Annotated in this window: 58 protein-coding genes and 1 tRNA gene (2 of these 59 cut by a window edge); 47 read left to right on the top strand and 12 right to left on the bottom strand. The window is 36.1% G+C overall.

All coding sequences use genetic code 11. The features are described from left to right. The 4 genes from PGC35_RS16100 to PGC35_RS16085 all read left to right on the top strand — a co-directional run. Positions 1 to 621, top strand: the final stretch of a protein-coding gene (locus tag PGC35_RS16100) for a four-carbon acid sugar kinase family protein (protein WP_375219904.1). The gene continues 825 nt to the left of window position 1, outside the view; the window shows 621 of its 1,446 coding nt (coding positions 826-1,446); its start codon lies off the left edge, out of view; the stop codon is at positions 619 to 621. A gap of 34 nt (positions 622 to 655) precedes the next feature. Next, on the top strand, positions 656 to 1,501 hold the full coding sequence (locus tag PGC35_RS16095; RefSeq protein ID WP_375219903.1) for a class II fructose-bisphosphate aldolase: 846 nt from the start codon (positions 656 to 658) through the stop codon (positions 1,499 to 1,501). Positions 1,502 to 1,539: 38 nt separating this feature from the next. Further along, positions 1,540 to 2,862: a gluconate:H+ symporter gene (locus tag PGC35_RS16090; RefSeq protein ID WP_375219902.1), complete on the top strand. Its 1,323-nt coding sequence runs from the start codon at positions 1,540 to 1,542 to the stop codon at positions 2,860 to 2,862. Positions 2,863 to 2,975: 113 nt separating this feature from the next. Beyond that, positions 2,976 to 3,854, top strand: coding sequence for a DMT family transporter (locus PGC35_RS16085; protein WP_375219901.1), 879 nt, complete (start codon positions 2,976 to 2,978; stop codon positions 3,852 to 3,854). Positions 3,855 to 4,522: 668 nt separating this feature from the next. Here PGC35_RS16085 and PGC35_RS16080 read toward each other — a convergent pair. Continuing rightward, complete coding sequence (locus tag PGC35_RS16080; protein WP_056832538.1) at positions 4,523 to 5,002, bottom strand: GyrI-like domain-containing protein; 480 nt, start codon at positions 5,000 to 5,002, stop codon at positions 4,523 to 4,525. A 434-nt stretch (positions 5,003 to 5,436) separates the two neighbouring features. Between PGC35_RS16080 and PGC35_RS16075 the strand changes: the two genes are divergently transcribed. Continuing rightward, a complete protein-coding gene (locus tag PGC35_RS16075; RefSeq protein ID WP_375219900.1) occupies positions 5,437 to 5,778 on the top strand; it encodes a DUF378 domain-containing protein in 342 nt (113 codons plus the stop codon). A 287-nt stretch (positions 5,779 to 6,065) separates the two neighbouring features. On the opposite strand, the gene PGC35_RS16070 is transcribed toward PGC35_RS16075, so the two are convergent. The 3 genes from PGC35_RS16070 to PGC35_RS16060 are packed head-to-tail and all read right to left on the bottom strand — an operon-like array spanning position 6,066 to position 9,152. Beyond that, positions 6,066 to 7,637: a YndJ family protein gene (locus tag PGC35_RS16070; RefSeq protein ID WP_375219899.1), complete on the bottom strand. Its 1,572-nt coding sequence runs from the start codon at positions 7,635 to 7,637 to the stop codon at positions 6,066 to 6,068. Continuing rightward, positions 7,627 to 8,238, bottom strand: a complete 612-nt coding sequence (locus tag PGC35_RS16065; RefSeq protein WP_375219898.1) for a DUF4166 domain-containing protein — start codon at positions 8,236 to 8,238, stop codon at positions 7,627 to 7,629. The genes PGC35_RS16070 and PGC35_RS16065 overlap by 11 nt, the downstream gene beginning before the upstream one ends. Positions 8,239 to 8,249: 11 nt before the next feature. Then, the gene (locus PGC35_RS16060; protein WP_375219897.1) at positions 8,250 to 9,152 is read right to left on the bottom strand and encodes a DoxX-like family protein; all 903 of its coding nucleotides are present in this window, start codon (positions 9,150 to 9,152) and stop codon (positions 8,250 to 8,252) included. An 86-nt stretch (positions 9,153 to 9,238) separates the two neighbouring features. Between PGC35_RS16060 and PGC35_RS16055 the strand changes: the two genes are divergently transcribed. Genes PGC35_RS16055 through PGC35_RS16045 form a run of 3 tightly spaced genes read left to right on the top strand, consistent with a single transcriptional unit; the run spans position 9,239 to position 11,022 of the window. After that, positions 9,239 to 9,673 (top strand): NUDIX hydrolase, encoded by a 435-nt coding sequence (locus PGC35_RS16055; RefSeq protein ID WP_375219896.1) that lies wholly within the window; start codon positions 9,239 to 9,241, stop codon positions 9,671 to 9,673. A gap of 39 nt (positions 9,674 to 9,712) precedes the next feature. Beyond that, positions 9,713 to 10,186 carry an 8-oxo-dGTP diphosphatase gene (locus tag PGC35_RS16050; protein ID WP_375219895.1) on the top strand — a complete coding sequence of 158 codons (474 nt, stop codon included), beginning with the start codon at positions 9,713 to 9,715 and terminating at the stop codon, positions 10,184 to 10,186. A 35-nt stretch (positions 10,187 to 10,221) separates the two neighbouring features. Further along, a complete protein-coding gene (locus PGC35_RS16045) occupies positions 10,222 to 11,022 on the top strand; it encodes a class I SAM-dependent methyltransferase (RefSeq protein ID WP_375219894.1) in 801 nt (266 codons plus the stop codon). A 10-nt stretch (positions 11,023 to 11,032) separates the two neighbouring features. Here PGC35_RS16045 and PGC35_RS16040 read toward each other — a convergent pair whose 3' ends face one another. From PGC35_RS16040 to PGC35_RS16030, 3 genes are all read right to left on the bottom strand, one after another. Continuing rightward, positions 11,033 to 11,584, bottom strand: coding sequence for an MFS transporter (locus PGC35_RS16040; protein ID WP_375219893.1), 552 nt, complete (start codon positions 11,582 to 11,584; stop codon positions 11,033 to 11,035). Beyond that, positions 11,581 to 13,011 carry an FAD-binding protein gene (locus PGC35_RS16035; RefSeq protein WP_375219970.1) on the bottom strand — a complete coding sequence of 477 codons (1,431 nt, stop codon included), beginning with the start codon at positions 13,009 to 13,011 and terminating at the stop codon, positions 11,581 to 11,583. The genes PGC35_RS16040 and PGC35_RS16035 overlap by 4 nt, the downstream gene beginning before the upstream one ends. 112 nt (positions 13,012 to 13,123) lie before the next feature. Then, complete coding sequence (locus PGC35_RS16030; protein ID WP_375219892.1) at positions 13,124 to 13,900, bottom strand: enoyl-CoA hydratase-related protein; 777 nt, start codon at positions 13,898 to 13,900, stop codon at positions 13,124 to 13,126. Positions 13,901 to 14,058: 158 nt separating this feature from the next. On the opposite strand from PGC35_RS16030, the gene PGC35_RS16025 reads away from it, so the two are divergent. Together PGC35_RS16025 and PGC35_RS16020 are read left to right on the top strand one after the other, a co-directional pair. Then, on the top strand, positions 14,059 to 15,288 hold the full coding sequence (locus PGC35_RS16025; RefSeq protein ID WP_375219891.1) for an EAL and HDOD domain-containing protein: 1,230 nt from the start codon (positions 14,059 to 14,061) through the stop codon (positions 15,286 to 15,288). A gap of 150 nt (positions 15,289 to 15,438) precedes the next feature. After that, positions 15,439 to 15,804: a YhjD family protein gene (locus PGC35_RS16020; RefSeq protein WP_053588402.1), complete on the top strand. Its 366-nt coding sequence runs from the start codon at positions 15,439 to 15,441 to the stop codon at positions 15,802 to 15,804. A 3-nt stretch (positions 15,805 to 15,807) separates the two neighbouring features. Here the strand turns inward: PGC35_RS16020 and PGC35_RS16015 are convergent, their stop codons facing one another. Continuing rightward, entirely contained in the window at positions 15,808 to 16,341 is a 534-nt protein-coding gene (locus tag PGC35_RS16015) for a competence protein ComK (RefSeq protein ID WP_375219890.1), read from the bottom strand. Positions 16,342 to 16,521: 180 nt separating this feature from the next. On the opposite strand from PGC35_RS16015, the gene PGC35_RS16010 reads away from it, so the two are divergent. The 5 genes from PGC35_RS16010 to PGC35_RS15990 all read left to right on the top strand — a co-directional run bounded on the left by PGC35_RS16010 (position 16,522) and on the right by PGC35_RS15990 (position 24,659). After that, positions 16,522 to 16,758 carry an IDEAL domain-containing protein gene (locus PGC35_RS16010; protein ID WP_053588404.1) on the top strand — a complete coding sequence of 79 codons (237 nt, stop codon included), beginning with the start codon at positions 16,522 to 16,524 and terminating at the stop codon, positions 16,756 to 16,758. A 125-nt stretch (positions 16,759 to 16,883) separates the two neighbouring features. Further along, positions 16,884 to 18,458 carry a M14 family zinc carboxypeptidase gene (locus PGC35_RS16005; protein WP_375219889.1) on the top strand — a complete coding sequence of 525 codons (1,575 nt, stop codon included), beginning with the start codon at positions 16,884 to 16,886 and terminating at the stop codon, positions 18,456 to 18,458. Positions 18,459 to 18,590: 132 nt separating this feature from the next. Beyond that, positions 18,591 to 20,573, top strand: a complete 1,983-nt coding sequence (uvrB, locus tag PGC35_RS16000; protein ID WP_053588406.1) for an excinuclease ABC subunit UvrB — start codon at positions 18,591 to 18,593, stop codon at positions 20,571 to 20,573. A 5-nt stretch (positions 20,574 to 20,578) separates the two neighbouring features. Continuing rightward, positions 20,579 to 23,470, top strand: a complete 2,892-nt coding sequence (gene uvrA, locus PGC35_RS15995; RefSeq protein WP_056832565.1) for an excinuclease ABC subunit UvrA — start codon at positions 20,579 to 20,581, stop codon at positions 23,468 to 23,470. 67 nt (positions 23,471 to 23,537) lie between these two features. Continuing rightward, complete coding sequence (locus tag PGC35_RS15990; protein WP_375219888.1) at positions 23,538 to 24,659, top strand: DUF4097 family beta strand repeat-containing protein; 1,122 nt, start codon at positions 23,538 to 23,540, stop codon at positions 24,657 to 24,659. Positions 24,660 to 25,603: 944 nt separating this feature from the next. Here the strand turns inward: PGC35_RS15990 and PGC35_RS15985 are convergent. Beyond that, entirely contained in the window at positions 25,604 to 26,146 is a 543-nt protein-coding gene (locus PGC35_RS15985) for an N-acetylmuramoyl-L-alanine amidase family protein (protein ID WP_375219887.1), read from the bottom strand. 122 nt (positions 26,147 to 26,268) lie between these two features. Between PGC35_RS15985 and hprK the strand changes: the two genes are divergently transcribed. The 19 genes from hprK (at position 26,269) to PGC35_RS15890 (ending at position 42,767) form a co-directional block, all read left to right on the top strand. Beyond that, positions 26,269 to 27,204, top strand: coding sequence for an HPr(Ser) kinase/phosphatase (hprK, locus tag PGC35_RS15980; RefSeq protein WP_056832569.1), 936 nt, complete (start codon positions 26,269 to 26,271; stop codon positions 27,202 to 27,204). Positions 27,205 to 27,228: 24 nt separating this feature from the next. Further along, positions 27,229 to 28,038, top strand: coding sequence for a prolipoprotein diacylglyceryl transferase (gene lgt / locus PGC35_RS15975; RefSeq protein ID WP_375219886.1), 810 nt, complete (start codon positions 27,229 to 27,231; stop codon positions 28,036 to 28,038). A gap of 17 nt (positions 28,039 to 28,055) precedes the next feature. Further along, entirely contained in the window at positions 28,056 to 28,997 is a 942-nt protein-coding gene (locus PGC35_RS15970; RefSeq protein WP_375219885.1) for a nucleoside recognition domain-containing protein, read from the top strand. Beyond that, the gene (gene ppaX, locus PGC35_RS15965; protein ID WP_056832574.1) at positions 28,994 to 29,647 is read left to right on the top strand and encodes a pyrophosphatase PpaX; all 654 of its coding nucleotides are present in this window, start codon (positions 28,994 to 28,996) and stop codon (positions 29,645 to 29,647) included. Before PGC35_RS15970 ends, ppaX begins: the two co-directional genes overlap by 4 nt. Continuing rightward, positions 29,644 to 30,150, top strand: coding sequence for an acyltransferase (locus PGC35_RS15960; protein ID WP_053588414.1), 507 nt, complete (start codon positions 29,644 to 29,646; stop codon positions 30,148 to 30,150). The genes ppaX and PGC35_RS15960 overlap by 4 nt, the downstream gene beginning before the upstream one ends. Positions 30,151 to 30,315: 165 nt before the next feature. After that, positions 30,316 to 31,494: an ATP phosphoribosyltransferase regulatory subunit gene (locus PGC35_RS15955; protein WP_375219884.1), complete on the top strand. Its 1,179-nt coding sequence runs from the start codon at positions 30,316 to 30,318 to the stop codon at positions 31,492 to 31,494. Next, positions 31,487 to 32,116 (top strand): ATP phosphoribosyltransferase, encoded by a 630-nt coding sequence (hisG, locus tag PGC35_RS15950; RefSeq protein WP_053588416.1) that lies wholly within the window; start codon positions 31,487 to 31,489, stop codon positions 32,114 to 32,116. The genes PGC35_RS15955 and hisG overlap by 8 nt, the downstream gene beginning before the upstream one ends. Before the next feature lie 8 nt (positions 32,117 to 32,124). After that, on the top strand, positions 32,125 to 33,408 hold the full coding sequence (hisD, locus tag PGC35_RS15945; protein WP_375219883.1) for a histidinol dehydrogenase: 1,284 nt from the start codon (positions 32,125 to 32,127) through the stop codon (positions 33,406 to 33,408). Then, on the top strand, positions 33,405 to 34,001 hold the full coding sequence (gene hisB, locus PGC35_RS15940) for an imidazoleglycerol-phosphate dehydratase HisB (protein WP_375219882.1): 597 nt from the start codon (positions 33,405 to 33,407) through the stop codon (positions 33,999 to 34,001). Before hisD ends, hisB begins: the two co-directional genes overlap by 4 nt. Positions 34,002 to 34,036: 35 nt before the next feature. Then, the gene (gene hisA / locus PGC35_RS15935; RefSeq protein WP_375219881.1) at positions 34,037 to 34,780 is read left to right on the top strand and encodes a 1-(5-phosphoribosyl)-5-[(5-phosphoribosylamino)methylideneamino]imidazole-4-carboxamide isomerase; all 744 of its coding nucleotides are present in this window, start codon (positions 34,037 to 34,039) and stop codon (positions 34,778 to 34,780) included. Continuing rightward, positions 34,774 to 35,529, top strand: coding sequence for an imidazole glycerol phosphate synthase subunit HisF (gene hisF, locus PGC35_RS15930; RefSeq protein WP_375219880.1), 756 nt, complete (start codon positions 34,774 to 34,776; stop codon positions 35,527 to 35,529). The genes hisA and hisF overlap by 7 nt, the downstream gene beginning before the upstream one ends. Next, a complete protein-coding gene (gene hisIE, locus PGC35_RS15925) occupies positions 35,526 to 36,149 on the top strand; it encodes a bifunctional phosphoribosyl-AMP cyclohydrolase/phosphoribosyl-ATP diphosphatase HisIE (protein ID WP_053588420.1) in 624 nt (207 codons plus the stop codon). The genes hisF and hisIE overlap by 4 nt, the downstream gene beginning before the upstream one ends. Positions 36,150 to 36,421: 272 nt before the next feature. Beyond that, positions 36,422 to 37,948, top strand: a complete 1,527-nt coding sequence (locus PGC35_RS15920) for a tetratricopeptide repeat protein (RefSeq protein WP_375219879.1) — start codon at positions 36,422 to 36,424, stop codon at positions 37,946 to 37,948. A gap of 70 nt (positions 37,949 to 38,018) precedes the next feature. Beyond that, positions 38,019 to 38,969, top strand: a complete 951-nt coding sequence (gene trxB, locus PGC35_RS15915; RefSeq protein ID WP_053588422.1) for a thioredoxin-disulfide reductase — start codon at positions 38,019 to 38,021, stop codon at positions 38,967 to 38,969. A 204-nt stretch (positions 38,970 to 39,173) separates the two neighbouring features. After that, a complete protein-coding gene (locus PGC35_RS15910) occupies positions 39,174 to 39,656 on the top strand; it encodes an 8-oxo-dGTP diphosphatase (protein ID WP_375219878.1) in 483 nt (160 codons plus the stop codon). Then, the gene (rapZ, locus tag PGC35_RS15905) at positions 39,649 to 40,533 is read left to right on the top strand and encodes an RNase adapter RapZ (protein WP_053588424.1); all 885 of its coding nucleotides are present in this window, start codon (positions 39,649 to 39,651) and stop codon (positions 40,531 to 40,533) included. Before PGC35_RS15910 ends, rapZ begins: the two co-directional genes overlap by 8 nt. 4 nt (positions 40,534 to 40,537) lie before the next feature. Next, a complete protein-coding gene (locus PGC35_RS15900) occupies positions 40,538 to 41,500 on the top strand; it encodes a gluconeogenesis factor YvcK family protein (protein WP_375219877.1) in 963 nt (320 codons plus the stop codon). Between the two features lie 48 nt (positions 41,501 to 41,548). Then, the gene (gene whiA, locus PGC35_RS15895; protein WP_053588426.1) at positions 41,549 to 42,490 is read left to right on the top strand and encodes a DNA-binding protein WhiA; all 942 of its coding nucleotides are present in this window, start codon (positions 41,549 to 41,551) and stop codon (positions 42,488 to 42,490) included. A 19-nt stretch (positions 42,491 to 42,509) separates the two neighbouring features. Continuing rightward, positions 42,510 to 42,767: an HPr family phosphocarrier protein gene (locus tag PGC35_RS15890; protein ID WP_053588427.1), complete on the top strand. Its 258-nt coding sequence runs from the start codon at positions 42,510 to 42,512 to the stop codon at positions 42,765 to 42,767. Between the two features lie 319 nt (positions 42,768 to 43,086). On the opposite strand, the gene clpP is transcribed toward PGC35_RS15890, so the two are convergent. Continuing rightward, a complete protein-coding gene (gene clpP, locus PGC35_RS15885; RefSeq protein ID WP_053588428.1) occupies positions 43,087 to 43,683 on the bottom strand; it encodes an ATP-dependent Clp endopeptidase proteolytic subunit ClpP in 597 nt (198 codons plus the stop codon). A gap of 164 nt (positions 43,684 to 43,847) precedes the next feature. Between clpP and PGC35_RS15880 the strand changes: the two genes are divergently transcribed. Beyond that, positions 43,848 to 43,919 (top strand) — tRNA-Arg (locus PGC35_RS15880). 487 nt (positions 43,920 to 44,406) lie between these two features. Continuing rightward, positions 44,407 to 44,589 carry a hypothetical protein gene (locus PGC35_RS15875; RefSeq protein WP_375219876.1) on the top strand — a complete coding sequence of 61 codons (183 nt, stop codon included), beginning with the start codon at positions 44,407 to 44,409 and terminating at the stop codon, positions 44,587 to 44,589. 110 nt (positions 44,590 to 44,699) lie between these two features. Here PGC35_RS15875 and PGC35_RS15870 read toward each other — a convergent pair whose 3' ends face one another. Further along, the gene (locus PGC35_RS15870) at positions 44,700 to 45,638 is read right to left on the bottom strand and encodes a catalase (RefSeq protein ID WP_375219875.1); all 939 of its coding nucleotides are present in this window, start codon (positions 45,636 to 45,638) and stop codon (positions 44,700 to 44,702) included. 163 nt (positions 45,639 to 45,801) lie between these two features. On the opposite strand from PGC35_RS15870, the gene PGC35_RS15865 reads away from it, so the two are divergent. From PGC35_RS15865 to eno, 9 genes are all read left to right on the top strand, one after another. Beyond that, on the top strand, positions 45,802 to 46,380 hold the full coding sequence (locus tag PGC35_RS15865) for a LemA family protein (RefSeq protein ID WP_375219874.1): 579 nt from the start codon (positions 45,802 to 45,804) through the stop codon (positions 46,378 to 46,380). Then, the gene (locus PGC35_RS15860; protein WP_375219873.1) at positions 46,380 to 47,177 is read left to right on the top strand and encodes a TPM domain-containing protein; all 798 of its coding nucleotides are present in this window, start codon (positions 46,380 to 46,382) and stop codon (positions 47,175 to 47,177) included. Before PGC35_RS15865 ends, PGC35_RS15860 begins: the two co-directional genes overlap by 1 nt. Before the next feature lie 98 nt (positions 47,178 to 47,275). Continuing rightward, a complete protein-coding gene (locus tag PGC35_RS15855) occupies positions 47,276 to 47,506 on the top strand; it encodes a glutaredoxin family protein (protein WP_375219872.1) in 231 nt (76 codons plus the stop codon). Positions 47,507 to 47,839: 333 nt separating this feature from the next. Further along, on the top strand, positions 47,840 to 48,877 hold the full coding sequence (locus PGC35_RS15850) for a sugar-binding transcriptional regulator (protein WP_375219871.1): 1,038 nt from the start codon (positions 47,840 to 47,842) through the stop codon (positions 48,875 to 48,877). A gap of 11 nt (positions 48,878 to 48,888) precedes the next feature. After that, on the top strand, positions 48,889 to 49,896 hold the full coding sequence (gap, locus tag PGC35_RS15845; RefSeq protein WP_053588434.1) for a type I glyceraldehyde-3-phosphate dehydrogenase: 1,008 nt from the start codon (positions 48,889 to 48,891) through the stop codon (positions 49,894 to 49,896). Positions 49,897 to 50,117: 221 nt separating this feature from the next. Continuing rightward, positions 50,118 to 51,302: a phosphoglycerate kinase gene (locus PGC35_RS15840; RefSeq protein WP_375219870.1), complete on the top strand. Its 1,185-nt coding sequence runs from the start codon at positions 50,118 to 50,120 to the stop codon at positions 51,300 to 51,302. Positions 51,303 to 51,317: 15 nt separating this feature from the next. Continuing rightward, the gene (tpiA, locus tag PGC35_RS15835; protein WP_375219869.1) at positions 51,318 to 52,079 is read left to right on the top strand and encodes a triose-phosphate isomerase; all 762 of its coding nucleotides are present in this window, start codon (positions 51,318 to 51,320) and stop codon (positions 52,077 to 52,079) included. After that, on the top strand, positions 52,072 to 53,610 hold the full coding sequence (gene gpmI / locus PGC35_RS15830; protein WP_375219868.1) for a 2,3-bisphosphoglycerate-independent phosphoglycerate mutase: 1,539 nt from the start codon (positions 52,072 to 52,074) through the stop codon (positions 53,608 to 53,610). Before tpiA ends, gpmI begins: the two co-directional genes overlap by 8 nt. 2 nt (positions 53,611 to 53,612) lie before the next feature. Next, positions 53,613 to 54,908 (top strand): phosphopyruvate hydratase, encoded by a 1,296-nt coding sequence (eno, locus tag PGC35_RS15825; RefSeq protein WP_375219867.1) that lies wholly within the window; start codon positions 53,613 to 53,615, stop codon positions 54,906 to 54,908. Positions 54,909 to 55,433: 525 nt separating this feature from the next. On the opposite strand, the gene PGC35_RS15820 is transcribed toward eno, so the two are convergent. Then, on the bottom strand, positions 55,434 to 56,972 hold the full coding sequence (locus PGC35_RS15820) for a hypothetical protein (protein WP_375219866.1): 1,539 nt from the start codon (positions 56,970 to 56,972) through the stop codon (positions 55,434 to 55,436). 242 nt (positions 56,973 to 57,214) lie between these two features. Here PGC35_RS15820 and secG point away from each other — a divergent pair, with 242 nt between their 5' ends. Continuing rightward, positions 57,215 to 57,442, top strand: a complete 228-nt coding sequence (gene secG, locus PGC35_RS15815; RefSeq protein ID WP_053588441.1) for a preprotein translocase subunit SecG — start codon at positions 57,215 to 57,217, stop codon at positions 57,440 to 57,442. 161 nt (positions 57,443 to 57,603) lie between these two features. Then, positions 57,604 to 57,671 carry the beginning of an alpha/beta hydrolase gene (locus PGC35_RS15810; protein ID WP_375219865.1) on the top strand. The gene runs 679 nt beyond the window's last position, so only the first 68 of its 747 coding nucleotides appear in the window; the start codon lies at positions 57,604 to 57,606; its stop codon lies off the right edge, out of view.

Here is a 57,671-nt window from a genome sequence, read left to right as displayed (position 1 = left end):
AGCGCTGCTGCACTTACAAAAGTAATTGGCGGAGTGAGCGATAAAGCACTTTTAACGAGAAAAGAATTGATTCGTGAAGAAACAAATCACGGTGGTTTAATCATAGTAGGTTCACACGTTAAGAAAACAACAGAACAACTAGAACAATTAAAAACAAGTGATTTCATTGAATTTATTGAATTCGATAGTCATCTCGTTTTACAACCGGACCAGTTCCAAACAGAAATTGACCGAGTGATTGAATCGGCAGAAAGTCTGATCCGTGAAGGTAAAACAGTTGCTATTTATACTAGACGTGAAAGATTGGATCTTGGTGAAGGCAAAAAAGAAGAAGAGTTAAAACTATCTGTCAGAATATCAGATGCTGTAACAAGCTTTGTGCAAAGACTAAGTGTTCGTCCAAACTACATTGTTGCCAAAGGTGGAATTACTTCTAGTGATATTGGAACAAAAGGTCTTGAAGTAAAAAGAGCAACTGTAGCAGGGCAAATTCAACCAGGAATTCCTGTATGGATCACTGGAGAAGAAAGTAAATTCCCGGGTATCGCATACATTATTTTCCCAGGTAATGTAGGAGCAGTTACAACGTTAAAAGATACAGTTGATATCTTAAACAAATAAGTAGTGTTCATCTATAAAAAGGGGATATCTAATAATGTTGGTAAATACAAAAAAAATATTAAAGGACGCGCAGCGTGGAAAATACGCTGTCGCTGCATTTAATGTATACAACCTAGAGACGGTTCAAGCTGCAATACATGTAGCAGAACAAGAAAATCAACCAGTTATTATTGCACTAGGAGAACGTTATTTTTCGACTGTAGATGTAGAAGGATTTTCTGCACTTGTCAGAGCAATAGCTGAAAAATCTTCTATTCCAGTTGCGCTACATCTGGATCATGCCTATGAAAAAGAATCCATTATACGTGCAATACGCTGTGGCTTTACTTCTGTCATGTTTGACGGTTCAGCATATGAGATAGATGAAAATGTACGCCGCACAAAAGAAATTGTAGAAATAGCACATATGGCAGGTGTATCAGTAGAGGCAGAAATAGGTTCGTTGGCAAAAGGTGATTTCTCTGATGAAGAAGAGGGAGACGGAACGTTAACGGACCCTAAAGCTGCAAAAGAATTTGTAGATGCAACCGGAGTTGACTTTTTGGCTGCTGCTATTGGAACCGTACATGGTATGTATAAAGGAGAGCCGAAAATCGATCTTCCCCTTTTAGAGAGAATACAACAGGCTGTCGAAGTTCCTCTAGTATTACATGGTGGCTCAGGGACTCCAAATGAAGTTATTAAGGAAGCAATCCAACTTGGTATTTGCAAAGTCAACGTGAATACAGAAGTTTCTATGGCTGCTGTTTCATTACTTAAAGACTATTTTGATACGCAACATATTGCTCACCTTTCCACTGTTATGGCAGATATGCAAAAAGCGATGGAATCTGTCATGACTAAATTCGTTCAAGTATTTGCAAATAAAGAAATTAGTTAAAACAGATACAAAATTCCTAAACGAAAAGAGGATTAAAAATGCCGATAGTATCTATATGTATAGGGGTAGCCCTATTACTTCTATTAATGATTGTTTTTAAATTAAATGCTTTTATCTCGTTAATTCTAGTAGCTCTTGTAGTGGGTATTTTAGAAGGAATGTCGCCACTTGATGCAATGACATCTGTTCAAGGTGGATTAGGTGGTACGCTTGGTAGTTTGACGATGATCATCATTTTTGGAGCAATCCTTGGTAAATTGATGACAGATTCAGGTGGAGCGCAACGTATTGCAACAACACTTATAAAATCTTTTGGGAAAAAGAGAGTTCAATTAGCAGCTGTTCTAACAGCTTCTGTAGTTGGGATTGCCTTGTTTTTCGAAACAGGGGTAGTAGTATTAATTCCTTTAGTATTTACCATTGCAACTGCAGCAGGAGTTCCAGTGTTATACATTGGTATGCCTGTAATAGCTGCCCTCATCACGATGCATGGATTTGTACCTCCTCATCCTGGACCAACAGCTGTTGCTAGTGTATTCGATGCAAATATCGGGAAAACCTTATTGTATGGTATCGTAATTGCTATTCCTGCAATTATTATTGCTGGACCACTATATACGAAACTGTTTAAGAAAGATTTCTTAGAAGTTGACATACCAAAGGGATTATTTAATCCAAAGGAATTTACGGAAGATGAAATGCCTGGTTTTGTAACAAGTCTTTTAACATCACTTATGCCGGTAATTTTAATCGCTTCTCAAGTAATTGTTGAAATTGTAGCTCCAGATTCAGCAGTTATGCCTTTCTTTGATTTCATTGGTAATGCAAATGTAGCTTTATTGCTTTCTATCATTCTTGCATTCTTTACTTTCGGTCTAAACCGAGGTAAATCAATGAAAGATGTAATGAATTCTGTTGGTGAGGCTGTGAATGGAATTGCAATGATTCTATTAATTATCGCTGCTGGTGGTGCTTTTAAACAAGTACTGATTGATAGTCATATCGACCAATACATTGCAGATATCATGGCGGATTCAACTCTTTCTCCATTACTTTTAACTTGGTTAATAGCAGCAATTTTACGTGTAGCAGTTGGTTCCGCTACAGTTGCTGGTATGACAGCAGCAGGTATCGCAGCACCTTTAGTAGGAATGACTGGTGTAAGCCCTGAGTTAATGGTATTAGCTGCCGGTGCAGGAAGTGTTACATTCTCTCATGTTAATGATGCTGGATTCTGGATATACAAAGAATACTTTAATTTATCAATCGGTAAAACAATTAAAACATGGTCTGTCATGGTTACAATTATTTCATTAGTTGGACTTGCCGGTGTTTTAGTTATTAATGCGATTATTTCATAAGAAATTGAAAAGCGTATCTTTTTACAAATGGAAATTTTGTAGAAAGATACGCTTTTTTTTGTATAAATATACGATATACTATCAATATTGACAAAAAAGGTAGGCGAATTTATATGCAAAGGTATTTAGGTGAAATATTGCTAGTGATTACAGCAATTATTTGGGGAAGTGGATTTGTTGCGAGTGCTGTTTCATTAGAATATTACACACCTTATCAAATTTTAGCAGGAAGGTTTATGATTGGTGCTATTTTATTAACTATTCTCTTTCACAAAAAGTTAAAGAAACTAAATAAAAGCTCACTAATTAAAGGAGCAATATTGGGGGTATTTCTGTACCTGGCATTTGCTCTTCAAACGGTAGGACTTCAATATACAACTCCATCTAAAAATGCATTTTTAACTGCAGTAAATGTTGTGTTTGTACCCTTCATAGGATTTCTCTTTTATAAGAGAAAAATCGATATGTTTGAAATGATTGGCGCAGTTATGGCCGTAATTGGGGTGGCGGTACTGTCTCTTAAAATATCAACGGAGATTAACATAGGAGATTTGCTCACTTTATGCTGTGCAGTCGGATTTGCATTTCATATCTTTTATACTGCTCGATTTGTAAAAACAGAAGATCCAGTTGTTATCACGATTGTACAAATGATGGTAGCTGCTCTCATTGGATGGATTGTTGTAATCTTTAGAGGAGAAATTTCATTTTCTTTGGAAACTGAAGGAGTTATGAATCTTCTATACCTTGGTGTTTTTTCTACAACAATCGCTTACTTAATGCAAACAGTTGCACAGAAATACATATCAGAAACAAAGGCTGCCATAATACTATCTACAGAGTCTTTTTGGGGCATGGTATTTTCAGTAATTATTTTAAGTGAAGTAATGACCCTAAAAATGATTATTGGAGCTATTCTCATTCTTCTAGCTATTATCATATCTGAAACAAAATTTAGCTTTCTAAAAAAGAAAGTGGAAGAATTGACTTAAAATAAGCAAAAACAGATTTTTGGCATCGTTTTCTATTATCTCAAGATTATTCTTTGATAATTTAGAGAATAATTATGTAGCATTTTATTGTTTTGGAGAAGCGTTCGCTCGACTCCTGTGGGAAAAGCGAGACAGACGATACCCAACAGGAGAGTAGCGAGGGCAATTCCGTTCCAGGCGGACGCATTCCGCCGGCATGGCTTCAGCCGCTTCCCTCACTACGCTCAGTCCAGGGTCTTCAGCTCATGCATCTGCCGCTTCGCTTTCGATGCAGAAAACATTTGCTATTCCGGCTGGAGTCGCCGCCTTCCACTCCAATCAACTATTATCCACTTATTAATCAAAAAAAGGTCATGCCATTAATAGAGCAACTTTTTATCACTTAAGTTTTTTCAATTAGTATTAAAAAATCGTTGAAAAAGGCGACACTCCTGCGGGAATAGCGTTAGCCGAAGACCCCGCAGCGCAGCGAGGAGGCTAAGGCAACGCCCGAGGAAAGGGAGCCGTTTCAACGATTTTCTTATTTATCGGAAGACATTATTGGCCCAAGCGGCTACGTCTGTCGCCCGCGGAAAGGGAGCGATTAGCTTTGAAAAACTTGATCGATCCTATATAAAAATAAATTCGAGTTTGACTACAGTATCATTTATAGACGCTTTTGTTCTTTCTTATTTAACTGGAACCCAAATTTCATTGTATGTTTCTGTTTTATAGATATTTGTATCCAAATAAACTTCAAATGGTTTTATGGAAGACAGTTCATATGGATTGGATGGAAACCATTCCGAAAATATTCGTTCCCATGTATTTGCGATTGCAGATGGAAAAGGTCCTTGAACTTCAAAAACAACCCATTTTGAGGCAGGGAAGTCAATCCGCTGAAAGTCAGTTGAATTAGTACCATCATATTCTGCTGCAACATAATAATTCATCCTATTTTTCTCTCTACTTACCTCAGCCCAGATGCCTAATAACCCATTTATGTCTCCACTTTTTAAATCTAATAATTGATTTAGCGTTCCATCCTGTTGAATCTCATTCCAAAATGTTTGAAACGCTTCTATTCCACCGTTTTCTACATCGTACGGAAATTCTCTATTAACTCCAATAACTTGGAAAGCCTCTCTCTCCACAAGACGATATTGCATTGGTTTAGCTCCTCCTTTAATTTAATTTCTCCCGTTAAATCTTCTTCATACAAATTATATTTCAACATTGCTACTCATTCAATGAATAAAAGGGGAATGAACAACAATTGAAGAATTAACATGAAGAGAGAGACATAATTAGACTCTAAAAAAGCTAAGAAAGGCGAATGTGCATGATTCACATTGTAAATGGGGATGTAGTAATTAATTGATTGGTGGATTTGGCGGTGTTCATCTTTATAAGATAGATAAATAAAAAGAAACATTAAATCGATTTCTAACATGTTGGAAATCGTTTTTTTTCTTTTTTTTAAACAAATTTATATTGTTTTGTATTAATGCTTGTTAATAGTGAAAGATAAGAAAGAATCTTAGCTATAAACGATCATTTATCGTGGCTAACATTCATTTAAATTTTGAGGAGGTGTGAATCTGTGAAAACAATTCATCGAATTGCTTTAGTGCTCGTAATAATTGGTGCAATTAACTGGGGATTGATCGGATTTTTTGAATACGATTTAGTTGCTTCCATTTTTGGTGGACAAACGGAAGCCATGTCTCGAGTAATTTATGTTCTTGTAGGTATAAGTGGACTAATTTGTATCCCGCTTTTATTTGAAGCACACAAAGAAGTAGGAGCAGAAAGAAGTAGGACTTCAGGCTATAATAATTTAAAGTACGAGACTGAATTTAGTGATGAGGCAGACTTTACAGATATTCGAGAATACAATAAGAATAATTCGGATAACAATAACAGTAACAACAAACAAGTTTAGCTTGTTTCGTTATAGGCATTTCATCATTATTTTGTCTGCTAAAAAACTGACGGCCTATATTGGCTCGTCAGTTTTTTTTTCGCCATGTCAGTACTCCGCATTAATGGACAATTATCGAGTGAGTGACAGTTTTAATTCCGCAATTTATACCAAAAAAGGGCTGGCATAATATACTTCATAACCAGTCCAGTTTGCTGATTAGATCAATTTTGCTATATCGCAAAGATGTTATAATTACTACTGTTCCTTATCATTTTAAAAAGTAATAGAATTAGAGCCCATTCTTTTTAAGATGGGCTCCTTTTGTTTATATTATATTGTATTGTTAAAAAAGGTATGGAACAAATTCGCATGTGATGTTTAGCGGTTAGCTGATGATCTTTTATTTCTTCTATTATAAATTGCTCTTGTAAAGGAAGTCTAAAAACGTTTTGGCGAAACGCTAAGTATATTCCTGCATCTGAATCGTTTGCTCCTTTACTCGTTAATACTAGTTTTTCTCCATTTTGGTTCAATTCTAGTATTCCAATCATCGATGACCAAGGAAGAGGAAGGGCAATATTCATATAATATTTATCATTACGTTGATGAGAAGAGTAGAGTGCGACAAAGATTACTTCTTTACCTATTTTTCGAAGCCATGCTCTCGTATTTTTCCTACCATCTTCTACAGCTATAATTTCGCCAGTCATTTCCATTTGTGTATTAGTATATGGAAGATTTAGCTGTTGAACGTTTCTACTAAAAAATCTATATATAGCGGCAAAGGGCTTAAACCAAGTGTGCCAGTTTACTTCTGAATATAGTCGAAATTGGTTTGTATTTTCATAGAAATCGATTATTGTTGCGGATAGAAAACTCTTTTCTAAGTATATTCCCATATCATCCACAAGACCTTTATAGGGCTCCTTACCTAAATGCTTATATAAAATCTGTTCTCCAATTACATATTTCCCCCGAATACTACTGATAGGGAATTTCGACTTAATCTCTTTGGTTTTTGGGGTAAGTATTGACCAGCCAACAACCCCACATAATGCGAACAAAATAGAATTGAAAAATCCATGAAACTTCAACATAAAATCGATAGTTAGAGCAAAAACTCCAAATACATTACCAACAGCATATAACAAGGAAAAAATAATTGTAATCCCTAATGCTCCGAATGATGTTAGCACCAATGTTTTTTGCAGTTTATTAGGAAAATCTGATTTAATGACTAAAACTATAAGCCCATATATTCCAAAAATATATAGGAGTACTGAAGCTAGTTCTAACCAAGGGGAGAAAGTGATTCCAAGTGCAACGACAATCGGAGAAATTAAAATAACGCTACAAATAATATTGTAAGTTTTTCTTTTAGATAAACGACCAAGAAAACCTACGAAAATAGGTAGCAAGAAGGAAGAATAGTGAAAGTGAATTGCTGTCAGCCACGTTAAAATAGGAGAGAATCCCGTATCAATTTCTGCGACAGAAGCAAAAAACCACATTCCACCAATGAATAAATACATCATTCCTGCATCGATTGAAAATTCTTCTAAATGGTCAAATCCACGTTGAATAAATCGGTGGAGCCCATATATAGCAACGACTAAAGAAAATAATAAATAGATACCTGCAAGAAGTATGTCCCATTCAGTAGTAGTCGTTGTTTGTAGGATGAAAATAGATGCAAAGGCTGGTATTGCAAAATAATAATACAGTCTATTTTCTTTTTTCAATATTAATTGTAGAATGATTGGTACAAATATTAGTTGTGCAACGGTTAACATTAAAAAATACCAAGGAGTTACATTGAAAATGACTACTACTAAAAATCCAATGGTATGTAAAAGAGCAATTCGCTTAAAAGTCATTTGTTTGAAATTCTCCTTCATATTCAAATAAAGTGCCGATTAACGGGTTTTTTATAATGACATGTATAGAATAAACGTCTTTTTCTTCTATATAATATTCAGTTACATGGACCACACCTTGAAAAATTCTTGGCAGTGGTACTTCTATATTCCCTATAACAATTCGCTGTTCTCGTGATTCAATAAGCATCCGTCCCTCTTCAGTAACAAAGAAAACCAGATCGGAGTAAAATATGCTTGGTTCTCCTAAGTAATCTTTTACGCTATTACTGGCAGGATCTAGGCTCATAAGCGCATTAAAATATCTTTTTTTATTTTTGAAATAAAAAATTCTCTCCCAGTGTACCTGATTCTCTTTGTTCGGTCCGATTAAACTTGTATTTACAATAGTAAAAGGAATATCCGATCCATGTTCGGGGAATAAAAACTTCCATCTTGTCGCTAATAAGAAAAATGGGTACATCCATTTTGGTCCACGGCTGATTTTTTTCATAACACCAGTTGCTTTAAACTTTTTACCAACAGGTAGCTTATATCGTTTTTGAAGCATTGGATGAAGTTTATTAAATTGATCGCCAAGTATGTGTTTATAGATAGTCATTCAAATGCTCCTTATCTAACTCGTTTGCAACTTTTAGCTGACGGTATATCTTTGCTTATGAAAAATCCAACTAAGGAAAGAATAAATAATGACATGTTAAAAGTTAACGGGTTGAATGGATGACTTAAATTAGTTGGATTTGCGAGAATTGCTGAGAACGTTAACAGAGGAAATAAGATTAACTGTAACCCTAGTAATTTTCTTTTATTTTTGTAGAGTAACCAAGTAAGACCGAAAACAACTTCCAATAACCCCACTGATGAGACGATAAAAGAGGCAGAGATTGTTGTAAAAGAAAGTAGGCTACTTGTCATCAAGATTTCATCCGGGTGCATGTATATTAGCTTTGGTACTAAACCTTGATATAGCCATATAAAGGAGAACAAAAATGTAATCATCCAATGGCTAAAAAAATGTTTGTATTGTGAGGATGGAGACTCTCCTTTTTCAAGCCATCTTTTTAATACATCGAAACTCAGTGCAGTTGCCCATCCGATTAGGGGCCGGAAAATTAGAAAATCAAAATAGCGGCCGAAGATGCCAAAATTCGTTTTATAATCGTATTGTGTAAGAAATCGAATAGAATCTTGTTCCGGAGCATACTTCCAGTAACCTTTTCCCTCTCGAATAATAGAAATTGCTTGATCCGTTCCAAAGTGTAAGGAGGATGTACGTGATTCATCTCTTGCATGAAAAGTGCCAACACTTTTTCCCCATCCAGCAATGTACAAACCAAATCCAATATTTGTTTTATAGTTGAAATGTTGAGGCTCACTTTCTTCTTTTGGTAAATAGGTGATAGAGGTAAATCGCAAATCCCATTGCTCGTGTAGCTCAGGTTTCTGTGTAGCATTCCATAACTTTTCCATCTCTGAATTAATAGGTATTTCAACATAAATTGGTTTACTCTTCATTTCATTCACCTCCCATAAAGCTTATCATAAGATAAAGGACTTTTCGCTAGTATTGAAGAATAGATATGAAAGTTGGAGGGATAATTTTGAAACGTGTAGATGTAGCTTCAGCCTTAATCCATGATGAGAATGGGTACATATTATTAGTGAAGAATAGGAAAGGTGACTCGTTTTATTGGGGGCTTCCAGGAGGGGCAGTAGAAGAAAATGAAACACTCGAGAAAGCGGTTATCCGTGAGGTAAGGGAGGAAACGGGTTATAAGATAAAAATTACTGGTTTAAATTCCATCCGAGAAGTGTTGTTTTCGGATAGAGGTCATCACGCGTTGATCATTACTTTTAATGCAAAAATTATCGATGGTCAAATAAATATCAACGACCCGGATAATGACATTGTTGAAGCAAGATGGGTAGATTATGCAACTGCAAAAGAACTAATGCCATTTTTATTTGAAAGCTTAAGAATTGATTCAAATGATAATAAGTCACTTGCATTTTACGAATTTGAAGGAGTTCGATAATAAAAAGATGAAGAGCAAAAGGGATTAATGGGGGTAAAAATGAATCAAACTATTAACTATAAATTTTGGACTGTTTGTATGATACAAGATAACGATAAAGTGCTCCTTCTAGATAGACAGCATGATTATTTTAAAGGTTTTATTCCTCCTGGTGGTAAAGTAGATTTTCCAGAGAGTTTTGTGGAATCAGCAATTAGAGAGGTAAAAGAGGAAACCGGCTTAGAAGTTAGCAATCTTATTTTTAAAGGTATTTATGAATATGTAAATCCAGAAAAAAACGATCGATATATTATTTTTAATTACTTAACGAAAGAATTTAAAGGAGATTTATTAAATGAATCGCCTGAAGGAATACCGATTTGGGTACCTATCAAAGAAATGGATTCGCTTCCAATACAGAAATCGATTCGCAGAAGGATTCCTCTGTTTTTTAAAGAAGGGACATTTGAAATTCAGGTGACTTGGGATAATGAAAAGAATGATGAAGGAGAAGTAGTGATTAGAGAAACTTGATCTTTTTTAAAAAATAGAATCTTGGAGGCGAATGGATGGAGCAAAAAATAGTTAGTCACAAAAATCAAGAGGGGTGGAACCAATCTGCTTATCAAGCATGGACGAATCGCCACGGATCACCTAAAGAATTTGCAAAGAGGCTAAGGGGAAATCCAACTAGTGCTGTTTCCCACTATTTAAATTTCATGGGGAATGTAAAAGGTAAAAGGATTGCCAATTTTTTAGGATCAAAAGGAAATAAAGCAGTTTCTTTTGCGTTGTTAGGAGCCGAGGTTTTAGTAGTAGATATTTCCGAAGATAATAAGAAATATGCGATAGAATTAGCAGAAGAGGCAAAAGTAAAGATAAAGTACATAGTTTCGGATATTCTAGAAGTTCCCGATGAGGCGGAACTAAATGAGTTTGACTTTGTTCTGTTAGAATTAGGGGTACTTCATTACTTTGTGGATTTATCCCCATTATTTAAAGTGGTTTTCGATTCACTTAAGCAAGGTGGACAATTTATTTTAAGGGATTATCATCCTTTCGTTTCTAAACTAGTGCATGTAGAAGAAGGAGAGATACTTGCAAGTGGCGATTATTTTAGTAAGGAAGTAGTGGAAGAAGATGTAGCCTATAGTATTTTACTTACTGAAGAAGAACGTACTTCTTTAAAAAAAGTTAATATTCGAAGATGGACTTTAGGGGAAATTGTCACTTCTATTTCGAAAGCAGGTCTTAACATCAGCTATCTAGAGGAAGAACCTGGAGTTAGTTGGGTATTTCCATCTGGTTCACCAGAAGGAATAGAAAACAAAATGCCTGGATTATATACGTTAATAGCTAAGAAAGGATGAAAGTATTTTTTCATCCTTCTTTTATTTTTAGATTATCTATTTTCATTATATAAAACCCACTCCACGCAAATACTATAGATGCGAGGTAAAAAATACTTCCAATAGTAAGAAAGTCAACTAAATATCCTGTCACAATAACCGCAAAAGCTGCACCAACCGAAGTCCAAATGTGGTAGAGACCAATTTCCTTACCAGCAGTCTCCTTCTTAACCGTACGTGCTAGTACTGTTTTTTCACTGTTTTTCTGTATAGCACCTAATAAACCCATTACAATTTGAAGTATATATACATGCCAAATTTCATAAGCAAGCGGAATAATGAGTAATAGGAGTGCCATTCCCCATGAATAAATGACTAAGAGAGATTGGTCTCCTGTCCTGTCTGCAAATTTACCGATAACTGAATAGCTCAATGCAGCCGTAAGAGCAAATAACCCGTATGCCCAACCAAACTGTGAATAACTTTTTCCAACATTTTTTAATAGCAGCACGTAAAATGGAAATATCATACTTGCAGACATACCTATTACGCCTTGATAGATTATAAATCTTCTGTATTTCATTTATAATACTCCTCATAGAAAAGATTCAGAAATCGTTTTTCAGGATCATATTTTTCTTTCAGTTCAAAAAATTCTTTCGCTCTCGGGTAGGCTATTTCTAATTGTGATTTTGTAGGGAAGTTATAGTATGGAAGATAATAGGTTCCGTCGTGTTCTAATGTAATATCAATCATTTTCTGTATGACCTTATCCACTTCTTCGATACTTTCTTCGTTCGTCTCTTGATTGATAAGTAATACAAGTGCAAACATATCTTCTTTTGCATAAGACATGATTGCCTCATCATTTTGCTTCACATATCGTATAGTGATATTCAGTAAGTTGATATTCTTTTCCTTTTGAAGCATTTCTCTTAAGTCATCAATATAGGAAGTGAATTCATCTAACGGTACAAAATATTCTTGTAGTAATTCCGTTTTACTAGCACTGTCATATTCCATAAAAGTCGATTCCGAACGCATGACATTATTTCTTGAAATATAGGAACCATCAATTCGATTATTATATTCTTTTTGAGTCTTCCAAAACATATTTTTTCCATGCGTATTTATCCGAGAGAGACCAAGAAGTAACTTTGGAATCGCAATGATTCTCTCGCGTTTTAAGGTAGTATGATTGCTTAATAGTGATTGGTCTTCGGCTAAGTAATAATTAGTTACATACATTTCTGATAAAAAGCTATCAGGTGCAACTGAAATTCTCGCCAAATGCATTTTTACTGAATCACCTTTAACATGGGTTGTAAAATAAGTACTGTATTCATCATAGGTTAGTGATTTTGATTGAACTTTATAGAGTTTATCATCCGTCAATTGCAAAGTTACATCTAGAATTACACCGAATAATCCATATCCACCATTCACTAACTGGAACAGTTCTGTATTTTCTTCTCGACTTACTTGTATGATTTTTCCTTGTGAAGTGAGTAATCTAAACGATTCTACTGTTTCAATTAAAGAAGTATATTGAATGTCACGACCGTGGACATTTACACTTAATGAACCGCCGACAGTGAAAATATTTTGAGATTGGCTTACCTTTAATGCAAGCCCATAAGGGTTAATATAGGATTGGATATCCGCCCATGTTACCCCGCTTTGTACAGTGATGAGTTTATTCTTTGTATCTAAGTCAAGAATTTTATTATAGCTTTTCATATCGAGTAGGATACCATCGGGATAAAGCGTTTGCCCGCCTTGACTATGTTGCATTCCTGCTATGGATATTGGAATATCTTTTTCATTTGCTTCTTCTATAATATTAACAATATTTTCTTCCCTATCACTTGATTTTATTGCCTTCATTTTGACAGGTAATAGACGTCCGTGATCTTTCACGACTGGTTCGGCAAGCTTTGCTTGAAAAAGTATGAGGGAACAAACAAGTAACAAAATATAAAAAATTACGAAATATTGTCTCTTATAAATTTTTCTCTCCTCCTATATCAAGTGAAACCGAGCTATACATTTTTATATGGTTTGGAATTGCCACATAAAAAGGAGAGAAAAACCAAGATGATTGGCATTTCTCTCAACTGTATTACTTTCCTTTAAAAATAGGTTTTCGTTTTTCACTGAATGCGTTTAATGCTTCTATTCTATCTTCTGTTGGAATGGTAATTTCGTAAGCTTTGCGTTCGATACTTAATCCAGTATGTAAATCGACATTCATGCCGTGTTTGATAGCAAATTTGGCTTGTTGTAGCGCAATTGGGCCATTTACGAGCATTAGTGTTGCGAAGCTTTCGGCTTCTGCGATTAATGTTTCACGTGAAGTAACTTTAGTTACTAAGCCGTATGCTAATGCTTCTTCTGCTCTTAATCTTTTTGCTGTAAGGATAAGTTCCAATGCTTTCGCTTCTCCAATAAGACGTGGTAGACGTTGTGTACCACCTGCGCCAGGAATAATGGCTAAGCTTGTTTCCGTTAATCCTAGTTGAATGTCATTCGCTGCTATCCGGAAATCACATGCAAGAGCAAGCTCTGTTCCACCCCCAAAAGCATAGCCGTTTAGCATTGCGATGGTAGGTTGTGGAAGATTTTCAATTGCTGAAAAAACTTCTCCAATTTTTAATATATTTCGTTTTACTTGTTGGTCAGTCAATGTTTTTCGTTCTTTTAAATCCGCCCCAACACTAAAAGATTTCTCCCCAGCACCTGTAAAAATCACTACACGCACATCTGGATTTATACGAATAGTTTCAGTGATTTCTCCAAGCTCTTGAAGCATATCGTAATTAAATGCATTCAGAGCATCTGGTCTATTAAGTGTCACATAAGCTATATTTCCATGTTCTTCATAATGAATAGATTCCATTTTTTTCTCCCCTTAAAATAATTTTTTCTCCCATACAAAACATATCATTTTACTATTGGTCTGTCATCTTTAGGAGATAGTTTCAAATATAGGTCGATTTTCCTTTTTTGATTTGATACAATTATGTTATTGAAATTCGAAAGATTTGAGGAATTTACATGGACATTTTTGTTGCAAGACAACCGATTTTTAATAAAAATGAACATATTTTCGCATATGAATTGTTGTATCGTAATGGTCATGATAATTCCTTTCCACTAATAGATGGAGAAACAGCTACTTTAGAAGTACTAGTTCACTCCTTTTTGACGATTGGTATTAATGAACTAGCTGGAGAAAAACTATGTTTTATTAATTTCACTGAAAACCTACTAGTAAAGGATATGTTCGCAAAATTTCCAGAGAATAGAATAGTAGTAGAAATTCTAGAGGATATACCAATAACCTCTGCTTTACTTCAAAAAATTAAAGAGATTAAGTCTTTGGGCTTTTTAATTGCATTAGATGATTTTGTTCTCCAAAAAAATATAACGGTATATGATGAGTTATTTTCACTCGTTAATTTCATTAAAGTTGATTTTCTTTCAAGCACCGTGGTGGAAAGACAAGCAATCGAACGAATTGTAAAAAAGAATTATCCACATATTGTACTGCTTGCTGAAAAAGTTGAGACCCGCGAACAGTTTTATGAAGCAAAAGCTGCTGGTTATGGGCTATTTCAAGGTTATTTCTTTGCTAAGCCTGAAATTATTAAAGGTACGGAAATTCCAGCCAATTTGGTACAGTACTTTCGGATTATTAGTCTTCTACGTGACAAATCTTCTTCTATTGAAGAGGTAGCAGAAGAAATTGAACGAGATGTCTCACTTTCGTTTAAAGTATTGAAGTTGATCAATTCCCCTGCAGTACGATTAAAATCTAAGATTCGTTCGATAAAGCAAGGTGTAGTTATGCTTGGCTTGGAGGAATTAAATCATTGGTTATATGTTCTTTTACTTCATGAATCTAAAGCGAATCATTCGGGTGACGGAATGGCTTTAATCGAGGCTTCCTTATTCCGTGCGAAGTTTTGTGAGTTACTTGCAAAAACTAAAGTCAAACAAAATGCGTCAGAGTATTTTTTAGTTGGCATGTTCTCTTTAATCGATACTTTACTTCATCAATCGATGAACCAATTACTTCAGGATTTACCGCTTTCTGATGAAGTAGCGGCAACACTTTCAGGTAACCTCACTGAAATGACTCCATATTTAGAGGTGGCAATTGCCTGTGATGAGGTTCGATGGGATGATATGTTAGAGGGTGCAACGATTCTAAATATCGATCACGATACTTTGAATGACATCTATATAGAAGCTCGTCGTTGGGCTGCTGAAATATTAAATTAACTACCATTCCTAGAGAATGGTAGTTTTTTTTTAGCAAATGTATTTTATTCATTAAATTGGAAAAAATATTTTTTGTAGATTATTGCATTTTATATTAAAAGTTGTACAATAATATAAGAACAAATGTTCTTATAAGAAGGAGGATATGATATGCCACTAATACCGGATGAATCGTTGCCATACTTAGAAAACATGATCTATCTTCCGATGGTTTTAACCATTTTGGAAAAGGATCGAACCATTTTTGAAAAAGGCCCTTTTAAGCTAAAACGACCTTATATATCTATGGTGGAGAAAGCCGTAAAGCAAGCCCAAAAAGAATTAAAAGAGACACATATTTATATGAAACGACATAGTATGAAAGTTCTTCGTGGTGAAGGTGATGATATGTTCACGGAGTATGTATTTTTTCATGGTGGTTATGAAGAACATCGTAGGTACTTAAACGTTCGCCTTCGAAATAGAGTAGAAGAACTCATTTCTATTTATTTTGAGCTTGTAGAAAAATCTTGTTGAACTTTAAAATTTATTAGAAGAAGATTGGTTTCTGGTCGATAAAAATCCCTCATATGAGAGGTGACTCATTCTTTTTAAAAAATGTGTATTTAGCAAATTGGCGAAACCGAATTGTTTGCTTAAAGTATTTGCCGACGTTTCAACAGTAATTGTTTGCCCATTTGTTAATAAAACCTTACACACCCCTTTACTTGCATGGAAACCATCAATCGCTTTAAGTGAAAACCAAACATTTAAATCTGATTTTGGTGAAAGTAAAGGTATTAATATACATGGATTTCCATAGTCATGTGCGATAATTATAGGAAGTTTAAGGTAATTTCCGAGTGTTTCTCTGGAAAGGTTTTTTGCTTGTTGAAATGAAGAGCCATAGTAGGCACATGATTGCCTTACTATATCGTAAGGCTTTTTGCCTACTAACATAGTTTCCCCTGAAATATTAGTAACTTTTGTATAAACTTTGTTGTTTATTCGGACTGGCTGTAGAACTGCAGTTTCAAATGAAACGAGGAAGGATTTATCTTTTATTATTTTCATCGTATTTTCCACTCCTTAGTAGTTTATACATCAATTATAGTTAAATATGGAAATAAAGCAATCAAATATAACGAATTTTCTAAAACTTTCAATTAATCTTAAAATCATAATTTTCGCAAAATGATTGCATCTCTTCTTTTACTTTTATATAATGGAAAAAAGACATCGGGGTGATCAGAGATGGACAAACAATATTCATACGCAGATTTCTTAAAAGCAATGGGGCAAACAGGAAAAGAAAGTTCTGCAGAAAAATTGTTAAACGAAATTTATCTTGATATGTTTTTGAACATAATTCACCGGGAACAAAGTAGTTATAGATTATTGCAGTTAATTGATGATGCCTTAGACCAAAAAGATAAGCATGCATTCATAGAGTATACGAATGCATTACAACAATTACAAAGTATAAAGTAGACTGAAAGCCGCTTATGCAGAGCGGCTTTCTTTATGTTTAAAATTGTTTTAAAATTCGATTTATTTATGCAAAAAGTTCTTGTAAACTTATTTAGTAAGTAAAGAGATAGAGAGGGGACGGTTAAATGAAGTGTATATGGACGATTTTAATTCTATTCATTTTGTTGCCGGTAGTAGTGCAGGCGGAGGACAGATGGAATATAAAGACGGAAGAAAACTATCAGGTTTACATAGACGCTTCGGTTGATTCACTTAAACTATTAGAAGGAACAGAGGTCAATATATATGAGACAACAGGAATAGTATCCGATTTTTTTGTAATAGATGTAGAGGGTACTGTGGGTTACATATCTATTGAACAAGCTACAAGTATATTTGAGCAGGATGTCAGTAATTTTAAAGTAGTGGAAGAAACTGTTCCATATTATACAAAACAAAAAGGAAATCTTGTACAGCGTGGGACGATTGCAAAAGATATGGTATTAACTCGCACAAAAGCTTTAGAAGGCTATCATGAATTTCAAAATGGTGGGGAATTATTTTATATCCCTGAAGCATCAACCATACCAACTTCTGAAAAGCCCATCGCTCAAAAAAATAAGCAAGTGACCTATCCAATGAGACTATATAATCGCATAGAAGCACCTGTATTTAATGATAAAAATATTCAAATTGGATCATTGGTAGCCGGACAATCTGTAGATTTACTGCATCTTTCCAATTCTAAAGGGGTCATTTCCTTTTTGGGTCAAGAAGCTCAAATAAATATGAAGGATTTTGTACATATCGATTTATTAAAACCAAAAAAAATATTAAGTTATGAAGAAATGACATACTTCCTGCAAGTGATTTCTTTACTCTATCCAGAATTTACGAAACTAGCACCAATCGGGAAATCAGTAGAAGGAAAAATTATTTATGCAATGCGTATTGGAAATGGTAAAAAAGAGGTTTTATTAGATGCCTCCATGCATGCACGTGAACATATGACAACCAATGTGTTAGCAGAAATGATTGATACATATAGCATTCATTACGAAAACAAATCCATCTATGCTGGTTATAACGTACGTAACACACTAGATCAAACATCCATTTGGTTTGTCCCCATGATGAACCCAGATGGAGTGACACTTGTCCAATCAGGCGCGAAATCATTGAAGTATGGATCACTAGCAACAAAAATTAATGGGTCTTCAAATTTTAATCGTTGGAAGGCTAATATTCGAGGAGTAGATTTAAATGATAACTTTTCCTCCAAATGGGAGAAAATAAAGGGAGGAAATAAAAAGCCTGCATATATGGCCTATAAAGGTCCAAGTGCATTTAGCGAACCAGAAGCCAAAGCACTGCGGGAATTTGTAAAAAACCATGCATTTAAAACGTATATATCCTATCATTCATCTGGTCAAATTATGTATTGGTTTAATTATCAAAAACCAGCACAAATGAAAAGAGACAAAACATTAGCAAGTGGTTTATCTAAAATGACAGGCTACAAAGTGATGCCTCCACAATATTTACCGGGATCAGGATCTTCTGCTGATTGGTTTATTCAACAAACCAAAATGCCTGGAATCACATTAGAAATATCACCGTATATAGGAGAGAAGCCAGTGCCGCTTGAAAAATGGGAAGCTATCTGGAGACAAAATAATAAAGTAGGTTTGTATCTAGCCTTAGAGGCATCAAAAAGATGACCGCACAAACCTAGTTAGACCGCTTGTTTTAAGCGGTTTTTCTTATTTGTGAAAAAACATACGTTCGTTTTATTCGTTTTCAAAAAGATAGTATGTTAAACTGAAAATATTCAAGTTATGGGAGGCTATCATATGGATCAAATATTCGATTTGCAAGCTCCGTATAAGCCAGCGGGGGATCAAATAGAAGCAATAAAAAAATTAGTAGAAGGGGTTCAGGAAGGAGATAAACATCAAACGTTACTTGGTGCAACAGGGACAGGAAAGACGTTTACTATTTCAAATGTAATTCAACAGATTAATAAACCAACTTTGGTAATGGCACATAATAAAACCCTTGCCGGACAGCTTTATAGTGAGTTTAAAGAATTCTTTCCTAACAATGCAGTGGAATACTTCGTTAGTTATTATGATTATTTTCAACCTGAGGCGTATGTGCCCCAAACAGATACGTATATTGAAAAAGATTCGAGCATAAACGAAGAAATTGACAAGCTTCGTCACTCGGCAACATCTTCCTTATTCGAAAGAAAAGATGTCATCATTATTGCATCTGTTTCATGTATTTATGGTCTCGGTAATCCTGAAGAATATAAAGAAATGGTCGTATCACTGAGATCAGGAATGGAAATTGAGCGAAATCAGTTGCTTCGAAAGTTAGTTGACATTCAATATGAAAGAAACGATATTAATTTCACGCGAGGTACATTCCGTGTTCGTGGAGATGTAGTAGAAATCTTCCCAGCTTCAAGAGATGAAAGATGTCTAAGAGTAGAGTTTTTTGGAGATGAAATAGACCGAATTCGAGAAGTAGATGCATTAACGGGAGAAATTTTAGCAGAACGAGATCACGTAGCTATATTTCCAGCATCTCACTTCGTTACACGTGAGGAAAAAATGCGTCTTGCCATTGAAAATATTGAAAAAGAATTAGAAGAACAACTTAAACTATTACGTAGTGAAGATAAATTATTAGAGGCACAAAGATTAGAGCAACGCACTAATTACGATTTGGAAATGATGAGAGAAATGGGATTTTGCTCTGGTATTGAAAACTATTCACGACATCTTACATTACGTGAAGCAGGAGCTACCCCTTACACGCTATTAGATTATTTTCCAAAAGATTTTTTACTCGTTGTGGATGAAAGTCATGTTTCATTACCTCAAGTAAGAGGAATGTTTAATGGTGACCAAGCAAGAAAATCGGTGCTTGTTAATTATGGTTTCCGATTACCTTCTGCTTTAGACAACCGTCCTCTTACTTTTAAAGAATTCGAAGATCATGTAAATCAAGCTATATATGTATCTGCAACACCTGGACCATATGAAATTGAACATACCCCTGAAATGGTTGAACAAATTATTCGACCAACCGGACTACTAGATCCAGTCATAACCGTTAAACCAATAGAAGGTCAAATAGATGACTTAATCAATGAGATCCATGAGCGTTCCGCGAAAAATGAACGGGTGTTAATTACTACATTAACAAAGAAAATGTCAGAGGATTTAACAGATTATTTGAAAGAGATAGGGATAAAAGTACAATACCTACACTCAGAAGTGAAAACATTGGAGCGAATTGAAATTATACGTGAGCTTCGTTTAGGGACATATGATGTTTTAATAGGAATAAACTTGCTTCGAGAAGGTCTTGATATTCCCGAAGTATCTCTTGTGGCAATTTTAGATGCTGATAAGGAAGGATTTTTGCGATCCGAACGTTCTTTAATTCAAACGATTGGAAGAGCTGCCCGAAATTCAAATGGTGAAGTAATTATGTACGCGGATAAAATGACAGATTCTATGAAAAAAGCAATCGATGAAACAAAACGCCGTAGAACAATTCAAATGGAATACAATGAAAAACACGGCATTACACCGAAAACGATTGAGAAAAAAGTTCGCGAAGTTATTCGAGCATCTCAAGTTGCCGAAGAAGAGGGAACTTATGCACAAAAGTTAACAAGTGGAAAAGCGTTAACAAAAGAAGAGAAAGAAAAACTATTGGCAAATCTCGAAAAAGAAATGAAGGATGCAGCCAAAGCGCTTAACTTCGAACGTGCCGCAGAATTACGTGATGCAATCCTCGAACTAAAGCTGGAAGGATGAAGAGTGTGAGAAACCAAGAAATTATTATACAAGGTGCCAGAGCAAATAACTTAAAAAATATAAGTCTAAAAATTCCGAGAGATAAGCTTGTTGTAATGACAGGCTTGTCTGGCTCCGGAAAGTCCTCTTTAGCATTCGATACGATTTATGCGGAAGGTCAAAGACGTTATGTAGAGTCACTATCTGCATATGCACGCCAGTTTTTAGGCCAAATGGATAAACCAGATGTAGACGTGATAGAGGGACTATCACCAGCTATTTCAATAGATCAGAAGACAACAAGTAAAAATCCACGATCTACGGTTGCTACTGTTACAGAAATATATGATTATATGCGACTATTGTATGCTCGTGTGGGAAAGCCAATCTGTCCTAACCATGGAATAGAAATTAGTTCTCAAACGATTGAACAAATGGTCGATCGTCTGAGCGAATACCCGGAAAAAACACGTATGCAAGTATTGGCTCCAATTGTATCTGGCAGAAAAGGTACGCATGTAAAACTGCTGGAGGATATGAAAAAACAAGGTTATGTACGGGTGAGAATAGATGGAGAGTTAATCGATTTAGATGATGACATTAATTTAGATAAAAATAAAAAGCATAATATTGAAGTTGTAATCGACCGTATCGTAATGAAAGAAGGCGTTGCTGCTCGCTTAAGTGATTCGCTTGAATCAGCCCTTCGATTGGCTGACGGTAGAGTGCTGATTGATGTGATGGAGCACGAGGAAGTATTATTTAGTGAGCACCATGCATGTCCAATCTGTGGGTTTTCAATTGGCGAGTTAGAGCCTCGTATGTTTTCATTCAACAATCCTTTTGGGGCATGTCCTGACTGTGATGGTTTAGGGACAAAATTGGAAGTGGATCCTGATTTAGTAGTACCCGATAAAAGTCTCACATTAAGCGAGGGGGCTATCGTTGCTTGGCAGCCGACGAGTTCACAGTACTACCCAAAATTATTGGAAGCGGTATGTAAACATTACAAAATTAAAATGAATGTACCGGTAGAAAAATTACCGATAGACCAGTGGAATAAAATAATGTACGGCTCTGGTACAGATAAAATTCGTTTTCGATATGAAAATGAATTTGGACAAGTGAGAGACAGTTCGATTCAATTTGAAGGTGTCTTGGCGAATATTGAAAGACGTTACAAGGATACATCTTCTGACTATATTCGAGAGCAAATGGAAAAGTACATGGGACAACATGATTGTCCTACATGTAAGGGATATCGTTTAAAGGAAGAAACGCTTGCTGTAAAAGTGAATTCCTTACATATCGGTCAACTAACAGAGTTTTCTATTGAAGAAGCAAACAAATTTTTCAACGAGTTAACTTTATCTGAAAAGGATATGCAAATTGCGAAATTAGTCTTAAGAGAAATTAATGAGCGTCTAGGATTTCTAGAAAATGTAGGACTCGATTATTTAACATTAAATCGCGCATCAGGTACATTATCTGGTGGAGAAGCACAACGAATTCGTCTTGCAACACAAATAGGATCTAGACTAACAGGAGTTTTATATATATTGGATGAGCCTTCTATTGGTTTGCATCAGCGAGATAACGACCGCTTAATAGAGACATTAAAAAATATGCGTGATATTGGTAATACGCTTATAGTAGTTGAGCATGACGAAGATACTATGATGGCTGCTGATTATTTAATCGATGTTGGTCCTGGCGCTGGAATCCATGGTGGAGAAATAGTAGCGGCAGGAACACCAGAACAAGTAATGAAAAACAATAAATCACTCACAGGTCAATATTTAAGTGGGAAGAAATTTATCCCTTTACCAACAGAAAGAAGAAAGCCAGATGGACGATACATCAAAATTAAAGGCGCTTCTGAAAATAACTTAAAAAATGTAAATGTGGATATTCCATTAGGCGTATTTGTAGCTGTAACAGGCGTATCAGGTTCAGGCAAAAGTACGCTGGTGAATGAAATTCTTTATAAATCATTAGCGCAAAAGATTAATCGCTCCAAAGTGAAGCCAGGGGCTAATAAGAGTATAGAAGGAATTGAACAATTGGAGAAAGTAATTGATATTGATCAGTCGCCAATCGGACGTACACCAAGGTCAAATCCTGCTACTTATACTGGGGTATTTGATGATATGCGAGATTTATATGCAGCTACTAATGAAGCGAAAGTTAGAGGATATAAAAAAGGTAGATTTAGTTTTAACGTAAAAGGTGGACGCTGTGAAGCCTGTCGTGGAGACGGAATTATCAAGATTGAAATGCACTTTTTGCCTGATGTATATGTGCCTTGTGAGGTATGTCATGGAAAACGCTATAACCGTGAAACATTAGAAGTACATTACAAAGGGAAAAATATAGCTGATGTATTGGAAATGACAGTAGAAGATGCTTTAGCATTTTTTGAAAATCATCCAAAGATTAGCCGTAAACTACGTACCATTGTAGACGTAGGCCTTGGTTATATGAAATTAGGTCAACCCGCAACAACATTATCCGGTGGAGAAGCGCAACGAGTAAAGCTTGCATCCGAATTGCATAAACGGTCCAACGGAAAGTCGTTTTATATATTGGATGAACCTACGACTGGGTTACATATCGATGATATCGCCCATCTTCTAGAGGTCCTTCAACGTTTAGTAGAAAATGGTGATACTGTACTTCTTATTGAACATAATTTGGATGTTATTAAAACTGCAGACTATATGATTGATATAGGACCAGAAGGTGGAGATAAAGGAGGGACTATAATAGGTGTTGGTACTCCAGAAAAAATTGCGGAAACTAAAGGATCCTACACAGGTAAATATTTAAAGACAATCTTGGAACGTGATCGAAAAAGAATGGATGAAGTAGTATCCAAGGCATCTAAAAAGAAAAAAGAGACTGTTAAATCCAATTGAAACCTTTTTTTCCCTGAATCGTATTAGGTAGAGTACAGACTTTTAACTTAAAAGGAGGCCATTCACAATGCAAGAAGAACGTAAACGTATTTTAGATATGGTTGAAAATGGTACTATCACTGCCCAGGAAGCTTTAGAGCTTTTAGAGGTACTTGGCAAACAATCAGCTCCAGAAGTAAAAGCAGAATCTCAACATCAGGGTTATGAACATAGTAAATCGCAGCAAAAGCAACAAAATACCGATTTCTTTGAAGATTTAAAGAGAGATTTTAACGTAATGGGAGAACGTTTCATGCAGTTCATGCAAGGAACAGTTGAAAAAATTAAAGATATTGATTTTGAAATGCCTTTCGGTGAACCTGTTGTATTTCAAGAAAAATTAGTGCTTGAACAAGCTCAGTTCGATGATATATCCATTGATATTGCGAATGGTAAAATCGATATTTACCCAACAGAAGAAGAAACTACACATGCGGACGTGACCGTTAAGTCCTATAAGAACTCTTCAGAGGAAGAAGCCAAAAATCGTTTCCAGAACGATTTTCTGTTTAAGACAGAAGGAAATAAATTGCGTATATATAGTGATATGAAAACGACTTCTGTTCAAATTTCCTTATTTGTACCTAAAAAAACTTACAATGATATTTCGGCACGTTTATTTAATGGAGAATTTAGTGCGAAGAGTCTTGAAGTAAAAACACTTAAAGTGAAAACGACAAACGGAAAAGTAAATCTTGACGCTATACAGATTGGTAAAGCAGATATTGAAACAGTAAATGGTTCCGTACAAGTTCAAAACATCGAGGGAGAATCAGTAGAGGTCGAGACAATAAATGGCCGTATTTATGTAGACGGAAAATTGAAGGAACTCGAAGGTTCTTCTGTCAGTGGACATGTTATTTTAACAACGAAGGATAAGGATGCCCGTAAAATCGAAGGCTCTGCAGTTGCAGGTACTGTCGAATTATATGTTAGAAAAGATGTGTCTTTAAAAGGAGAAGTTACTTCTCAATTAGGAAAAATAGATGTCCAACTATTAGATGTAACGCAATTGAACCAATCAGAGCAATTGTTAAATAAGAAAGTTGGTTTTACGAAAATAGTAGACTCCGAAGCAAATCCGCTCAGAGTATATGGAGATGCAAAAACAGGAACAATCCTTGTACGCTATACAGTAGAAGGTGAATAAAAGAAAAAGCTGACAGAAGAATTCATTTCTTCCGTCAGCTTTTTTGCTTATAATCTGTCTTGTTTTAGTACAGTGCTGCTAAAACTTTTTGATAATCAAACACATAAATATTCAATTTGATTCACAGCATTTTCTGATTGCTTAGCACACTAGGAACTATTAATACTAGACTAAAAGAAAAAAATTTACAGAAGGAAGATAACAAACTCGGGCACCGTTAATTTCCGTTCCAGGCGGACGCGTTCCGCCGGCATGGCTTCAGCCGCTTCCCTTGCTCCTGCGCAAAGCTCGTCGCAAAAAACAATGCTCCTGCGCAAAGCTCGTCGCAAAAAACAATGCTCCTGCGCAAGCTCGTCGCAAAAATTAATTTCACTACGCTCAGTCCAGGGTCTTCACCTCATGCACCTGACGCTTCGCTTTCGGTGCAGAAAACATTTGCTATTCCGGCTGGAGTCGCCGCCTTCCACTACAATTAACTATTATCCGCTCTTCAATTAGAAAACCATTATGCCATTAATAGAGCAAGTTTTTATCACTTAAGTTTTTTCAATTAGTATTTATAGAAAATTGTTGAAAAAGGTGACACTCCTGCGGGAATAGCGTTAGCCGAAGACCCCGCAGTTGAGGGGAAGGCAATCTAAGTTCGCCGCATCCTGCGGCAACGATTGCATGACCAACATCGTGTTGGCCTAGGAGGCTAAGGCAACGCCCGCGGAAAGGGAGCCGTTTCAACTATTTTCTTATTTATAGGACGACATTATTTGGACAAAAAGAGAGCATGGTAACGAAATGTCGTTAAAAAGTTTGAGTTTGTCTACAGTCTGGGTGTCCGAAATAATATATTCGGACACTTTTTATATGTGTAGGATAGAATTATTACTCTTATTATCCAAACCTAAAGTGATGCAATCTCTATACATTTCTATATGGGACCTTGCAATATTTTATTTCCAACGAAGAATTGCATAGGCGATTGCTTTTGCGCAAAGTATTCTATATGTCCTAGATTGAAGTAAGGCTGCTTCTATTTTATTTGTCATAAAACCACATTCGACTAATACTGCTGGCATTTTTGTATCGCGTAGAACTGCAAAATCAGCTTGTTTAACTCCACGGTTTTTACCTTTTGTAATAGAACATAAAGCATCCTGAATAGAGTTTGCGAGTAACTTAGATTGTGCAGAAGCTTTTGAATACGTAAATGTTTCAATGCCGGTTGTGTTATTCCATGTAGATCCAAACGCATTAGCATGTATAGAAACAAATGCATCCACTTCCAGCTTATTGGCAAGTGTTGTCCTTTCATAAAGGGGAATATCTAAATCACCAGGATGACTTACTAAAACGATCACCCCGCAATTCTTTAATTCATCCTTTAAGAATCCTACAACTGCATTATTAAATTCGAATTCCTTCATTTTCCCATCTGGTGTGCGTTTTCCAAGTGTTTCTGGCCCATGTCCTGCATCTAGCATGATTTTCAACATTAAAATCTCTCCCTTCTTTTAATAAATAGAAGATGAAAAGATAAATGGATACTATTAAATAGAGTAATCATGCTAAAATAAGAACTATGTGAGAAATAGTAGCGAGAAAGGGGACTCAATATATGCCACATGTGACGACAAAGGACGTAAAAGAAAAGTTTAACCTCACATTAATTAGTGGAGAAGAAGGTATGGGGCGGCATATTGCATTAAGTGATATATCAAGACCTGGAATTGAAATAGCAGGTTATTTTACACATTACCCATCTAATCGCATTCAACTATTAGGAAAAACAGAAGTTTCCTTTTTTCAGTTATTAGAACCAAATGAAAAAGAAGAGCGTATGAGGAAACTTTGTGCTCCTGATACACCGGCAATCATCGTTTCACATGGTATGGAAGTTCCCGAAGAATTAATAGTAGCTTCCAATAAAAATTCTGTTCCTGTACTAACGACTAGTATGGCGACAACTCGATTTTCGAGTATACTAACTAACTTCTTAGAAAGCATGCTTGCACCAACTACAGCAGTTCACGGCGTATTAGTTGATATATACGGGGTCGGCGTGTTAATCACTGGGAAAAGTGGTGTCGGGAAAAGTGAGACAGCACTTGAACTCGTGAAGAGAGGGCACCGATTAGTTGCGGATGATTGTGTGGAAATTAGACAAGAAAGTGAAGATACGCTAGTTGGTAGTGCACCAAAATTAATTGAGCATCTTCTAGAAATACGAGGTATAGGCATTATTGATATTATGACTATGTTCGGGGCTAGTGCAATTCGTACATATAAACGTATTACATTAGTAATTGAATTAGATTTATGGGATGCTGAAAAAACGTATGAGCGACTTGGACTTGAAGAAGACAAAATGGAAATATTTGATACAGCTATTACAAAGCTGACCGTTCCAGTTCGACCAGGTCGAAACTTGGCAGTAATAATTGAAGTAGCGGCGATGAACCACCGTTTAAAACGAATGGGTGTAAATGCTGCAGAAGATTTTGCGAAACGATTAGATGATGTAATTAGCCAAAATGGAGAAAATGAATATTAATATAACGATTGAAAGGAGTTTCATATGAATTTATTACAAGCTATTGATCCAGTAGCTTTTTCACTCGGACCGTTGGAAGTAAGATGGTACGGAGTGATTATTGCATTGGGAATTATACTAGCGTTTATAGTAGCACAGCGTGAAATGGTGAAGCGTGGTTTTCATCCAGAGTACTTAACGGATTTATTGATTTGGGCTGTCCCTTTAGCAATTGTGGGGGCAAGAATATACTATGTAATATTTAAATGGGATTTTTATAGTCAAAATCCGGAAAAAATTATTCAAATCTGGAATGGTGGTATAGCAATTCATGGCGCTTTAATTGCTTCTTTTTTAACTGCTTATTTTTTTACGAAAAAAAGAGGTACCTCATTTTGGAAGCTTACAGACGTTGTAGCTCCTAGTTTATTAATAGGTCAAGCAGTTGGACGTTGGGGTAACTTTATGAATCAAGAGGCACATGGAGGAGAAGTAACAAGAACATTTTTAGAAAACTTGATGCTACCTAACTGGATAATAGAGCAAATGTACATAGATGGTAAATACTATCATCCGACGTTTTTATATGAATCAGTCTGGAACATTATAGGAGTTATTATATTAATTTCACTTCGCAAAGTAAATTTACGTCGTGGAGAAATATTCTTATTATATATCATCTGGTATTCTGTAGGTCGTTTCTTTATTGAGGGTATGAGAACGGATAGCCTTTATTTAATTGGAGATTTACGAACTGCTCAAGTCGTTTCACTACTAGGTATTGTCATAGCATTAATTTTACTTGTTTATAGAAGAATTACTGTTAAGCCTGTGGTGCATTATTTAGATAAGTGAGGAAAGAAGGAAGAGGATTGGAAACTTTAAAAAGGGGTTTATTAGCTGGGCTTAAAACTACTTGGACTTTGAGTAAAATAATATTTCCTATCACATTATTTGTAGTCATATTACAATACACACCTATTTTTCCTTGGCTGATCCAGGTTATTTCTCCATTTATGGAGCTTCTTGGTTTAAGAGGAGAGGCAGCAATCCCTTTAGTTCTGGGAAATGGTCTTAATCTATATGCTGCAATTGGTGGGATTCTTTCATTAGAACTGACTGTAAAAGAAGTATTTATATTAGCCACAATGCTTTCTTTTTCTCATAATATTTTTATCGAAACGGGTGTTGCTCTTCGAGTGGGAGTAAAGCTGTGGATTGTATTAGTTGTTCGATTTGGATTAGCGATTCTTTCTGCTGTCATTATTAATTTGGTATGGCAGGGAGGCGGAGAAATCGCTAAATATGGCATAACAACTGCTACTCAGCAAATACCAGATGGCTGGTTAGAAATAGCGATTTTAGGTATACAAAAAGCGACGTTTGGTGTCTTGCAATTGGCGATAATTGTCATACCGTTAATGATTATTATTCAGTTTTTAAAGGAAAAGGGTTTTTTACAAAAATTCTCAGAAGTGATAGGTCCTTTCACAAAAATAATTGGATTAAAACCAAATGCCTCACTAACTTTAGTTATTGGATTAGTGATGGGATTAGCAATTGGAGCAGGAGTAATGATTCAAGCTGTAAAAGAAGATGGTGTAAGTAAAAAGGATGCAACAATTGCATTTATCTTCTTAGTTGCTTGTCATGCTGTGATTGAGGATACATTAATCTTTATTCCTTTAGGTATTCCGATACTACCATTATTTTTGATTCGAATTATGACAGCATTTGTCTTGACGATCATTGTTGCATATTTATGGAATAAGGCGGAGGAGACAAAACAAGAGGAAGTGGCAACACCATCATGAGAAGTCCTTATAAAGCCTTACTATTCGATTTTGATGGAACGTTACTAAATACAAATGAACTTATCATAGAAACTTTTTTACATGTTTTAGGAGATAAATTTCCTGGGAAATATAATAGAGAAAGTGTTTTGCCTTTTTTAGGGCCTCCTTTAGCAGAAACTTTTAATACAATTGACCCTAATTTAACGGAAGCACTTATTGAAGCGTACAGATCATGGAATATACAAATGCATGATCAAATGGCTGTTCCTTTTGATGGAGTTGTAGATACACTATATAAGTTGAAAGAGGAAGGTTACAAATTAGCTGTCGTGTCGACAAAAAGACGAGTTATGATTGATAAAGGCATTAAGCTGATGCAATGTGAAAATCTTTTCGACACAATTGTAGGTATAGATGATGTTAAACAGCCAAAACCAGACCCTGAACCAATTGAACTGGCCCTTAAGAAACTAAATGTAAAAAAAGAAGATGCACTGATGATTGGTGACAATTTACATGACATAGTTGGAGGACAAAGGGCTGGAGTTGATACTGCAGCAGTTGCATGGTCCTTAAAAGGAGAAGCCTTTTTAGCTACTTTTCTACCTACCTATATGTTACATCATATAAATGATTTGCTTATAATTGCAAAGGGGCAAACAGTATGAGAAAGACTGAAAGGTATCCTGTGAGTGGAGCAAATTCCTTGTGGCATGTGTATGATACTGTCCCATTTTGGAAAGTTGTTAAAAATTTTATTTTTATCCAAGCAGCTAGGTATTCACCATTTTTAAGTTGGAAAAACTTCTTTTATCGCACTTTTTTAAAGATGAAAGTTGGTAATGAAACATCTTTTGCATTAATGGTTATGGTAGATGTAATGTTTCCGGAGCGAATTAAAGTTGGTGATAACTCTATCATTGGGTATAATACGACGATTTTAGCACATGAATATTTAATAGACGAATATCGTATTGGTGATGTTATTATTGGCAATCGAGTGTTGATTGGTGCCAATTCTACTATTTTGCCTGGTGTGACAATTGGTGATGATGCCATCGTATCGGCTGCGACGCTTGTAAATAGTGATGTGCCAGAAGGTTGCTTTGTTGGAGGTAATCCTATGCGGATTATTTATACGAAAGAAGAAATGCTGGAACGCAATAGATGATATAGAAAAGCTATTCTAATTAGACAGTAAGCTCTAGTTGAATGGCTTTTTTTATATATAAAAAGGCACTCGTATGTTGACGAAAGGATAAAAATAAGATAAAATTTAAAATAATTTATCGTATTAGTACTCTAGTGTATTAAAGTGAATTTAGGAGTGAACTACATGAGTAAAATTCAAATGTTTGAGAAACCTTTAGGGATGAGAGACTCATTTCCTGAAGTGAATGAACAAAAAGAATATATACGGTCAACTGCGAGAGATTTTATACGAAACAAAGGATATGACTTTATAAAAACGCCATCAGTGGAGTATTTTGAGACGATAGGAAGAGCATCTGCCATTGATGAATCCTCTCTTTTTAAATTAGTAGACAATCAAGGGGAAATGCTTGTATTACGGCCAGATATGACGACTCCGATTGCGAGAATCGCGGCTGCTAAACTATTAAAGGAAAAAAATCCATTACGATTGGCTTACTATGCTAATGTATTTCGCGCTCAACAAAGAGAAGGTGGTAGACCTGCAGAATTTGAACAATTAGGGCTTGAGTTAATCGGTGATTTTAGTGCATATGGAGATAGCGAAATCATACATACAGCAGTTGAACTTGTGAAAGAACTTGGTGTGGAGAGCTTTCGTATTACTATTGGACACGCAGGATTGTTAACTGCAATTTTAAGGAATAATACTCAAACAGACAAACAAGTAGATTCCTTGCGACAACTATTAGTTGAAAAGAATTTTGTAGGCTTTGAACAAAAGTTAGAGGAGCTAGAGTTACAACAAATACAAAAAGTGAATCTTACGAACTTGATTGAGTATACGGTCGAATCTAAAGCATTAGAGGAGTTTCGACAATTTTTAACAAATGATCAACAGTACTTGATGGATCAAGTAGATCAACTTCGAGATTTACTAGAGTTACAATTATGTGATACTTCCATTGCATCCTTTGATTTTACACTAGCAAGTCACATGAGTTATTACACGGGTATGCTTTTTGAGATTCATGCTGCAGGAAGTGGCTTTCCTATTGGTAATGGTGGAAGATACGATGCATTATTTAATCTTTTTAATGAAAAAGTTGGTGCTACTGGGTTTGGAATTAGAGTAGACAGGCTTTTAGAGGTACTGCCTAGAAATGAGTTAAAAGAAAAGCATACTTTGATCTTATTTCAAGAGGGACTTTATAGAAAAGCTAGTGAACTTGCAGAAGAACGAAGAAAAAAAGCAGAAAGAGTAACGCTTCAATATATGGCAAGTGTAAATGATATAGATGCCTATAAAAAGACATTTGATGATGTTATTACTGTCTCAGAAGGTGGTTCTTTACGTGAATGATTTAACAATTGCAATGCCAAAAGGACGCATATTTGAAGAAGCATATAAATTATTTGTAGAAGCAGGATTCGATTTACCAAAAGAAATAAATGATTCTAGAAAGTTGATCGTAGAAGCGCCTAAGGAAAATATAAAATTTATATTAGCAAAACCAATGGATGTTCCGGTTTATGTGGAGCATGGGGTTGCAGACATCGGAATTGCTGGAAAAGATGTACTATTAGAACAACAACGAGATGTCCACGAATTGCTTGATTTATATATAAGTAATTGCTATATAGCAACTGCAGGACTTCCTAGCACTCATATGAACGAGATTGCTCCGAGAGTAGCCACGAAATACCCAACTATAGCAACGAACTTTTATAAAGAAAAAGGGGAGCAAGTGGAAATTATTGAGCTTAATGGTTCTATTGAGTTAGCTCCAATGATAGGTTTAGCAGATCGAATTGTGGATATAGTATCTACTGGTCAAACGTTAAAAGAAAATGGACTCGTAGAATATGAAAAAATTGTCGACATCTCTTCTCGATTAATTGTTAATCCCGTTAGCTATCGAGTAAAACGGGAAAGAATTAAAGAGTTCGTTGCACAATTAAAAAATGAATTAAATAAAAGGTAGGGAATGTTATGCAAATAGCAAAGCTTTCGAATACAATTTCGCTACAACGATCAGTGGAACAGGCGAATGCAGATCATGTAACTACAGTTCGTGAAGTAATTGAACAGGTCCGAAAAAATGGAGACAAAGCTCTATTTAACTATACCGAGAAATGGGACGGGGCAAAGCTTACGAGCCTAAGAGTAACTGAAGAAGAGGTTGAGAAAGCGTTTGCTAGTTTTGATTCGCAGTTAATAACAGATTTAGAGGAAGCAGCAGTAAATATTCGTGCCTTCCATTTGCAACAAGTCCGTCAAAATATTGACTTTCCATTGGAGAAGAAATCTTATATACAATATAAAATCACACCATTAGATGCAGTTGGATTATATGTACCTGGTGGAACTGCTGCTTATCCATCATCTGTTTTAATGAATGCGATACCAGCGATTGTTGCAGGAGTCAAACGAGTGGTAATCGTTTCACCGCCATCAAAAGAAGGGAAGCTTCCTGCTTCTGTACTAGTTGCTGCAAAGATAGCTGGGATAACGGAAATATATAAAGTCGGTGGAGCTCAAGCGATTGCTGCTCTAGCATATGGAACGGAAAGCATCCAAGCAGTAGATAAAATTACTGGCCCAGGGAACAGTTATGTTGCACTTGCAAAAAGAGAAGTATTCGGAAAAGTAGCGATTGATATGATTGCTGGCCCGAGTGAAATAGCGATTATTGCCGATGAGACAGCTTTTGCAGATGAAGTAGCTTCTGATTTGTTAGCACAAGCGGAGCATGACCGATTTGCCAGTGCGGTTTTAGTTACAACGAGTGAAAAACTTGCAAGAGAAGTGGCGGATGAAGTAGAAATACAGTTAAAACAATTACCTCGAGAAGAAATTGCGAGAGCGTCTATCGAAAATTTTGGTCGTATTTATATTGCAGAATCATTGGCACAGGCGGTAGACGCTGTTAACGAGCTTGCTCCGGAGCATTTAGAAATAATGACGCAACATCCAGAAGATATAAGTGACCAAATTAAGCATGCTGGTGCTATATTTGTTGGAAGATTTAGTAGTGAGCCAGTTGGTGATTATTTTGCTGGAACGAACCATGTACTTCCTACTAATAGTACTGCGAGATTCTCTAGTGGGCTTTGCGTAGATGATTTTATTAAGAAAACAAGCGTTGTATATTATACAGAGGAAATGTGGCAGGAGCAATACCCTAAAATTGCTCGTTTAGCAAGACTGGAGCAATTGGAAGGTCATGCACGATCGGTAGAATCAAGAAGTTGGAAAAAGGGGGATTCAAATTGACGAATGATAGAATTGCTAAAATTGAGCGAATGACGAATGAAACAAAAGTTTTTGTTGAAATAGATTTAGATGGAGAAGGAAAAGCAGTAATTGATACTGGTGTTCCTTTTATGGATCATATGCTTGATTTGTTTACAAAACACGGGCTATTCAATACAACTATAAAAGCGATTGGCGATACGCATATTGATGATCACCATACGACAGAAGATATTGGAATTGTACTGGGCCAGGCGGTTAAAGAAGCATTAGGTGATAAAAGAGGTATTAAACGATACGGAAATGCTTTTGTTCCAATGGATGATGCTTTGGCACAAGTAGTAATAGATATCTCCAACCGTCCACATTTAGAATTCCGTGCACAATTCCCAACACAAAAAGTCGGGAATTTTGATACAGAGCTTGTGCATGAGTTCTTATGGAAGTTTGCATTGGAAGCACGTATGAATGTCCATGTCATTGTCCACTATGGTGCAAATACTCATCATATGATTGAAGCAATCTTTAAAGCACTAGCTCGTGCCATTGACGACGCAATCACAAAGGATGAGCGTGTAAAAGGCGTTCCTTCCACAAAAGGATTACTTACATAAGAATAGCGCAAGGCGCCTAAAAAGGAGATATGAGCATGACATCCATTCAAGTGTACCCAGCGATTGATATGAAAGGCGGAAAATGTGTCCGCTTATATCAAGGGGATTATGAGCAAGAAACTATATATGGAGATTCTCCATTCGATATGGCTAAAAAGTTTGCAGACGAAGGAGCAAGCTGGATTCATTTGGTAGATTTAGATGGTGCGAAGGATGGCGAAAAGATACATGCTAATGAAGTCATTCGGATTGCAAAAGAACTCCCTGTGAGTGTTCAAATTGGCGGAGGGATTCGATCGAAAGAGGATGTTCAATTTTATTTAGAAAATGGGGTTAACCGTGTCATTATTGGTAGTCTAGCGATTGCACAACCTGAACTAGTAGCGGAATTACTGGAAGAATTCGGTGGAGACAGAATTGTAATAGGCTTAGATGCAAAAGATGGAATGGTAGCAACACACGGATGGCTAGAAACCTCTTCTAAATCTGCTGTGGAAGTAGGACAGTATTTTGCTTCTAAAGGGGCTAAACATGTTATTTTCACTGATATTGCAACAGATGGAACACTTCTAGGACCAAATTTAGCTGCAAACAAAGAGCTTGCACAGGCAACAGGTCTTTCAGTAATTGTTTCAGGAGGTATAAGTTCGCTTAAAGATCTTGGAGAAGTCGCAATACTTGCAAAAGATACAACCGTGAGCGGGGTCATTACAGGTAAAGCGTTATACAATAATCGCTTTACTCTAACGGAAGCATTGCAGGAGGTTACAAAGTGGTAAAGAAAATTATTCCTTGTCTAGATGTGAAAGATGGACGAGTTGTCAAAGGCATTCAATTTGTTCAATTAAGAGATGCAGGAGATCCTGTAGAGCTAGCAGCTTTTTATGATAAGGAAGGGGCAGATGAGCTAGTATTTTTAGATATTTCTGCTTCAGTTGAAGGACGCGAAACAATGATTGATGTCGTGAAAAACACGGCTTCTCAAATTTCTATTCCCTTAATTGTTGGAGGGGGAATAAGAACGGTAGAAAATATGAAGCAATTAGTAGAGGCTGGAGCAAGTAAAATTTCCATTAACTCTGCTGCAATTAGCAATCCATCTGTAATTACAGAGGGGGCAAAAACATTTGGTTCCAATAAAATCATTGTAGCGATCGATGTTAAATGGTCTGATGCCGAACAAGAGTGGTTTGTATACACTCACGGGGGTCAACAGAAAACAGATTGGAACGCAGTAGACTGGGCCAAAGAAGTAGAAAAACGTGGTGCTGGAGAGATTTTACTTACGAGTATGGATCGTGATGGAGAAAAGGATGGATATGATATTGCCATCACAAAGCTTGTGAAGGATGCTGTATCGATTCCTGTCATTGCTAGCGGTGGAGCTGGGAATGTGGAACATATATTAGCAGCGTTTAAAGAAGCAAATGCTGATGCTGCACTAGCAGCTTCCATCTTTCATTTTAAAGAAACTAGTGTACGAGAAGTAAAAAACTACGTTCGTGAAAGAGGAGTAGATATAAAATGACAAACTTAACATTTGATGAAAAGGGTCTTATTCCAGTTATTGTTCAACATGCTATTACAAGAGAAGTTTTAACCCTTGCTTATATGAATGAAGAGGCATATTCAAAAACAGTGGAAACAAAGGAAACTTGGTTCTTTAGTAGAAGTAGACAAGAATTATGGCATAAAGGGGAAACTTCCGGTAATACGCAACAAGTTGTTTCTATTCGTTCGGATTGCGATTCAGATGCTTTAGTAGTAGAAGTGTTGCCTAATGGTCCTGCTTGTCATACTGGAGAAAATACTTGCTTCCATAATACTTTAGAAAAACTGGACGATACGGTTGGATACAATGTCATTACATCCTTAATCGATATCATAGCAGAAAGAGAACAAACGATGCCAGAGGGTGCATATACTACTTATTTATTTGAAAAAGGCGTAGATAAAATTTGTAAAAAGGTTGGAGAAGAATCTTCGGAAGTCATCATTGCGTCCAAAAACAATGATGCAGAGGAATTGAAGTGGGAAGCAGCAGATCTTCTTTATCATTTACTTGTTTTATTACAAAACCAAAAAGTGAGCTTTTACGATTTACTGCAAGTGCTTCAGAAGAGACATGAGAGTAAAAAACAAAAGTAACCAGACTGTTAACAAACGCTCACATTCTTCGTTACGTTCACATAGATGTTAGCTCATGAACTAAACATTCCATTCGCTTCTAGTGCAGGTTCTGGTTCACACCAGGTAAATCATGACCGGGATGACGCTTATGATAATATCTACGAAATTCATCAAGTAGTAGTTTTTGTAATTAATATAAAACACATAAATAATAGATGTTTATGATATACTGAGGGATATACTAATAAGGGACGTTATATACGTTCCTTATTATTTTTCGGAGGATTATCTTGAATAAAAAACGTAAAAAGGATTTAAAAGAAAATATTATTTCGTTTTTGCCAACTGGCGATTACTACTATAAAAAAGCATTAGGTGAACTTCAAAAAGAACAATATAATAAAGCACATAAATATTTAAAAAGAGCAGTTGAGTTAAGTCCAAATGACGCATCTATATTATTGCAATACGCAATACTACAAATGGAATTAGATAATTTCGATAAGGCACATGAACTTTTAAGAGAAGCTAATGTACTTAACCCAACGGAGCCAGAAATTGTCTTCCTCCTTGCAGAAGTAAATGCCCATTTAGGAAACTTTGTGGATGCAAATCGTTTTGCTAGAGAATATTTAGAAATGGATATTCAAGGTGAATATACAGAAGAAGCAATGGAGATTGTGGATTTTACGGAACAAGATAACTTAGACCTACTAGATGTCGACAGTCCTTCTAGTGAAGCACTTTTTCAACAAGAAAAATCCCGCCGATTGATGGAAGAAGGAAAGTTTAATGAAGCGGTAGAATTACTTGAATCGATTATTACCGATAATCCAGAGTTTTGGGCAGCGTATAATAATTTAGCATTAGCTTATTTTTATATTGGGGAAGAGGAACAAGCAAAAGCTTTGCTCCATCAGGTATTAACTGAAAATAGAGGGAATATTCATGCGCTTTGTAACTTGGCAGTCATCCATTATTATGAAAAAAATACGGAGGAATTAGAAGGAATTACAAGTATTCTTTCGAAAATAAATCCTTATTTTGTGGAGCATCGATATAAGCTAGGGGCTACTTTTGCGTTAATTGGAAAGTATGACGAAGCTTATAAATGGTTAAGAAGTTTACAGCGTAAGGGGTTCGAAGGAGATCCTGGGTTTTATTTTTGGCTTTCTCATTCTGCATATTTTGCTGGACATGAGGAAGTTGCCCGAAATGCATGGAAAGCCTTGCTAAAGTTAGATCCAGAAAAAGCAGGATTTGAACCTTGGTTGCCTCAGATGAAGGATATAAATAGTGATGGTTCAGAACATCAAAGAGAGTTTATTTTGGAAAAACTTCAAAATAAACATGTAAGTGAACGCATTTTTGGTTTTTATCTACTGGGAAAATCAAAGCATCGCCAAGAAATAATATCTCATCCCCAATGGATTAAAGTAGAAGAATTGACGACGATGGAAAAATTGTTCTTGGCACAATCATTAGGACATTCTTTTGATGAAAAATCGGTTGCTGAAAAAGCATTTATGCGAGCGATTGCGGCAACTGATTTATTGTATGAAAAATATAAACCTCTTACTCAGACTGCTACGTACATATTTCAAATGTGGTTCGTGTTAGTTGAACGAGCTCTTGAAAAAGGTTATGGGTTTAAAAACCCTAAAGCGTTGGCAGCTGCAACGGAATATATGTTTGAATCTTCACGTTCTAAAAATGTGACAAAAAAGTATTATGCTGATCAGTATGGAATAACAACTAACACACTAACAAAGTATGTGAATGAATTAATGCAATTTCTACCGCTTTTTGATGCTTAAGCAAAAAAGTTGAAGTAAGTTGAGAATTCCTTTAGATTGAGTGTTAGTAGAATTGTAGGGGGAATTAGCAATGACGGAAGAAAAAATTTATGACGTAATAATAATCGGAGCTGGACCTGCCGGAATGACTGCTGCAGTTTATACATCACGCGCAAATCTGTCGACATTAATGATTGAACGTGGAATACCAGGTGGACAAATGGCGAATACAGAAGAAGTCGAAAACTATCCAGGTTTTGAAACTATTTTGGGACCAGAACTTTCGACAAAAATGTTTGAGCATGCAAAAAAATTCGGAGCAGAGTATGCATACGGTGATGTTGCAGAAATAATCGATGGTACTGAATACAAAACTGTTAAAGTTAGTGGAAAAGAATATAAAGCATTAGCAGTAATTATTTCTTCTGGTGCTGAATATAAGAAAATGGGAATTCCAGGAGAAACTGAACTAGGTGGACGTGGAGTAAGTTATTGTGCAGTATGTGATGGCGCATTCTTTAAAGGGAAAAACCTAGTTGTTGTAGGCGGGGGAGATTCTGCTGTTGAAGAAGGGGCATTTTTAACGAAATTTGCAGAAAAAGTAACTATAGTTCACCGTCGCGATGAGCTACGTGCACAAAAAATCTTACAGGATCGTGCTTTTGCAAATGAGAAGATTGATTTTATTTGGAATACGACTCTAAAAGAGATTCATGGAAAAGATGGCAAAGTAGCAAGTGTAACTTTAGTTTCGACTGTTGATGGTTCTGAAAGAGAATTTGAAACCGATGGGGTTTTTGTTTATGTAGGAATGTTACCATTAACGAAACCATTTAATAATCTAGGGATTTTAAATGAAAATGGCTATATCGTGACAAATGAAAAGATGGAAACATCTATTCCAGGTATTTTCGGAGCAGGGGATGTACGTGAAAAAATGCTTCGCCAAATTGTCACGGCAACAGGAGATGGAAGTATCGCTGCTCAGTCCGCACAACATTATATCGAGAATCTAAAAGATAAGAATGTTACAAATGCTTAATTTAAATTAATCTTATTTTAATTCGTTTGTAACCTTCTTGAAACACATCAAGTGTATAGTAAGAAATATAAATTGACCCCCTTTTTATATAGAAATTATTGGACAGGCTGTTTCTCGATTTTAATCGATGAAGCAGCCTCTTTTTTTGTTTTTCATGTATAATATAAAGTAATTAAGTATTTATTGGTTTGGAGTGATTATTACGTGCAACGAATCGCAAATCTACTCGTATATAAAAATGGGCAAGTTCTTTTATTAAAAAAGCCTAGAAGAAACTGGTATGTTGCTCCGGGAGGTAAAATGGAGCCTGGTGAATCCATTCTTAGTGCCGCCGTCCGAGAGTATACAGAAGAAACGAATACTACTCCAATCCATCCACATTTAAAAGGTATTTATACAATGGTGATTGAAGAGGATGGAGAACAAATCGATGAATGGATGCTCTTCACCTTTATTGCAAGAGACTTAGAAGGAACACCCTATAAAGAAACAAAAGAAGGTGTTCTCGAATGGCATCCAGTAGAAGATTTACAAGACTTGCCTATGGCGGAAGGAGATCGTACAAATCTACTTTTTGCTGTTAAAGAACACGGAGTTCAATATGGAACATTTGTGTACACGCCAGAATTTACCCTACTAAAAGAAACGATTCAGCAATCATCGGAGGGAGAAGTAAATAATGGATAGTCAACAAAAGCTTGAAACAGAAGTAGTTATAATTACTGGTATGTCTGGAGCGGGGAAGACAGTAGCAATTCAAAGCTTTGAGGATCTTGGCTATTATTGTATCGATAATTTACCTCCTGAACTTTTAGGCACATTCATTAATCTAATGATGGATTCGAATAAACAGCCTCGCAATATTGCTGCCGTGATGGATTTGCGTGGGGGAGAAATGTTTAATACTTTAGCTGATTCGATTAACAGCTTACAAGAAGCAACGTCTGTAACTCCGAAAGTATTATTTTTAGATGCGCAAGATGAAGTATTAGTTAGAAGATATAAAGAAACGAGAAGATCTCATCCTCTAGCGAACTCTGGGCTTCCTTTAGATGGAATTAAAAAAGAAAGAGAATTACTTTCTGATTTAAAAGGAAGAGCACAATTCATTTATAATACTTCAAAAATGAAACCACGAGAGCTACGTGAAAAAATACAAGATGAATTCTCACCAAAAGGAAGCAATGTTTTTACAGTCAATGTTATGTCATTTGGCTTTAAACATGGGCTTCCTATCGATGCGGATTTAGTATTTGATGTACGTTTTTTACCAAATCCATACTATATTGAAGAGTTGCGTTTAAAATCGGGACTAGATGAAGAAGTATCTGGTTACGTACTAAAGTGGGTAGATACAAAAACGTTGATTGAAAAGTTGACAGATTTGTTTCAATTCATGATTCCCCAATATAAACGAGAAGGCAAAACCCAGCTTGTAATTGCTTTCGGATGTACTGGAGGACAGCATCGCTCCGTAACTCTTGCTGAATATTTTGGGAAACTTTTAAAAGCAGATGACAAAACAATCATAACGCATAGAGACGTTACAATAAGAAAGGAATGAAGTAATGGATCGTACGAAACACCAAAAAAAGAAAATAGCAATTATTGGTGGCGGTACGGGATTATCTACTTTACTTCGTGGTTTGAAGAAATTCCCGCTCGATATTACTGCAATTGTCACAGTGGCAGATGATGGAGGAAGTTCTGGGCGCTTACGGGATAATTATGATATTCCACCACCCGGTGATGTTCGAAATGTATTAGCTGCACTTTCAGATGTAGAACCATTAGTAGAGGAAATGTTTCAGTATCGTTTTTCCGACTCAAGCGAATTAGAAGGTCATTCGTTAGGGAACTTAATGCTTGCGGCCTTAACATCCATTACAGGAGACTTTGCAAATGCTATTCGAGAAATGAGTCATGTTTTAAAAGTACACGGCAAAGTTCTTCCAGCTGCCAATCAAATTGTTACACTTCATGCAGAATTTGAAGATAAAACCATCATTAGTGGGGAATCTAAAATTCCTCATTATGGACATAAGATTGAAAGAGTATTTATTACACCTTCCGAGGTGAAACCGTTACCGGAAACAATTAAAATTATTTTAGAGGCAGATATCATTGCTATAGGACCCGGTAGTTTATATACAAGTATTCTTCCTAATTTATTAGTAAAGGATATAAAGAATGCAATTATTCAATCTAAAGCAAAGAAAGTATACATTTGCAATTTGATGACGCAGGCAGGGGAAACGAGTAATTATTCGGCTTCTGATCACGTGCAAGCACTTATTGATCATGTAGGAGAAAATTTTTTAGATACTGTATTAATTAGCAAGGAAGAAATTCCTGAAAATGTACAGTTTTTATATAAGCAAGAAAAAGCATCACCAGTGAAAATAGATGTAGAAAAGTTAGAAACATTAGACATAGACATCGTAAAAAAAGATATTTCAGTTGTGTATGATGGAGCAGTTCGTCATGATGCGATGGAAGTAGCAAAATGGCTAGTAGAATATGCTGGTTAATCTAAAATCACCACCAATAATTCACTAGCAAGAAAGGGGGAAACGGTTATGTCGTTTGCTTCTGAAACAAAAAAAGAAATGACCCAGGAAGAGTCAAAGCCTTGTTGTTCAAAGGCTGAACTTTCTGCGCTTATTCGAATGAACGGTTCTTTATCGTTTAGCAATAAAATGCTAAGTTTGGACGTTCAAACTGAAAACGCAGCAATTGCTCGAAGACTGTATACATTGATAAAATCATTATATCCCTATCAAGTAGAATTACTTGTTCGAAAAAAAATGAGATTGAAAAAGAACAATGTATATATATGTCGTGTCCGTGAAGGGGCAAAGAACTTACTAGAGGACTTAAAAATTTTGAAAGAGAATTTTCAATTTGAGTATTCTATTTCAAAGGAACTGGTTAAAAAGAATTGCTGTAAGCGAGCTTATCTTAGAGGAGCTTTCTTAGCTGGTGGTTCTGTTAACAATCCAGAAACGTCTTCTTATCATTTGGAGATTTATTCATTATATAAAACACATAGTGATGCGTTAGTCGAACTAATGAATGAATTTGAGCTTAATGCAAAAACAATTGAACGGAAAAAAGGCTATATTGCTTATTTAAAGGAAGCAGAAAAAATATCTGATTTCTTTAGCATTGCTGGTGCACATAATGCATTGTTAAAATTTGAGGATGTACGCATCATCCGAGATATGCGAAACAGTGTAAATCGTTTAGTTAACTGCGAAACAGCTAACCTCAATAAAACAATCAGTGCTGCAATTAGACAAGTAGAAAACATCCGATTTATTGAAAATACAATTGGATTAGATCAATTACCTGATAAATTAAGAGAGATTGCAAGGTTGCGTGTTGAATACCAAGATGTTACATTGAAAGAATTAGGTGAAATGGTTTCCACTGGAAATGTGAGTAAATCAGGAATAAATCATCGTTTGCGTAAAATAGATGAAATTGCAGACGCACTTCGTAGAGGCGAGACAATTTAGGGAAATGGAGCGTAGAAAAATGACAGAAAAACAAGTCGAAGTCAAATTACCAGCCGGACTACAAGCGAGACAGGCAGCTTTATTTGTCCAAGAGGCTAATCGTTATATTGCAGATGTTTATTTAGAAAAAGATGCGAAGAAAGTAAATGCAAAAAGTATCATGGGAATTATGAGCCTAGCTATCAGTAAAGGAATCACCGTAACATTGAGTGCAGATGGTTCGGACGAGGAAGAAGCAGTAGAGGCATTAGCAAAATTTATTTCTCATGAAAATTAAAAAAGAGAGCGCCCAACTAGTCAGCTTAGACGAAAAGGCGGTCTTTTTATTTAGGCTTTTTATTATAGTGGATATGCTAAGGGTTCTTTACATGGGCTTACAATGTTTGTGACCGGATAAAGTTATTTCTGACCGGATAGTTATAAATGTGTCTGGATAAAAGAATTACTGACCGTATAAAACATTTTCTGTCCACATAAAAGGTTTTCTGGCCAATGAGATGTTTCACACATCGTAATCTATAAAAAAGAGTGGAGGGGTTGACCAAAGTCATTTCCCTCCACTCTTTTATGATTCTTAATCACTTAAGATTTTCTAATTATGCTTTTTTCATTTCGCTACGGTCGATAATATGGTCGATTAAACCATATTCTTTTGCACGTTCAGCAGTCATGAAATTATCACGATCTGTGTCTCTAGCGATTACTTCAATAGGTTGACCAGTGCGTTCAGAAATAATGTTATTTAATTTATCACGTAAAAATAAAATGCGTTTAGCAGCAATTTCAATTTCCGTTGCTTGCCCTTGAGCGCCACCAAGTGGTTGGTGAATCATTACTTCTGCGTTAGGAAGTGCATAGCGTTTTCCTTTTGCTCCGGCTGTAAGAAGGAAAGCACCCATGGAAGCAGCCATACCGATGCAGATTGTTTGTACATCTGGTTTGATGAACTGCATTGTATCATAGATGGCCATACCAGCTGTAATACTTCCGCCTGGGCTATTAATATAGATGGAAATATCTTTATCTGGATCTTCTGCTTCTAAGAATAATAGTTGGGCAACAATGGAGTTAGCCACGTTATCATCGATACCGCTTCCAAGCATAATAATACGGTCTTTTAATAATCGGGAGTAGATGTCATATGCACGTTCTCCACGATTTGTTTGTTCAATAACTGTAGGAATTAAATTCATCCTGATTGCCTCCTTCAAAGGTGGTTTGATTATTTGATTACTGAGAAAAGTTCCCTCAGCTGTAACTTTATCATACACATTAAGGTCAAGGAAGGTCAAATATTAAGCATTGAAATGATAGCTTGAATTATTTGCATTCCATTTGTATAATAGAAAGGTCGCTTGCCCTCGTAGTTTAATGGATATGACACAAGATTCCGGTTCTTGGGATGGGGGTTCGATTCCCTCCGAGGGCGTATTTTAGCTTTTTCAAATCACTCTAAGATGTTGTGTTAACAACGTTTTAGAGTATTTTTTTTTATTATAATGCATAATCGGTGTTCCACTTTTCCTGCTAGAACCACCGCCTTCCGCTCCTAAGTGTGAATAATAATTTTTTTCACATGTAGCCTATTCCACTGTAGTACTCTTTAAAGATATGCTAACCTCAGAAGCTAAATACTTTTTCCTCACTTTTAGTACAACTCACTATTTGTATTACGTACAAAGTCTATCCAAATAATTCCTGCTTCAATCGGAATTCATGTTAACTCTTAAGTAAACATCAAGCGTTCGGAAGGTTGGAATAATTTAATTATTTTTATTTGGAACCTATTTACAATTCAACCGTATTAGTTATTAGTAGAAGATTTGTCAATTTCGACCTTTTGGTTTTAATAAAAGTTCTTGCAGTTTTTTTGTAGCATAGAAGAATATAAATGGCGTAAAGGAGGTGTCGGAGAAATGTTATGGCTATTTGTTTTAGGGATCGCTGGATTGTTTGTTCTAATCGGTTTCGGATACGACTATTTCATTCGGAAAGACTTTAGTGAATTCAATACACCAGAAGTAAACCAAAATGTAGAAAATGCGAAAAGAGATGCAAAAACGGTGGAAAGTGCAAGTTTTAACGGATTCGGTGGTTAGCAACTTCTGATAAGAAGTTACTCTGGATAACATTGTATTGATCAATAGGCTTTTTAGAGGATACCATTTAAAACACTCTACACATAGCTTTATATGTGTAGAGTGTCTTATTATTCATTGTTCCGTCTATTATAAGAAACGCTGTAAGCTTCATGACGGAAGTGTAAGATTGGATCATTGGTTAGTTCAATGCCTTTTCCAACAATCGTCGGATCGAATAATAATTCTACCTTCGGTTGAAGGGCTTTTAATAATGTAAGTTGTCCAACTACAATTTTTTCTCTATCATCTGGCCATGGATCGGTAGGATCATCGGTAGAGTCGCTATCTAATCCTAATCGAATAACTAAATTAAATGAAACTGGGCCATTTGCCAATCGAGAGTTGAGATCCTCGCTAAGATAGTTTGGTGAAGATTTACTCACATCCAAATTAGAGGAGCTCTCTACTAGTTTTACAGGTTGCCACTCGTATTTGATTGCTTGCTGCTTACCATCTTTATTAACAAAGTAAAAGGCATGTATAGGGTAATAGTTCAAGAGTGCATAACTTGTTGGTGGTTGCTTCATTTGTTCTTTAAGCGCGGCGAAAATGTTTTTTCTATCGGGATATTTTTTTAAGATATTTACTATACCTAATCCTAAATCTACCTTATCTAGACCTGTTTTGTCGGCAGTTAGTGTTTTTAGCATGTCTACAAATGTTTCAGGACTCTTCGTTACAAACATGGGGACTGTCGTGCTGACTAAATGACTTGTTTTACCATCTGGTAAGTGGAAGTGGACAGACATACCTTTAGCAGGTGAAAGGAAATCAGCTGCTGATGGATTTGGAGGACTATTTGAGAACCGAACAGTCACAGGGATTTCTTCGTTTTGAAGATGCTCAGCAATCGTAAAAGGTTTTGCGTTTCCTGTTGGTTTAAAAATTGCCTCGTAATATATTCCTTTTGCATGGGCACGACGAGATCTGGGAAACCTACCTTCTATGTTTTCTAGTGCATCGACTGCTTCAGTTGGCAAAGTGCTATGCTCATTAGATGTATTCATCTGAATCACCCCATTAAATAAACTTTATTTATCATTACCACTCATGGATAAAATTAAACAAAAGTAGTACTAACATTCTTGTTTCTAGCGAATAGCATGGAATGTTTTAGATTTTAGAATTTAAGGTAGATTAAGACTATACGCAAATTAGAGGTGAATGAATATGAAAAAATTATTAGGTCCAATTGTTATAATTGTGGTGATTATTGCAATTTTTGCAGCCATTTTAATACCAAGTTATAACGGTTTTGTTAACGGAGAAGAAGGTGTGAATAAAGCATACGCGCAAATTGAGAACCAGTTACAACGACGTATGGATTTGATACCAAACTTAGTGAACACAGTTAAAGGTTTTGCTGCACATGAAGAAGAAGTGCTTGGAAATATAGCAGATGCACGTTCTAGAATGGCTGGAGCGAATACTCCAGAAGAACAAGCGGAAGCGAATAATGAGTTATCAGGTGCTTTGAGCAGATTATTAGTTGTTGTAGAAAATTACCCGGAACTAAAAGCGGATGCAAATTTCCGACAACTAATGGATGAGCTTGCAGGAACTGAAAATCGTTTATCTGTAGCACGTGAAGATTATAATGCAGTAGTTTCGGATTACAATAAAAAAGTAAAAAGAATGCCAGGAAATATCATTGCTTCTATATTTGGATTTGATGAGAAAGAGTACTTTGAAGCAGACGCAGCAGCCCAGGAAGCTCCAAACGTTGATTTTGAAGGGGATGGCGAGTAATGGTAAAAGTTGCGCGAATGCTCATCGTTGCGCTACTTTTATGTTTTAGTATACCAATAGTAACTGTAGCGGCGTCTAATATTCCTGAACCAATTCCAGGTGAATTGTATGTTCAGGACTACGAAAATTATTTATCTGATACGACAGAGCAACAGATTGAAGAGTTAGGAGTTAATTTAGATAATGCTACAGGCTCACAAATTGTTGTGATGATTATCAACTCCTTAAATGGTCAAGATGTGAACCAATTTAGTGTAGATGTGATTCGAGAATTCGGTATTGGTGATAAAGAAAAGAACAATGGTGTTCTACTTGTAATCGAAACAGATCCCGAAAAGGTTGGAGATAGAGAAGTATATATTGCAGTCGGTCAAGGACTAGAAGGTGCACTACCCGATGGAAAAATAGGACGGATTATTGATGAATATACAATGCCTTATTTAAATCAAGGTTCTGTTGATGATGCGGTACTTTCAACTTATCAAGTTCTCTACAATGAGGTTGCAACTGAATATGGTTGGGACGGAGAATTGGTAGAACCTAAGAACCCGGCTAATACAGATGAAGGGTTTTCCTTTACAACGATCATTGCAATAATAATTGTAATTTATATTATCTTCTCTATTATGAATGGAGGCGGTAGAGGTGGTCCTGGTGGACGTCGTCGTTCTCGATCCATAATGTTCGGACCTGGAAGCTTCGGAGGTGGCTTTGGCGGTGGTAGAAGCTCTGGTGGAGGTTTCGGTGGATTCGGAGGAGGAAGCGCTGGAGGCGGCGGTGCAGGACGTAAATGGTGACCGTCTAGTTGATAAATGCTTATTATGTAAGTAATATTATAATTAATCGAACGCTCAATTATATTTGAGCGTTCTCTTTTTTCAAGGAGGCAATGTAAGTGAAAGTTTATTTATATACAAGACCAGGATGCCATTTGTGCGATGATGCCAGATTAATGTTAAAGCTTGTACAAGAGGACGTTTCTTTTGAAATAAGTGAAGTAAATATAGAAGAAGACGATGAGTTACATGAAAAATATATGCTTATGATCCCAGTAGTTGTTTTTGAGGATGAAATTATTCAATATGGAAAGGTAGATTACGCTACGTTACTGGAAGCATTACTATAAGTATGCTTCCGTATTTTTGATTCTCACAGTAAATAATAGTTATTAGCTATATTTTCTCTTTAGTCGCAACATTCCTATGCATACTCGCTATATTTATAGGAATACACGCTACTTACTTTGATTTCAAGCACGTAAGAAGTGAAGGTACACCTTCTTATGCAGAATCTCATCTATTCTTTGAATCTTTCTTGTCTACCGAAATAATGCACAAATAATTGCCAATTTGAATATTATATTGTATGATTATTTTATTGATTCACTTTTTTTTTAAGTAACTGGGACATTTTTTGTGGTAGTGGGACAAAAATGTCACATTAGGTTAGGAAGTGAAATATGGACCCTTTGCTCACAGCTCAATTAAAGCTAATTCCTGAAATGAGTGATTTGTTACAAAAGAGATATCAAATACTGCAAATGATTCAAATCTCTAAAGGGATTGGACGTCGTGTTTTAGGAGAACAACTAGGTTTATCAGAAAGAGATACACGAAAAGAACTAGATGCTTTAAGGATGCAAAACTTAATTGAGGTTTCACGAGAAGGAGCAGCTATTACTCCAACCGGAACCCAAGTACTACTAGATTTAAAAGAAGTTGTTCGAGAATGGTCAGGTAGATTAACGCTTGAACAAACACTTTTAAAATATTTACACATTAAAGAAGTGATAATTGTACCTGGAAATGTAGATACTAACAAAAATGCAGAAATGCTTTTGTCACAAGAAGCAGCAAAGTATTTGGAGAGTATTTTAAACGATGACAAAATAATCGCTGTTACTGGCGGTTCTACCATTGCATCAATTTCCAACTTCGTACATGAAACATCCCGATGGAAAAACTTAATGTTTATCGCTGCAAGAGGCGGTGTTGGAAAAGATGTCTCATTACAAGCTAATACGATTGCCTCTCTTTTTTCCGATAAAATGAAAGGAACTTATCGGACATTGTATATGCCGGATAGTTTAAGTGAAGAGGCATACACTACGATGAAGAAAGAACCATTTATACAAGAAATGATGGACCTATATGAAAGAACAAATATTATTATTCATGGTATAGGTGATGCAGCTGAAATGGCTCGAAGAAGAAATTCTACTGAAGCTGAGATAGAACGTTTAAAAGAGATTGGTTCTGTCAGTGAAGCATTTGGGTATTATTTTAATGAACAAGGCGAAGCTGTACATCGAATTAGAACGATTGGAATCCAATTAAAACAATTAAAAAATATAGAGTATTTGCTTGCAGTTGCAGGTGGTGCCAAAAAAGCAAAAGCACTTTTATCTTATTTTAAACAAGCGCCGTCACAAACTGTGTTAGTGACGGATGAGGGTGCAGCAAACGAAATGATGAAAATAATCTCACAAACAAACTAGGAGGAAATAAAATGACAGTAAAAATAGCTATTAACGGTTTTGGACGAATTGGACGTAAAGTTTTTAGAGAAGCGTTAGAAGAGAAAGATCTTGAAGTGGTTGCAATCAATGATTTAACAGATGCTGCAATGCTTGCACATTTGTTAAAATATGATTCTGTACATGGAATTTTTGATGCAGAAGTTACTTCTGAGGGCGATTACTTAATCGTTAATGGAAAAAACATTCGTGTATTCGCGGAAAAAGATCCTTCTGCACTTCCTTGGAAAGAGCAACAAGTGGACATTGTTATTGAATGTACAGGTATTTTTAGTACTACTGAAAAAGCTGGGAAACATATTGAAGCTGGAGCTAAAAAAGTTATTCTATCTGCACCAGCAAAAGATAATATGCCTACATTTGTTATGGGTGTAAATGCAGATAAATATAATCCAGAAACAGATCATGTTGTATCAAATGCTTCTTGTACGACAAACTGTCTAGCTCCTGTAGCAAAAGTGTTACAAGATCAATTTGGTATTAAACGTGGAATGATGACGACAGTTCACTCATACACAAATGACCAACGTATTTTAGATTTGCCACATAGCGATTATCGTCGTGCTCGTGCAGCTGCAGAATCGATGATTCCTACAACTACTGGGGCAGCATCAGCAGTTGCAAAAGTTCTTCCTGAACTAAAAGGTAAATTAGATGGTATGGCTGTTCGTGTGCCAACTCCAAATGTTTCCTTAGTAGACTTTGTAGCAGAATTAGAAAAAGATGTAACAGTAGAACAAATTAATACTGCATTAAAAGAAGCTTCGGAAAATGAGTTAAAAGGAATACTAGCTTACAACGAGCTACCTCTTGTTTCTATCGACTATAATGGAAATACTTCTTCCTCTACAGTCGATGGACTCTCAACGATGGTACTTGGAGACAATCTTATTAAAGTAATCTCTTGGTATGACAATGAATCAGGATACTCAGCACGTTGTATCGATCTAGCTCTTCTTATGATGAAAAAAGGACTATAATACGCCGAATTGTATTGAATTTGTAAATAGCGTTTATGTTTAATAACCTCTATAATGGAAGAGGGTAAAAGGAGCAAGGGTTACCCTTCGCTCCTTATTTTTTTATAAAAGATTGACAGTGATTAGTTCTATAAAGTACTGTCCAGACTTCAGGCGCCAGCTGCTTTTCGCGGCTAAGCGGGTGACTTACTCATTTCTCATTATATTAGGGGGCTTTTCTCATGAATGAAAAACAAACAATGAAAGACGTTTCTTTACAAGGTAAGAGAGTATTTTGCCGAGTAGACTTTAACGTACCTATGGAAGATGGAAAGATTACGGACGATACACGTATTCGAGCAGCACTACCAACGATAAACTATTTAATCGAGCAAGGTGCGAAAGTAATTTTGGCGAGCCATATGGGACGCCCAAAAGGGGAAGTAAAAGAAGAACTTCGTTTGACAAAAGTGGGAGAGCACTTATCTAAAGTATTAAATAAGCAAGTTAAAAAATTGGATGAATCGATCGGGTCTTCAGTGGAACAAGCTGTTTCTCAAATGAATAATGGAGATGTACTATTACTTGAAAATGTGCGTTTCCATTCAGGGGAAGAAAAAAATGATGCTGAACTTGCTAAAGCGTTTGCATCTTTAGCAGACGTATATGTTAATGATGCATTTGGTGCAGCTCATCGTGCTCATGCTACAACAGAAGGTATTGCTAAGCTTTTACCAGCTGTTTCCGGATTATTAATGGAAAAAGAACTAGATGTTTTAGGTAAAGCTTTATCGAATCCAGAAAGACCATTTACAGCAATCATTGGTGGAGCAAAAGTAAAAGATAAAATTGGTGTTATCGACCATTTATTAGACAAAGTAGATAATATTTTAATCGGTGGTGGATTGTCTTATACTTTCTCAAAAGCTCAAGGGCATGATATCGGGAAGTCTCTTGTAGAGGAAGATAAAATCGAACTTGCACAGTCTTTTATTGAGAAAGCGAAAGAAAAAGGTGTTGCTTTCTATTTACCAATTGATGCAGTTGTAGCAGACGCGTTTTCAAAGGATGCAAACACGAAAGTGGTAGATATTGATCAAATCCCTTCTGATTGGATGGGGCTTGATATTGGACCAAAAACTGCAGCACTATATTCCAATGTCATTAAGGATAGCAAGCTGATTATTTGGAACGGCCCAATGGGTGTATTTGAAATGGATGCTTTTGCAGAAGGAACAAAGGGCGTTGCTAATGCTATGGCTGACACTGCTGGGTACACAATAATCGGTGGTGGTGACTCTGCAGCAGCAGTAGAAAAGTTCGAAGTTGCGGATAATATGGATCATATTTCGACTGGTGGCGGAGCTTCCCTAGAGTTTATGGAAGGTAAGGATTTACCTGGAGTTTCTGCTTTAAACGATAAGTAATGGAGGAGAAGTCATATGCGTAAACCTGTAATAGCAGGGAATTGGAAAATGTATAAAACCCTCACGGAGGCAAAAGATTTCGTAGAACTGTTAAAAGGAAGACAAGTAGATAGTAGCAAAGTCGAAACAATTATTTGCGCTCCTGCTTTGTTTTTAGACCAACTTGTCCATGATGCAAAAGATTCTTTTATTTCCATAGGAGCACAAAATATGCACGAGGAAAAAGAAGGAGCTTTTACAGGTGAAGTTAGTGGTCATCAGCTAAAAGATCTTGGAGTAAGTTATGTGGTCATTGGACATTCTGAAAGACGCCAATATTTTAATGAAACAGATGACTCTGTTAATAAAAAAGTAAAAGCTGCATTTGAAAACAATTTAACTCCTATTATTTGTGTTGGGGAAACGTTAGAACAACGTGAACAAAATGAGACGGAAACTATTGTTTCCAATCAAGTAATGGCAGCATTAGAAGGTCTTTCAGAAGATAATGTGAAAAATTCGATCATTGCATATGAACCAATTTGGGCTATTGGGACTGGTAAAACTGCTACTGCTGATGATGCAAATGACGTATGCCAAGCAATTCGTGAAACGGTGCTTGATAGTTTTGGTGAAGAAGTTGCCAGCAGCTTGCGTATTCAATATGGTGGAAGTGTGAAGCCAGAAAATATAGAAGAATTGCTATCCAAAGAACATATCGACGGAGCATTAGTTGGCGGAGCGAGCTTACAAGTAGACTCATTCGTTAAACTTTTGGAGGCTGGAGAAAATGTCTAAAAGTCCAGTAGCTTTAATTATTTTAGATGGATTTGGATTGCGGCATGAATCATACGGAAACGCTGTAGCGCAAGCAAGTAAACCAAACTTTGACCGTTATTGGGCTGATTATCCTAATGCTACTTTAACTGCGTCTGGTGAAGCTGTTGGATTACCAGATGGGCAAATGGGAAACTCAGAAGTAGGACATCTAAATATAGGTGCAGGAAGAATTGTATACCAAAATTTGACTCGAATTCATAAATCGATTCGTGATGGTGAGTTCTTTGTTGAACCAAAACTTCTTGGTGCAATTGAACATGTTAAACAAACTGGTGGGAAGCTACACTTGATGGGTTTACTTTCAGATGGTGGTGTTCATAGTCATTACTCTCATTTATTTGCTTTATTGAAATTAGCTAAATCTCAAGGATTACAAGACGTATTTGTCCATGGGTTCTTAGATGGACGAGATGTTGGTCCTCGAACAGCGGTTGGTTATGTAGAGGAAGCCGAAAAACAAATGAAAGAAATCGGTGTAGGTAAATTTGCTTCTATAAGTGGTCGATATTATGCAATGGATAGAGATCGACGCTGGGAAAGAGTGGACTTGGCTTACAGAGCGCTTGTAGATGGCGTCGGAAGAACCGCTGAATCAGCAACGGAAGGCATATTAAAATCTTATGAAGAAGATATCGTAGATGAATTTGTCGTACCTTTTGTTATTGAAGCGGATGCCAAGCCTGCTACGACGATCGACTCTGGGGATGCGGTAATCTTCTTTAATTTCCGTCCAGACAGAGCAATTCAACTTTCTATGGCATTAAATACGCCATCATTTGATAGTCTACAATTAAGTGAAAAGCATCCGACGAACTTAAAGTTTGTGACATTCACACATTATAGTGATGATGTAGTTTCAGATGTAGTATTTGAAAAAGAAAACTTATTTAATACAGTTGGAGAGGTACTTTCCAATCATGATAAAACACAGCTCCGTATTGCAGAGACAGAAAAGTATCCTCATGTAACATTCTTTATGAGTGGTGGACGTGAAGATACGTTTCCCGGAGAAAAAAGAATTTTAATAAGTTCTCCAAAGGTCGCTACATACGATTTAAAGCCGGAAATGAGTGCGTATGAAGTTACGGATGCACTGCTAGCTGAAATTGCAGATGATAACTTTGATGCAATCATTTTAAACTTCGCTAATCCAGACATGGTAGGGCATAGTGGTATGTTAGAGCCAACGATCAAAGCGATTGAAGCAGTAGATACTTGTCTTGGTAAAGTAGTGGATGCCATTTTAGCAAAAGGTGGCCAAGCAATCATTACTGCAGACCATGGAAATTCGGATGAAGTTACAACACTAGAAGGTCAGCCGATGACTGCACATACAACAAATCCTGTGCCTGTCATTGTGACGAAAAAAGATATTACACTTCGAAGTAACGGAATTTTAGCCGATTTGGCACCAACCATGTTACACTTATTAGGGATAGAAGCACCGCCTGAAATGACAGGTAAAACACTAATCGAAACGGAGAGTTAAAAATGCCAATTATTACACAAATTCAAGCTCGTGAAGTATTAGATTCACGTGGGAACCCAACGGTAGAAGTAGAGGTTTTTACAGAAAGCGGTGCATATGGTCGTGCAATCGTTCCATCTGGTGCATCTACTGGTGAATATGAAGCAGTAGAACTTCGTGATGGTGACAAAGCAAGATACCTAGGTAAAGGTGTTTTAAAAGCAGTAGAAAATGTTAATAACATTATCGCAGCTGAATTGGAAGAAAACTTCACAGTTTTAGACCAAGTATCCATTGACCAAGCAATGATCGAATTAGATGGTACAGAAAACAAAGCAAATCTAGGTGCAAACGCAATTCTAGGAGTTTCCATCGCAGTTGCACACGCAGCAGCAGATTATTTAGATATTCCTCTTTATCAATATTTAGGAGGATTTAATGCAAAACAACTACCAGTTCCAATGATGAACATTTTAAATGGTGGGGAACACGCTGATAACAACGTAGATATTCAAGAGTTTATGGTAATGCCAGTTGGAGCAGAAACTTTCCGTCATGCACTTCGTATGGGAACTGAAATTTTCCATAGCTTGAAAGCAGTGTTAAAAGAAGCTGGATTAAACACAGCTGTTGGAGATGAAGGTGGATTTGCACCGAACTTAAAATCAAATGAAGAAGCTCTTTCTACTATTATGACTGCTATCGAAAAAGCAGGTTACAAACCAGGAGAAGAAGTACTTCTAGCAATGGACGTTGCATCTTCAGAGTTATTCAATAAAGAAGATGGTAAATACCATTTATCAGGTGAAGGTGTTGTAAAAACTTCAGAAGAAATGGTTGCTTGGTATGAAGAGCTTTGTGAAAAATACCCAATTATCTCTATTGAAGACGGATTAGATGAAAACGACTGGGCTGGACATAAATTGCTAACAGATCGTTTAGGTAAAAAAGTTCAATTAGTTGGAGACGATCTTTTCGTAACAAATACGAAAAAATTGGCTGAAGGAATTGAGCAAGGAGTAGGTAACTCTATTCTTGTAAAAGTGAACCAAATCGGTACGCTAACAGAAACATTTGAAGCAATTGAAATGGCAAAACGTGCTGGATATACAGCAGTTATCTCTCACCGTTCTGGTGAATCAGAAGACGTGACAATTGCGGACATTGCAGTTGCAACAAACGCTGGACAAATCAAAACAGGTGCACCATCTCGTTCGGATCGTGTAGCAAAATACAACCAATTACTACGTATTGAGGATTCATTATATGAAACAGCTCAATACTTAGGCAAAAAAACATTTTATAACTTAAAGAAATAAGTTTGAGCATTACTTTTTACAACTGAAATCATTTAGTTGGAATCTAGAAGTGTTGAGTTGGAAAAATGACTACTTTAGTTAGAATCTTAGAGCATTTAGTTGGAAAATTAACTACTTTAGTTGGAATACCCTTTAAATGTAAGTTTTTATGCACTGTTAGATAGTGGGAATCTTAGAGGAGCGGGAAGTGACACAGTCACTTCTCGCTCTTTTTTAATGTAGTAGTCACATTCTCGATTTTTATTTTGGACCCGTTAATTTCCGTTCTAGGCGGACGCTTTCCGCCGGCATGGCTTCAGCCGCTTCCTTCACTACGTTCAGTCCAGGGTCTTCAGCTCATGCACCTGCCGCTTCGCTTTCGGTGCAGAATACATTTGCTATTCCGGCTGGAGTCGCCGCCTTCCACTCCAATCAACTATTATCCGCTTTTCAATTAATAACCATCATGCCATTAATCGAGCAAGTTATTGGATGACATTATTTAATAGGAAAAAGTTCCTTAACGATTGTTAAGGAGCTTTAACTTTAAAAGAGATATGGTCCAATCAAAAGAAATAATATTGCGAGATTCATAAATGTCGTATATAAAACAAATAGATTGAACGTTTCTTCGGACACTTTGTAACGAACAAGGAACAATGGTATAGTTGATAGAATCATAGCAAACAACAAGAGTAATATAAAATGCCAACCTTCCGTTATGAAGGGAATGTTATGAAGGATGGATTGAATAGTTGTAAATTTAAACAAGGAAATTGATTGCATACTAAAAAGAGCTATTAGATGAATAATAAAAGCCGTTTTATAGGAACGTTCTGGTCTAAATTTATTTAAAAAGTATAGACTTCCATACGTTATGATGAATGTTAGAAAAATCCATACAAACGAAAACATTGCTAGAATAAATCCATGAAAGAGATTACTTAATAAAGTATAAAAAGCTGCTTTATAATCTCCTTGCATGATTTCTTTCGTTTCTTTTTTCTTGATTTCCTCGGAGGATGAATATTCTAAAATGCGGTTGGAGCCCTTCATTTTTAAATAGGCAACCGTTTCTTGGTCTAGTAAAATCGAACGTTCATAACGGTTTCCTACTTTAGTAACAGCATTTGATTGGACTGTAGTATCTACTAAATCACCAACAAATATTTTGTTGACCTTCCCGAGAGAGGGGTCATACAATGAAGCAGAAAATGTAATAATCGGTGCTTGTTCACCTTGATAAATCATAGGAGACTGAATATCGCTTAATGAACTATTTGTTTCATTTTCCACAAACGATAGTTTATCGAAGACTGGTGATTGATGATTGCTTAGATCGAATTGTGCTAATTCAATGTTTTTTGTACTAGAGCCACCAGCTAATACTTTTTTATCCAGTGCAACAGCATAATTCTTATCTTTTAATTGAAAAATTTGCATAGATAAAAGATTTTCTTGTCCACTAATATTAAAAGTAAAGAGTTCAGAAAGCTCGTTGTAGAGACTATACAAAGTATAAAGTTTATCTTGCTTATTTTCAGTTACAACAAAGATTTGATCTTCTAGAATTTTAACAAAATTCACAGGCTCATCAGCTCTAAAACGTTGCTCTTCTTTCGTAAAAGGACTTTCTAAAATTACTATATCTTTATTCTCCGTCCAATACACGAGTGAATCTACTGTCTTTGTAAAGTTAGCAACGTCTGAAGCGATAACTTTTTCTCCTGAAGTTGTATTAGTATGAATAAGCGAATTTTCTCTTATAAAGTAGGAGTCCGTTCCATCGCTCCAACTATTTTTGTATGTATTAAGCGAATCAATCGCACGGTTTCTTTTACACTCTAACTCCTTGTCACACGTCAACACCTCTAGCTTTTTGAAGTCAAGCATGCTAATAGTGTATCCGTTTTCTTCTGGAACGCTTTGAAGTTTAGAAAAGTTGCCTTCTATCATTTCTAATTGAAATGACCTACTCCATTGTTCGGAGGGAGGATGAGTTTGTTCTTGTAGAGTTTCCCAATAAAGAAACCCTGTTATGCATACTATTATGAGTATGCTAAGTCCTATTAATTTGTATTTCACGATGTACCTTCCTTTTGCTATTATTTTATGAGTTTACTAATTTACTTAATTCTCTATAGGTTGTGAATTTCCTTTTTTTACTTTTTTTATGAATTGTAATCGATTGACTGTCATTGCTAAATTTTTAGATATATAATGAACCAGTTTATACTATACTGTTTTGTCGATAGACTGTTGTAAGTTCTAGTTTTTTTTGGTAAAATTAATATTGTTGTGAACGTTCTTATCAGGAGGTGGAATAAATGCATGCGTTTTTAATGATTTTACTAGTCATCGTATCGCTCGCATTAATCGTTGTCGTGTTGTTACAATCAGGGAAAAGTGCTGGTCTATCAGGAGCCATCTCTGGTGGGGCTGAACAACTATTTGGAAAACAAAAAGCTCGAGGCATGGACCTTGTATTACATAGAGTGACGATTGTACTTGCAGTATTATTTTTTATTTTAACTATTGCTGTTACTAAATTTTAAAACAGATCGCCTGACCGACTTCTGATTGGTTAGGCGTTTTCTTTTAAAAATTTTTACATACATATTAAGCTTGTATATAGTAATGTCTGGCTGCTGGACTTTTCCGTTATGAATGAAAGTAGTTAGAGGCATACTGTATTTTATATTGGAGGTATTTTTTTATGCGAATCACAACGCCTAAACCTTTTTTCTTTGAAGCTGGTAAACGAGCAGTGCTTCTACTACATGG

Origin of the sequence: Psychrobacillus sp. PGGUH221, from assembly GCF_042055255.1 — a bacterium.
GTDB lineage: Bacteria > Bacillota > Bacilli > Bacillales_A > Planococcaceae > Psychrobacillus.
The sequence above is the reverse complement of the archived record's forward strand: the minus strand, read 5'-3'. Positions and strand labels throughout refer to the sequence as shown.

Excerpts from the sequence above, each read along its gene's own strand:
- PGC35_RS16095 (WP_375219903.1), top strand. The coding sequence starts at position 656 with ATGTTGGTAAATACAAAAAAAATATTAAAGGACGCGCAGCGTGGAAAA.
- PGC35_RS16090 (WP_375219902.1), top strand. The coding sequence starts at position 1,540 with ATGCCGATAGTATCTATATGTATAGGGGTAGCCCTATTACTTCTATTA.
- PGC35_RS16085 (WP_375219901.1), top strand. The coding sequence starts at position 2,976 with ATGCAAAGGTATTTAGGTGAAATATTGCTAGTGATTACAGCAATTATT.
- PGC35_RS16080 (WP_056832538.1), bottom strand. The coding sequence starts at position 5,002 with ATGCAATATCGTCTTGTGGAGAGAGAGGCTTTCCAAGTTATTGGAGTT.
- PGC35_RS16070 (WP_375219899.1), bottom strand. The coding sequence starts at position 7,637 with ATGACTTTTAAGCGAATTGCTCTTTTACATACCATTGGATTTTTAGTA.
- PGC35_RS16065 (WP_375219898.1), bottom strand. The coding sequence starts at position 8,238 with ATGACTATCTATAAACACATACTTGGCGATCAATTTAATAAACTTCAT.
- PGC35_RS16060 (WP_375219897.1), bottom strand. The coding sequence starts at position 9,152 with ATGAAGAGTAAACCAATTTATGTTGAAATACCTATTAATTCAGAGATG.
- PGC35_RS16050 (WP_375219895.1), top strand. The coding sequence starts at position 9,713 with ATGAATCAAACTATTAACTATAAATTTTGGACTGTTTGTATGATACAA.
- PGC35_RS16045 (WP_375219894.1), top strand. The coding sequence starts at position 10,222 with ATGGAGCAAAAAATAGTTAGTCACAAAAATCAAGAGGGGTGGAACCAA.
- PGC35_RS16040 (WP_375219893.1), bottom strand. The coding sequence starts at position 11,584 with ATGAAATACAGAAGATTTATAATCTATCAAGGCGTAATAGGTATGTCT.
- PGC35_RS16030 (WP_375219892.1), bottom strand. The coding sequence starts at position 13,900 with ATGGAATCTATTCATTATGAAGAACATGGAAATATAGCTTATGTGACA.
- PGC35_RS16025 (WP_375219891.1), top strand. The coding sequence starts at position 14,059 with ATGGACATTTTTGTTGCAAGACAACCGATTTTTAATAAAAATGAACAT.
- PGC35_RS16020 (WP_053588402.1), top strand. The coding sequence starts at position 15,439 with ATGCCACTAATACCGGATGAATCGTTGCCATACTTAGAAAACATGATC.
- PGC35_RS16015 (WP_375219890.1), bottom strand. The coding sequence starts at position 16,341 with ATGAAAATAATAAAAGATAAATCCTTCCTCGTTTCATTTGAAACTGCA.
- PGC35_RS16010 (WP_053588404.1), top strand. The coding sequence starts at position 16,522 with ATGGACAAACAATATTCATACGCAGATTTCTTAAAAGCAATGGGGCAA.
- PGC35_RS16005 (WP_375219889.1), top strand. The coding sequence starts at position 16,884 with ATGAAGTGTATATGGACGATTTTAATTCTATTCATTTTGTTGCCGGTA.
- uvrB (WP_053588406.1), top strand. The coding sequence starts at position 18,591 with ATGGATCAAATATTCGATTTGCAAGCTCCGTATAAGCCAGCGGGGGAT.
- PGC35_RS15990 (WP_375219888.1), top strand. The coding sequence starts at position 23,538 with ATGCAAGAAGAACGTAAACGTATTTTAGATATGGTTGAAAATGGTACT.
- PGC35_RS15985 (WP_375219887.1), bottom strand. The coding sequence starts at position 26,146 with ATGTTGAAAATCATGCTAGATGCAGGACATGGGCCAGAAACACTTGGA.
- hprK (WP_056832569.1), top strand. The coding sequence starts at position 26,269 with ATGCCACATGTGACGACAAAGGACGTAAAAGAAAAGTTTAACCTCACA.
- lgt (WP_375219886.1), top strand. The coding sequence starts at position 27,229 with ATGAATTTATTACAAGCTATTGATCCAGTAGCTTTTTCACTCGGACCG.
- ppaX (WP_056832574.1), top strand. The coding sequence starts at position 28,994 with ATGAGAAGTCCTTATAAAGCCTTACTATTCGATTTTGATGGAACGTTA.
- PGC35_RS15960 (WP_053588414.1), top strand. The coding sequence starts at position 29,644 with ATGAGAAAGACTGAAAGGTATCCTGTGAGTGGAGCAAATTCCTTGTGG.
- PGC35_RS15955 (WP_375219884.1), top strand. The coding sequence starts at position 30,316 with ATGAGTAAAATTCAAATGTTTGAGAAACCTTTAGGGATGAGAGACTCA.
- hisD (WP_375219883.1), top strand. The coding sequence starts at position 32,125 with ATGCAAATAGCAAAGCTTTCGAATACAATTTCGCTACAACGATCAGTG.
- hisA (WP_375219881.1), top strand. The coding sequence starts at position 34,037 with ATGACATCCATTCAAGTGTACCCAGCGATTGATATGAAAGGCGGAAAA.
- hisIE (WP_053588420.1), top strand. The coding sequence starts at position 35,526 with ATGACAAACTTAACATTTGATGAAAAGGGTCTTATTCCAGTTATTGTT.
- trxB (WP_053588422.1), top strand. The coding sequence starts at position 38,019 with ATGACGGAAGAAAAAATTTATGACGTAATAATAATCGGAGCTGGACCT.
- rapZ (WP_053588424.1), top strand. The coding sequence starts at position 39,649 with ATGGATAGTCAACAAAAGCTTGAAACAGAAGTAGTTATAATTACTGGT.
- PGC35_RS15900 (WP_375219877.1), top strand. The coding sequence starts at position 40,538 with ATGGATCGTACGAAACACCAAAAAAAGAAAATAGCAATTATTGGTGGC.
- whiA (WP_053588426.1), top strand. The coding sequence starts at position 41,549 with ATGTCGTTTGCTTCTGAAACAAAAAAAGAAATGACCCAGGAAGAGTCA.
- PGC35_RS15890 (WP_053588427.1), top strand. The coding sequence starts at position 42,510 with ATGACAGAAAAACAAGTCGAAGTCAAATTACCAGCCGGACTACAAGCG.
- clpP (WP_053588428.1), bottom strand. The coding sequence starts at position 43,683 with ATGAATTTAATTCCTACAGTTATTGAACAAACAAATCGTGGAGAACGT.
- PGC35_RS15875 (WP_375219876.1), top strand. The coding sequence starts at position 44,407 with ATGTTATGGCTATTTGTTTTAGGGATCGCTGGATTGTTTGTTCTAATC.
- PGC35_RS15870 (WP_375219875.1), bottom strand. The coding sequence starts at position 45,638 with ATGAATACATCTAATGAGCATAGCACTTTGCCAACTGAAGCAGTCGAT.
- PGC35_RS15865 (WP_375219874.1), top strand. The coding sequence starts at position 45,802 with ATGAAAAAATTATTAGGTCCAATTGTTATAATTGTGGTGATTATTGCA.
- PGC35_RS15860 (WP_375219873.1), top strand. The coding sequence starts at position 46,380 with ATGGTAAAAGTTGCGCGAATGCTCATCGTTGCGCTACTTTTATGTTTT.
- PGC35_RS15850 (WP_375219871.1), top strand. The coding sequence starts at position 47,840 with ATGGACCCTTTGCTCACAGCTCAATTAAAGCTAATTCCTGAAATGAGT.
- gap (WP_053588434.1), top strand. The coding sequence starts at position 48,889 with ATGACAGTAAAAATAGCTATTAACGGTTTTGGACGAATTGGACGTAAA.
- PGC35_RS15840 (WP_375219870.1), top strand. The coding sequence starts at position 50,118 with ATGAATGAAAAACAAACAATGAAAGACGTTTCTTTACAAGGTAAGAGA.
- tpiA (WP_375219869.1), top strand. The coding sequence starts at position 51,318 with ATGCGTAAACCTGTAATAGCAGGGAATTGGAAAATGTATAAAACCCTC.
- gpmI (WP_375219868.1), top strand. The coding sequence starts at position 52,072 with ATGTCTAAAAGTCCAGTAGCTTTAATTATTTTAGATGGATTTGGATTG.
- eno (WP_375219867.1), top strand. The coding sequence starts at position 53,613 with ATGCCAATTATTACACAAATTCAAGCTCGTGAAGTATTAGATTCACGT.
- secG (WP_053588441.1), top strand. The coding sequence starts at position 57,215 with ATGCATGCGTTTTTAATGATTTTACTAGTCATCGTATCGCTCGCATTA.